The organism is Algibacter sp. (assembly GCF_039977455.1).
Taxonomy (GTDB): Bacteria; Bacteroidota; Bacteroidia; order Flavobacteriales; family Flavobacteriaceae; genus Algibacter_B.
This window is the reverse complement of sequence record NZ_JBDWDG010000011.1, coordinates 57,672-115,342: the sequence shown is the minus strand read 5'-3', so window position 1 is coordinate 115,342 and position 57,671 is coordinate 57,672. Positions and strand designations below refer to the sequence as shown.

52 protein-coding genes (2 of these 52 cut by a window edge) are annotated in these 57,671 nt (G+C 31.5%); 27 read left to right on the top strand and 25 right to left on the bottom strand.

Going from position 1 to position 57,671, the window contains the following annotated elements:
* The 5 genes from ABJM36_RS02995 to ABJM36_RS02975 all read left to right on the top strand — a co-directional run.
* On the top strand, positions 1 to 147 hold the 3' portion of the coding sequence (locus ABJM36_RS02995) for an EpsG family protein (RefSeq protein WP_348449026.1). The gene continues 939 nt to the left of window position 1, outside the view; only the last 147 of its 1,086 coding nucleotides appear in the window; its start codon lies off the left edge, out of view; the stop codon is at positions 145 to 147.
* A gap of 24 nt (positions 148 to 171) precedes the next feature.
* Entirely contained in the window at positions 172 to 1,062 is an 891-nt protein-coding gene (locus ABJM36_RS02990; protein WP_348449024.1) for a glycosyltransferase, read from the top strand.
* Positions 1,063 to 1,127: 65 nt separating this feature from the next.
* The gene (locus ABJM36_RS02985; RefSeq protein ID WP_348449022.1) at positions 1,128 to 2,528 is read left to right on the top strand and encodes a hypothetical protein; all 1,401 of its coding nucleotides are present in this window, start codon (positions 1,128 to 1,130) and stop codon (positions 2,526 to 2,528) included.
* 22 nt (positions 2,529 to 2,550) lie between these two features.
* The gene (locus tag ABJM36_RS02980; RefSeq protein ID WP_348449020.1) at positions 2,551 to 3,687 is read left to right on the top strand and encodes a glycosyltransferase family 1 protein; all 1,137 of its coding nucleotides are present in this window, start codon (positions 2,551 to 2,553) and stop codon (positions 3,685 to 3,687) included.
* Entirely contained in the window at positions 3,687 to 5,084 is a 1,398-nt protein-coding gene (locus ABJM36_RS02975) for a phenylacetate--CoA ligase family protein (protein ID WP_348449018.1), read from the top strand. Before ABJM36_RS02980 ends, ABJM36_RS02975 begins: the two co-directional genes overlap by 1 nt.
* A 179-nt stretch (positions 5,085 to 5,263) precedes the next feature.
* Here the strand turns inward: ABJM36_RS02975 and ABJM36_RS02970 are convergent, their stop codons facing one another.
* Positions 5,264 to 7,243, bottom strand: a complete 1,980-nt coding sequence (locus ABJM36_RS02970; RefSeq protein ID WP_348449016.1) for a right-handed parallel beta-helix repeat-containing protein — start codon at positions 7,241 to 7,243, stop codon at positions 5,264 to 5,266.
* Between the two features lie 513 nt (positions 7,244 to 7,756).
* Between ABJM36_RS02970 and ABJM36_RS02965 the strand changes: the two genes are divergently transcribed.
* The 11 genes from ABJM36_RS02965 (at position 7,757) to ABJM36_RS02915 (ending at position 20,737) form a co-directional block, all read left to right on the top strand.
* Positions 7,757 to 8,914 carry a glycosyltransferase family 4 protein gene (locus tag ABJM36_RS02965; protein ID WP_348449014.1) on the top strand — a complete coding sequence of 386 codons (1,158 nt, stop codon included), beginning with the start codon at positions 7,757 to 7,759 and terminating at the stop codon, positions 8,912 to 8,914.
* A gap of 75 nt (positions 8,915 to 8,989) precedes the next feature.
* Positions 8,990 to 10,324 carry an MBOAT family O-acyltransferase gene (locus tag ABJM36_RS02960; protein WP_348449012.1) on the top strand — a complete coding sequence of 445 codons (1,335 nt, stop codon included), beginning with the start codon at positions 8,990 to 8,992 and terminating at the stop codon, positions 10,322 to 10,324.
* 5 nt (positions 10,325 to 10,329) lie between these two features.
* Entirely contained in the window at positions 10,330 to 11,268 is a 939-nt protein-coding gene (locus tag ABJM36_RS02955; RefSeq protein WP_348449010.1) for a hypothetical protein, read from the top strand.
* Positions 11,269 to 11,470: 202 nt separating this feature from the next.
* Positions 11,471 to 12,568, top strand: a complete 1,098-nt coding sequence (locus ABJM36_RS02950) for a hypothetical protein (protein ID WP_348449008.1) — start codon at positions 11,471 to 11,473, stop codon at positions 12,566 to 12,568.
* A 7-nt stretch (positions 12,569 to 12,575) separates the two neighbouring features.
* Positions 12,576 to 14,072: an AMP-binding protein gene (locus tag ABJM36_RS02945; RefSeq protein ID WP_348449006.1), complete on the top strand. Its 1,497-nt coding sequence runs from the start codon at positions 12,576 to 12,578 to the stop codon at positions 14,070 to 14,072.
* Between the two features lie 12 nt (positions 14,073 to 14,084).
* A complete protein-coding gene (locus ABJM36_RS02940) occupies positions 14,085 to 14,327 on the top strand; it encodes an acyl carrier protein (RefSeq protein WP_348449004.1) in 243 nt (80 codons plus the stop codon).
* A 6-nt stretch (positions 14,328 to 14,333) separates the two neighbouring features.
* The gene (locus tag ABJM36_RS02935; protein ID WP_348449002.1) at positions 14,334 to 14,957 is read left to right on the top strand and encodes a sugar transferase; all 624 of its coding nucleotides are present in this window, start codon (positions 14,334 to 14,336) and stop codon (positions 14,955 to 14,957) included.
* Positions 14,958 to 15,008: 51 nt separating this feature from the next.
* Complete coding sequence (locus ABJM36_RS02930; protein ID WP_348449000.1) at positions 15,009 to 15,656, top strand: acetyltransferase; 648 nt, start codon at positions 15,009 to 15,011, stop codon at positions 15,654 to 15,656.
* A gap of 1 nt (position 15,657) precedes the next feature.
* Positions 15,658 to 18,321, top strand: coding sequence for a GNAT family N-acetyltransferase (locus ABJM36_RS02925; protein ID WP_348448998.1), 2,664 nt, complete (start codon positions 15,658 to 15,660; stop codon positions 18,319 to 18,321).
* An 89-nt stretch (positions 18,322 to 18,410) separates the two neighbouring features.
* Positions 18,411 to 19,472: a GNAT family N-acetyltransferase gene (locus ABJM36_RS02920; RefSeq protein WP_348448996.1), complete on the top strand. Its 1,062-nt coding sequence runs from the start codon at positions 18,411 to 18,413 to the stop codon at positions 19,470 to 19,472.
* A 23-nt stretch (positions 19,473 to 19,495) separates the two neighbouring features.
* The gene (locus ABJM36_RS02915; RefSeq protein WP_348448994.1) at positions 19,496 to 20,737 is read left to right on the top strand and encodes a GNAT family N-acetyltransferase; all 1,242 of its coding nucleotides are present in this window, start codon (positions 19,496 to 19,498) and stop codon (positions 20,735 to 20,737) included.
* Between the two features lie 48 nt (positions 20,738 to 20,785).
* Here the strand turns inward: ABJM36_RS02915 and ABJM36_RS02910 are convergent, their stop codons facing one another.
* Positions 20,786 to 21,982 (bottom strand): GNAT family N-acetyltransferase, encoded by a 1,197-nt coding sequence (locus ABJM36_RS02910; protein ID WP_348448992.1) that lies wholly within the window; start codon positions 21,980 to 21,982, stop codon positions 20,786 to 20,788.
* A gap of 238 nt (positions 21,983 to 22,220) precedes the next feature.
* Here ABJM36_RS02910 and ABJM36_RS02905 point away from each other — a divergent pair, with 238 nt between their 5' ends.
* Entirely contained in the window at positions 22,221 to 23,339 is a 1,119-nt protein-coding gene (locus ABJM36_RS02905; protein WP_348448990.1) for an ATP-grasp domain-containing protein, read from the top strand.
* A 6-nt stretch (positions 23,340 to 23,345) separates the two neighbouring features.
* Here ABJM36_RS02905 and ABJM36_RS02900 read toward each other — a convergent pair whose 3' ends face one another.
* The 4 genes from ABJM36_RS02900 to ABJM36_RS02885 form a co-directional block, all read right to left on the bottom strand.
* Complete coding sequence (locus tag ABJM36_RS02900; RefSeq protein WP_348448988.1) at positions 23,346 to 24,308, bottom strand: hypothetical protein; 963 nt, start codon at positions 24,306 to 24,308, stop codon at positions 23,346 to 23,348.
* 19 nt (positions 24,309 to 24,327) lie between these two features.
* On the bottom strand, positions 24,328 to 25,779 hold the full coding sequence (locus tag ABJM36_RS02895) for an MBOAT family O-acyltransferase (protein WP_348448986.1): 1,452 nt from the start codon (positions 25,777 to 25,779) through the stop codon (positions 24,328 to 24,330).
* A gap of 179 nt (positions 25,780 to 25,958) precedes the next feature.
* Positions 25,959 to 26,438 carry a winged helix-turn-helix transcriptional regulator gene (locus ABJM36_RS02890; protein ID WP_144115933.1) on the bottom strand — a complete coding sequence of 160 codons (480 nt, stop codon included), beginning with the start codon at positions 26,436 to 26,438 and terminating at the stop codon, positions 25,959 to 25,961.
* A gap of 70 nt (positions 26,439 to 26,508) precedes the next feature.
* A complete protein-coding gene (locus ABJM36_RS02885) occupies positions 26,509 to 27,654 on the bottom strand; it encodes a M14 family zinc carboxypeptidase (RefSeq protein ID WP_348448984.1) in 1,146 nt (381 codons plus the stop codon).
* Between the two features lie 294 nt (positions 27,655 to 27,948).
* On the opposite strand from ABJM36_RS02885, the gene ABJM36_RS02880 reads away from it, so the two are divergent.
* Entirely contained in the window at positions 27,949 to 28,323 is a 375-nt protein-coding gene (locus ABJM36_RS02880) for a helix-turn-helix transcriptional regulator (RefSeq protein WP_348448982.1), read from the top strand.
* A gap of 38 nt (positions 28,324 to 28,361) precedes the next feature.
* Positions 28,362 to 28,748, top strand: a complete 387-nt coding sequence (locus tag ABJM36_RS02875; protein WP_348448980.1) for a hypothetical protein — start codon at positions 28,362 to 28,364, stop codon at positions 28,746 to 28,748.
* 3 nt (positions 28,749 to 28,751) lie between these two features.
* On the opposite strand, the gene ABJM36_RS02870 is transcribed toward ABJM36_RS02875, so the two are convergent.
* Positions 28,752 to 29,252 (bottom strand): hydrolase, encoded by a 501-nt coding sequence (locus ABJM36_RS02870; protein WP_348448978.1) that lies wholly within the window; start codon positions 29,250 to 29,252, stop codon positions 28,752 to 28,754.
* A gap of 12 nt (positions 29,253 to 29,264) precedes the next feature.
* Positions 29,265 to 30,026: an MBL fold metallo-hydrolase gene (locus tag ABJM36_RS02865; protein WP_348448976.1), complete on the bottom strand. Its 762-nt coding sequence runs from the start codon at positions 30,024 to 30,026 to the stop codon at positions 29,265 to 29,267.
* Between the two features lie 92 nt (positions 30,027 to 30,118).
* On the opposite strand from ABJM36_RS02865, the gene ABJM36_RS02860 reads away from it, so the two are divergent.
* On the top strand, positions 30,119 to 31,594 hold the full coding sequence (locus ABJM36_RS02860) for a TonB-dependent receptor (protein ID WP_348448974.1): 1,476 nt from the start codon (positions 30,119 to 30,121) through the stop codon (positions 31,592 to 31,594).
* 58 nt (positions 31,595 to 31,652) lie between these two features.
* Here ABJM36_RS02860 and bcp read toward each other — a convergent pair whose 3' ends face one another.
* Positions 31,653 to 32,108 (bottom strand): thioredoxin-dependent thiol peroxidase, encoded by a 456-nt coding sequence (gene bcp, locus ABJM36_RS02855; RefSeq protein ID WP_348448972.1) that lies wholly within the window; start codon positions 32,106 to 32,108, stop codon positions 31,653 to 31,655.
* Between the two features lie 34 nt (positions 32,109 to 32,142).
* Between bcp and nth the strand changes: the two genes are divergently transcribed.
* Complete coding sequence (gene nth, locus ABJM36_RS02850) at positions 32,143 to 32,802, top strand: endonuclease III (protein WP_348448970.1); 660 nt, start codon at positions 32,143 to 32,145, stop codon at positions 32,800 to 32,802.
* Positions 32,803 to 32,833: 31 nt separating this feature from the next.
* Here the strand turns inward: nth and ABJM36_RS02845 are convergent, their stop codons facing one another.
* On the bottom strand, positions 32,834 to 32,980 hold the full coding sequence (locus ABJM36_RS02845; RefSeq protein ID WP_348448968.1) for a hypothetical protein: 147 nt from the start codon (positions 32,978 to 32,980) through the stop codon (positions 32,834 to 32,836).
* A gap of 58 nt (positions 32,981 to 33,038) precedes the next feature.
* On the bottom strand, positions 33,039 to 33,623 hold the full coding sequence (locus ABJM36_RS02840; RefSeq protein WP_348448966.1) for a sigma-70 family RNA polymerase sigma factor: 585 nt from the start codon (positions 33,621 to 33,623) through the stop codon (positions 33,039 to 33,041).
* 234 nt (positions 33,624 to 33,857) lie between these two features.
* Between ABJM36_RS02840 and uvrA the strand changes: the two genes are divergently transcribed.
* Together uvrA and ABJM36_RS02830 are read left to right on the top strand one after the other, a co-directional pair.
* Complete coding sequence (gene uvrA, locus ABJM36_RS02835) at positions 33,858 to 36,641, top strand: excinuclease ABC subunit UvrA (protein WP_348448964.1); 2,784 nt, start codon at positions 33,858 to 33,860, stop codon at positions 36,639 to 36,641.
* A gap of 397 nt (positions 36,642 to 37,038) precedes the next feature.
* Entirely contained in the window at positions 37,039 to 37,584 is a 546-nt protein-coding gene (locus tag ABJM36_RS02830) for a hypothetical protein (RefSeq protein WP_348448962.1), read from the top strand.
* Positions 37,585 to 37,662: 78 nt separating this feature from the next.
* On the opposite strand, the gene ABJM36_RS02825 is transcribed toward ABJM36_RS02830, so the two are convergent.
* The 3 genes from ABJM36_RS02825 to ABJM36_RS02815 form a co-directional block, all read right to left on the bottom strand.
* Positions 37,663 to 38,223 (bottom strand): carboxymuconolactone decarboxylase family protein, encoded by a 561-nt coding sequence (locus ABJM36_RS02825; RefSeq protein ID WP_348448960.1) that lies wholly within the window; start codon positions 38,221 to 38,223, stop codon positions 37,663 to 37,665.
* A gap of 68 nt (positions 38,224 to 38,291) precedes the next feature.
* Positions 38,292 to 38,462, bottom strand: a complete 171-nt coding sequence (locus ABJM36_RS02820; protein WP_348448958.1) for an AraC family transcriptional regulator — start codon at positions 38,460 to 38,462, stop codon at positions 38,292 to 38,294.
* The gene (locus tag ABJM36_RS02815; RefSeq protein WP_348448956.1) at positions 38,434 to 38,640 is read right to left on the bottom strand and encodes a hypothetical protein; all 207 of its coding nucleotides are present in this window, start codon (positions 38,638 to 38,640) and stop codon (positions 38,434 to 38,436) included. The genes ABJM36_RS02820 and ABJM36_RS02815 overlap by 29 nt, the downstream gene beginning before the upstream one ends.
* 192 nt (positions 38,641 to 38,832) lie before the next feature.
* Between ABJM36_RS02815 and ABJM36_RS02810 the strand changes: the two genes are divergently transcribed.
* Positions 38,833 to 40,092, top strand: coding sequence for a hypothetical protein (locus tag ABJM36_RS02810; protein WP_348448954.1), 1,260 nt, complete (start codon positions 38,833 to 38,835; stop codon positions 40,090 to 40,092).
* Between the two features lie 167 nt (positions 40,093 to 40,259).
* Here the strand turns inward: ABJM36_RS02810 and ABJM36_RS02805 are convergent, their stop codons facing one another.
* From ABJM36_RS02805 to ABJM36_RS02790, 4 genes are all read right to left on the bottom strand, one after another.
* Complete coding sequence (locus tag ABJM36_RS02805) at positions 40,260 to 41,720, bottom strand: polysaccharide biosynthesis C-terminal domain-containing protein (protein WP_348448952.1); 1,461 nt, start codon at positions 41,718 to 41,720, stop codon at positions 40,260 to 40,262.
* Positions 41,720 to 43,018, bottom strand: coding sequence for a glycosyl transferase family 1 (locus ABJM36_RS02800; protein ID WP_348448950.1), 1,299 nt, complete (start codon positions 43,016 to 43,018; stop codon positions 41,720 to 41,722). The genes ABJM36_RS02805 and ABJM36_RS02800 overlap by 1 nt, the downstream gene beginning before the upstream one ends.
* Entirely contained in the window at positions 42,990 to 45,416 is a 2,427-nt protein-coding gene (locus tag ABJM36_RS02795) for a YfhO family protein (protein WP_348448948.1), read from the bottom strand. The genes ABJM36_RS02800 and ABJM36_RS02795 overlap by 29 nt, the downstream gene beginning before the upstream one ends.
* 121 nt (positions 45,417 to 45,537) lie before the next feature.
* On the bottom strand, positions 45,538 to 45,801 hold the full coding sequence (locus tag ABJM36_RS02790) for a DUF4834 family protein (protein ID WP_348448946.1): 264 nt from the start codon (positions 45,799 to 45,801) through the stop codon (positions 45,538 to 45,540).
* 144 nt (positions 45,802 to 45,945) lie between these two features.
* Here ABJM36_RS02790 and ABJM36_RS02785 point away from each other — a divergent pair, with 144 nt between their 5' ends.
* Entirely contained in the window at positions 45,946 to 46,956 is a 1,011-nt protein-coding gene (locus ABJM36_RS02785) for a transporter (RefSeq protein WP_348448944.1), read from the top strand.
* A 29-nt stretch (positions 46,957 to 46,985) separates the two neighbouring features.
* Positions 46,986 to 48,107: a GTP cyclohydrolase gene (locus ABJM36_RS02780; protein WP_348448942.1), complete on the top strand. Its 1,122-nt coding sequence runs from the start codon at positions 46,986 to 46,988 to the stop codon at positions 48,105 to 48,107.
* 52 nt (positions 48,108 to 48,159) lie between these two features.
* On the opposite strand, the gene ABJM36_RS02775 is transcribed toward ABJM36_RS02780, so the two are convergent.
* The 3 genes from ABJM36_RS02775 to ABJM36_RS02765 all read right to left on the bottom strand — a co-directional run bounded on the left by ABJM36_RS02775 (position 48,160) and on the right by ABJM36_RS02765 (position 52,840).
* Positions 48,160 to 49,419, bottom strand: a complete 1,260-nt coding sequence (locus ABJM36_RS02775) for an aminotransferase class I/II-fold pyridoxal phosphate-dependent enzyme (RefSeq protein WP_348448940.1) — start codon at positions 49,417 to 49,419, stop codon at positions 48,160 to 48,162.
* Positions 49,420 to 49,664: 245 nt separating this feature from the next.
* Positions 49,665 to 50,705 (bottom strand): pyridoxal-phosphate dependent enzyme, encoded by a 1,041-nt coding sequence (locus ABJM36_RS02770; RefSeq protein ID WP_348448938.1) that lies wholly within the window; start codon positions 50,703 to 50,705, stop codon positions 49,665 to 49,667.
* A 74-nt stretch (positions 50,706 to 50,779) separates the two neighbouring features.
* On the bottom strand, positions 50,780 to 52,840 hold the full coding sequence (locus ABJM36_RS02765; protein WP_348448936.1) for a S9 family peptidase: 2,061 nt from the start codon (positions 52,838 to 52,840) through the stop codon (positions 50,780 to 50,782).
* An 86-nt stretch (positions 52,841 to 52,926) separates the two neighbouring features.
* Between ABJM36_RS02765 and ABJM36_RS02760 the strand changes: the two genes are divergently transcribed.
* The gene (locus ABJM36_RS02760) at positions 52,927 to 53,250 is read left to right on the top strand and encodes a YbaB/EbfC family nucleoid-associated protein (protein WP_348448934.1); all 324 of its coding nucleotides are present in this window, start codon (positions 52,927 to 52,929) and stop codon (positions 53,248 to 53,250) included.
* A gap of 145 nt (positions 53,251 to 53,395) precedes the next feature.
* Here ABJM36_RS02760 and ABJM36_RS02755 read toward each other — a convergent pair whose 3' ends face one another.
* The 4 genes from ABJM36_RS02755 to ABJM36_RS02740 form a co-directional block, all read right to left on the bottom strand.
* Positions 53,396 to 54,412, bottom strand: coding sequence for a GntG family PLP-dependent aldolase (locus tag ABJM36_RS02755; protein ID WP_348448932.1), 1,017 nt, complete (start codon positions 54,410 to 54,412; stop codon positions 53,396 to 53,398).
* Between the two features lie 181 nt (positions 54,413 to 54,593).
* Positions 54,594 to 55,766 carry a GNAT family N-acetyltransferase gene (locus ABJM36_RS02750; protein ID WP_348448930.1) on the bottom strand — a complete coding sequence of 391 codons (1,173 nt, stop codon included), beginning with the start codon at positions 55,764 to 55,766 and terminating at the stop codon, positions 54,594 to 54,596.
* Between the two features lie 62 nt (positions 55,767 to 55,828).
* Complete coding sequence (locus ABJM36_RS02745) at positions 55,829 to 56,740, bottom strand: GNAT family N-acetyltransferase (protein ID WP_348448928.1); 912 nt, start codon at positions 56,738 to 56,740, stop codon at positions 55,829 to 55,831.
* A gap of 11 nt (positions 56,741 to 56,751) precedes the next feature.
* Positions 56,752 to 57,671, bottom strand: partial view of a GNAT family N-acetyltransferase gene (locus ABJM36_RS02740; RefSeq protein ID WP_348448926.1) — the 3' portion only. The gene runs 244 nt beyond the window's last position; only the last 920 of its 1,164 coding nucleotides appear in the window; the start codon falls outside the window, past its right edge — the gene reads right to left on this strand; the stop codon is at positions 56,752 to 56,754.

Genomic DNA, 57,671 nt, shown 5'->3' with positions numbered 1-57,671 from the left:
TACTTATCTTGGTTTATGATGGCTATTGTTATTATATATCCCTTACTAAAACAGAAATTTTTTAAAAACCAACATATTATGATAGGTAAAGTTATGCTTGCATATTTTTCATTTACTTTTTTAATGTACCAATTATACTATAACTAATTATTAAGAAACCCAATACATTGCATGAAAACACTAACCGTTTTTACCCCGACATACAACCGTGCGTATTGCCTTGATAAGTGCTATAAGAGCCTAATTAAGCAATCCAATCAAGATTTTTTATGGCTTATTATTGATGATGGTTCTACCGATAATACTAAAGACTTAGTACAATCGTGGATTAACGAAGATAAAATAGCCATACAATACCAATACCAAAAAAACCAAGGCATGCATGGGGCACACAATGGGGCGTATCGCATTATGGAAACGCCATTAAACGTGTGTATTGATAGTGATGATGCGATGGCAGATGATGCGGTTGATGTTATTCTTAAAACATGGAAAACCATTGAAGATAAACCTGAATTTGCTGGCATTGTGGGGCTCGATGCCGACGAGTCTGGCAAACTTATTGGCACCAAAATACCAGAACATATTAAAGCAACAACGCTTTACGATATTAATAATACCTTAGGAGTTCAAGGTGATAAAAAGTTAGTATATAGAACCGAGGTTGTAAAAAAATATCCCCTCTACCCTATTTTTGAAGGCGAGCGCTTTGTTCCGCTTGGCTATTTATACCAATTAATAGATCAAGATTATAAGCTTTTACCTATTAATAAGGTACTGTGTGTGGTGGAATATATGGCTGATGGTTCTAGTTTAAACATGCTAAAGCAATACAGAAGACATCCTAAAGGCTTTGCGTTTTCAAGAAAGAGTAGAATGGAATTATCACCTAGTTTTAAGGTGAAATTTAAAAATGCCATACATTATGTGTCTTGTGCCCTGTTTACCAATAACTGGAAATTCCTTCAAGAATCACCAAAAAAAGGCATCACGGTTTTGGCTATTCCCTTTGGGATTTTATTAAATATATATATTAGACTAAACACAAAGCCAGGTGCTTAGCAGCGGCTTTTTAGAGAACACATGTTAACAGCGAAAGATAATAACGCGTAAAACACAAATATAATATGGGCGGTTTAAAAGAAACGATTTATAATACAATGCCATACCCTTTTAAATTTGTTTTATTAAACATTAAAGGCTATTTAAACAAAAAACAACGCTATAATGCACAGTTTGAAACTTTTTTAAAAGAATTTATAGACTTATGGCAAGCGGACGGTGCCACCATAAAAGCCTATCAGAAAGATAAATTAGTGGTATTATTAACCGAAGTGTTAGAACATTCGGATTGGTATAGCAGCATCATGAAAAATTTGGGCATTACAAAAGCACAAATAGAACAAGACCCCTTTAAGGTGCTAGCCAAAATGCCCATCCTGGAAAAAACGGATAGAAAAAATAAGGTGGAAGCCCTACTAAATAACAAACGTGAAACAGCTATGGTTGGGCACACCAGTGGCACTTCGGGCTCGCCAACGGTAGATTATATAGACAGAGAGTCCATAAACTCATCCTTTGCCTTTTGGAAACGCTTTCATCATACTATAGGTGTAAAACCCTATACCAAACAAGTTCGCTTTTCGGGGCGGTTAATAGTTGATGCTAAAGCCAAAAAACCGCCTTTTTGGATGTATAATTATTTTGATAACCAACTGTTAATGTCCACCTACCACCTAACAGAAACTAATTTAAAACACTATATTAAAAAATTAAATGCCTTTAAACCTAAATTATTAGACGGCTACCCGTCTGCCCTTTACATTATTAGTAAGTATATTAATAAACACCATTTAAAGCTAAGCTTTATACCAAAGGCAATTGCAGTTACAGCAGAAACCCTGTACGATTATCAAAGAACCGAAATAGAAAAAGCATTTCAATGCAAAGTTTATAACCAGTATGCTTCTAGTGAAGGCAGTCCGTTTATTACAGAATGTACTGCAGGACAATTACATTTAAATTTAGATTCTGGTGTTTTCGAATTTATTAATATTAAAGGGGAACCCGCCAAACCTGGTGAAATTGCTAAATTGGTAGTTACCAGTTTTATTAATTATCGAACACCATTAATTCGTTACAGTATAGAAGACACCGTCTTATTAAAAAGCAAAGATACCGTGTGTTCCTGTGGTTGCGAAATGCCTTTAATAGAAAAGCTAATAGGTCGTGAAGATGATATTTTATGGACCGAACCTAAGGGCTTTGTTGGCCGTATGGATACCGCTTATAAAGGTTTAGAAGGCATTAATAAAGGCCAAATAATTCAGGAATCCCCAACACGTATCATAATAAATCTAGAAACAGATGCGCTATTCACAAAAGAAATGGAAACACTATTTTTAAATAATTTAAAGGATAGATTAGGAGACAATATTGAATACAAACTAAACATAGTAGATTCAATTCCTTTAGGTGCCAATGGCAAATTTGTTGCCGTAAAACGTAAATTTAAACTCAACTTTTAAATTAAGTTAATACCCTATAGCTATGACCCCAATACGAGTTTTACAAGTATTTACCATAATGGATCGCGGAGGCGCAGAAACTATGATTATGAATTATTATAGAAAATTAGACACCACCAAGGTGCAATTTGATTTTTTAGTCCATAGACCTAATAAAGCTGCCTACGATGATGAAATTGAAGCTTTAGGAGGTCACATCTATAGACTACCTGCCATAAATCCATTTATGCCTCAAGCCTATTATGTGGCCTTACGTGATTTTTTTAAAACACATGATGACTACAAAATCATACACTCGCATTTAAATACTTTTAGCTATTTTCCTCATAAAATAGCTAAAGAATTCAATATCCCTTGTCGTATCGCTCATGCCCATATTGCTATAAATAAGGTGAGCATAAGCTCTTTAGTAACCGGTAAGGAAAGTTTAAAGGAAAGTTTAAAAAAAATAATAAAACTCCAACTAAAAAAGCGTGTAAAAAAACATGCTACCCATTATTTTTCATGTGGGGATAAAGCGGGCACCTGGTTGTTTGGTAACACAGCATTTCAAACCATGAATAATGCCATAGATACCGAAAAATTTAAATACAACCCCAGCGTATCCAAAGTTTACAAAAAAGAATTTGGAATTGAAAATGAGCTTGTGATTGGGCATATTGGCCGTTTTGTGAGTCAAAAAAATCATGCCTTTCTTATTAAAATATTTGCTGCCTTATTAAAAAAACAACCTCAAGCCACTTTAATATTAATTGGAGATGGACCTTTAAAATCGGGCCTACAAGCCGAAGCAAAGCACTTAAAAATAGATCATAAAATACAATTTTTGGGTGTTCGAACCGATATTCCGCAACTCTGCCAAATGATGGATATTTTTGTGTTTCCATCCTTTTATGAAGGGCTTCCCGTAACCTTAATAGAAGCCCAAGCCGCTAGTTTAAAAATTATAGCTTCCGATTCTATTACCGAAGAAGTGCGCTTAACCAATAACATACAGTTTGTTTCCATTGAGGAATCGGCAGAAATATGGGCTCAACATATTTTGGAATTAGATACTTCTGAAAAAATTGACCAGTCCAATTATATTATTAAGGGTAACTACGATATTATATCGAACACAAAACACATGCAACAGTTTTATTTAGAACAAAATAAATAATGGGACAATTACAAGATATACTATATAGCCACGCCCCTCATGGTATTCAAAACGCTTTAGTCAGTGTTTATAATTTAATCGCGTACAGAGGTCGAAATTCGGGTAAATATCATGAATTTTTAAAGCAGTATAAGGCCAATAAAAATTTGTCATTACAAGAGTTAAAAGACATTCAGTCAAAAAAATATACCGAATTTATTAGTTATGCCATAGCTAATTCAAAATACTATAAGCACGCTTTTTCAAAAATTGAATCACCAGAAACCCTTGAAAACATTCAATTGCTTCCTATTATTAACAAAGAAGTCTTAAGGCAAAACATACATGACGTTTATACCATTAAAAAAAGCGAAGGTAGCATTGCAAAAACAGGTGGTACAACAGGGAAATCGCTAGAAGTTCTTTATCTTTTGGAGGACTCTAGAGAGCGCCATGCTATTCTAGATTATTTTCGACACAATTTCGGTTACCGTTTAGGAAAAAAGACAGCTTGGTTTAGTGGTAAAAATTTATTAAACCAAAAGGATATTAATAAAAACAGGTTTTGGAAAACAGATTATGTTTATAAAGTACGCTACTACTCTACGTTTCATATACATTCAAAATATTTAAAGTATTATATTGAAAATTTAATACATTTTAAACCGGAGTATTTTGTTGGTTTCCCTTCTACCATGTATGAAATTGCAAAATATGGCATGCAACACAACATTGAATTTCCCGCACATGTTATTACAGCTATATTTCCTACTGCCGAAACCATTACCACAGAAATTAGAACCGTTTTAGAAGGCTATTTTAAAACAAAAGTGTACAACCAGTATGCGTCTTCTGAAGGGGCACCCTTTATAATAGAATGTAAAAAAGGCAATTTGCATCTTGAATTGCAGAGCGGTGTTTTTGAGGTCTTAGACGATAATAATAAGCCTACTACCAATGGTAGACTAGTAGTTACGCCCTTTAATACACGAGGAACACCATTAATTAGATATGATATTGGGGACCAAATAGAACTTGATGACCCCACTGCTGCCTGTACTTGTGGTAACAACAACCCTTTAGTAAAACGTATTTTAGGACGAATTTCAGATTATATTTATTCGGAGGAAAAAGGAAAAGTTAACTTAGGGAATATCTCGAATTGTTTAAAAGGTGTAACAGGTGTGGTTCGATTTCAAATACAGCAACACGTTTTAGACAAGCTTGTTGTACTTATAGAAAAAGATGATAAAACCTTTACAAAAAAGGATGAGCAAGTCTTTTTAAAAAATCTAAAAGATCGTGTTGGGGAGCAAATTACAATAACACTTAAGTTTACAGATAATATTCCTGTAGAAAAAAGTGGTAAATATCGCTTAATTAAAAATAGTATTAAGACTAAAATTGAGGTCACATAATTATATTATGAATATTTTTATTATTCCAAAATTCACCTATTGAAATTGTGAATAATATTCCTTAACGACTAAATGAAAATTCTAATTCGGTAAAACGAAATTTTAAAATTCAAGCATAAAAAAATCTCAGATTATAAAAACCTGAGATTTATTTAATCTTTAAAGAATATATAGTTTAGCTATTCAACACATGTTGTTTCACTAATATTTAAATCACTATTACCTTCACTATTATCACTAATACACTGAAAACGTGTGTTACTAGGTACTGAAATAGTATTGGAGTCTAGAGTAACCTCCTCATGATATTTACTTATCAATATACCACTACTATTTACAGTGTTTATAGTGTTATTTGTTATTGAAGAATTTGTTAATCCAATGAGTTGTACACCCGAATTACAATTATTCTTATCAAATAATAACCCATTTACACTTGAAAAGGTAAGTTTGTTATCGGATATTATCTCATTTTCACGCACTGCTATTTTATAAGCTTCAGCTTCATTATCCAAATTAACATGTACAAAATAAACCGGATCTGACTTTACATTAATTATATTTTTAAAAATGTCAACATTATTCGCCCAAGTGATATGGGTCATAATTCCTCGGCTAGACGATCTTGTACTAGTAAGCTTATTGTTATAAATATTTAAATCTAAAGCTTTCTTGATCTGTAACCCTGTATTAAAATCCTCAATAGTATTATCATGTATATCTATATCTTGATGATACGCGGAAATACCCAGATCGAACCCAGAAATCGTGTTACCGTATATTTCGTTATTAAATACTGTTTCACCAGAACCACCTGCACTTATAGCTGGTTTAATTTTAGTCAATTCGGATGCCTTAAAAGTATTATTTCTCACAATACTATTTGAAGCATAACTCCAACCTACTGCTCCTTCCAAATCATTGTTTTCTATAATGACATTATCACCGGTGTAGATATTAAATGCACCAACTCTACTACCCCATTCACTATTATTCCTAATGGTAATATCATAATTTTTTTCATAGTATATTAACTCATTAGTAACTGCATCTCGTTTTCTAACACCTTCAATATTAATAGCAAAACCTACAACGCCTCCATCAGACTTCTCTCTGTCTAAGGCTGTATTTATAAATTGGTTGTTTTCTATTACGATATCATAACCATCTGTTATAGCTATAGACATTCTTCTAATATCTTTGAAAATACAATTCTTTACCAAAATATTATATGATGGATCATAATTAGATTGAAAGGTGAAATTTAAAGCATTTATAAAAAGTCCGCCTTTTGATCCCATAGTCATAGTAACACCATCAATTACAATATCATTAGAGCCATGAACCTCAATTAAGTGATTTCCACCTTCCCCAGCGGAGTGCCCAGAATAGTCATGTTCATCTCTTTCACCATGAAGTCTACCGCCTTTAATAGACGAATTTGAAACTTCCCTAAAGGCAATTAACCTACCATCTTCCTTCCCATTAGGAAATGTACGTAAATTAGTATTATCTGTCATTTCTAAATTAAAATCAGATGGAATATTTATGGCTTCAACTGAAGGGTAAAAATTTACATTAGTCGTAGTGCTCGTAACCTTACTTATTTCAAAATAAGCATCTAATTCATCAATTTTCATAGTCGTAGCCCCATATTCTTTTACTTTAAACATGGTACCTTCAAGAATATTATTGTTTTCTTGAGCAATATCAGAAGTAGTTTGGCCTTCTACCAAATTCCAACGTTCTGGTAAAAAATTAAAAATAGGTTCGCTTAGTGTTGGTGTTTGCCCACCAATATTTAAGCTGTAGTTTAAAAGTTCACCATCAATTCTATTACTAGCACCAAAATTAATTGTACCATTTGTAATATCGCCGCCTTCATACTTTAAATACACATTATTGGGTAAGGTTACTGTTTGGCCTTCCAAATCTAGTATACAATTAATAATAACTGTAGCATTTGCTGTGGCACTACTTAAATCGAAATCACAGGGGTCATTAGGATCTATTGGGTTTTCAATTTCTTCTTTTACTTCATCTGTTACTACTAGTTCTTCCGAAACGGCATCATCTACAAATAACTCTTCATTGTTGCAAGATGTTAAAACGAACACCGTTGCTATTGCCAAAGCAATGTTTTTAATTGTAATCTTCATAATACTAAATAATTAAGGACATAAAATAAATTGGTCAATGATATAATTTTTTTTTGAAAAAATCGATAAACTGTCACATTAAATCGATAAATTTAATACTTATCCTACATTTTATTCGATGAAATGCAGTTTTTAACGATTAACGGCTTTTTCTTTTTCTATACCACTGATTAACTTACGCTTATACTTTTGATTTGGACTTCGGCTTGCAAAAATAATTTCAAATAATTAAAAAACAAGGTTTTGTTAACAAAAAACAACAACTTTAACTATTTGTTTTACATGTAGTTAACAGCCTACATATAAGCTTTCAAAGTATTAAAAAAAATGCCTTTTGAATTTTATAGCTTACCCCTTAAAATTGGCCTTTTTAAATACATTGTAGGCATTCCATTTAAAGGTTTTATACACTTTATTATTAACTTTTACCATTGAAATTATAAAACCATTTCCTTAAAAGAATAACTTTTATATATTTACCAACTCGTGGATTAAGCAGATATTAAAGCCTTTATGAAGAAAAAAATTATTAGAGTTACAACAGTTCCGGCATCACTTTCAAAGTTACTTTTTGGTCAACTTAAATTTATGTCTGCACATTACGATATTATTGGAGTATCATCAAATGATGAGTATAACTCACTTAAAAAAATAGCAATTCAAGAAGGCATACCGACTATTGGTATTGATATGACTCGGAAAATTACACCATTTAAAGACCTCGTTTCTGTTTATAAACTGTATAAGTTATTCAAAAAAGAGAAACCTTTTATAGTGCACTCCCACACACCAAAAGCAGGAACCCTATCTATGATTGCTGCAAAATTTGCTGGTGTACCCCATAGGTTACATACTATTGCAGGCTTACCACTACTAGTCGCAACAGGCAAAAAGAGATGGTTATTAAATACTGTAGAAAAAATCACTTATGCCTTTGCGTCTATGATTTACCCAAACTCACATGGATTATACGATATTATATTAGAAGAAAATTTTACCACTAAAAACAAATTGAAGGTTATTGCCCATGGTAGTTCCAATGGAATAGATGTGGATCATTTTAACTTAAGTCATTTTAGTAATCTAGACGAGAATAAAGCGTTAAAAAAACAGTTAAACATTGCTGACACCGATTTTGTATTTATTTATGTGGGACGATTAGTTGCCGATAAAGGCATAAAAGAACTTTTAGAAGCCTTTAACGCCATTTCTAAAACACATAAAGACACTAAACTTTTATTAGTAGGTGGATTTGAAACAGATCTAGATCCTTTAGATGAAAGCACTTTAGAAATTAAAGATACCAACCCACAAATTATATCTACAGGTTGGGCTACAGATGTTAGACCTTATTTTGCCATTGCCGATGTTTTAGCATTCCCGAGTTATCGCGAGGGGTTCCCTAATGTGGTAATGCAGGCTGGTGCCATGGAATTACCGGCTATTGTAACTAATATAAATGGTTGTAACGAAATTATTATTGAAGGTGAAAATGGTTGTATTATTCCTGTAAGAGATGCTGATGCCTTACGCGACGCCATGCTAAAGGTTTACAACAAAACCTATAATTATGATAAAGCCAAGTGTAGAGAACGTATTGTAACACGCTATAAAAGACAGGTGATTTGGGACGGTTTACTTAAAGAATATAAACACTTAGAAAACAAATAGATGTTATTTAATTCTGCCATATTTTTTGTATTTCTACCTGCTCTACTTCTATTATACTGGGTAGCTTATAAAAATTTGAAACTGCAAAATATTATTCTATTAGTTAGTAGTTATGTATTTTACGGATGGTGGGATTATCGTTTTTTAATATTAATTGCCGCCAGTACCATAGTAGATTATTTTGTTGGATTACAAATTTATAAGGCTGAAGAAAAAGCTAATAAGAAAAAATGGATGCTGGTTAGTATCATTTTTAACATTGGACTTTTAGGCTTTTTTAAATATTACAACTTCTTTATTGATTCTTGGGTAGAATCCTTAAACCTTTTAGGGTACACCGTCCAAAACAGTTGGGCTTTACATATTATTCTTCCTGTAGGGATTTCATTTTATACATTTCAAACCCTATCCTATTCTATTGATATTAATAGAGGCACACTTAAACCCACAACAAATTTTATAAGTTTTGCGGCTTTTGTTTCGTTTTTTCCTCAATTAGTTGCAGGCCCAATTGAAAGAGCTTCCAATTTATTACCACAAATATTAAACGCTAGAGTTTTTACAAAACGTAAAATAGCCTCGGGCGTTAAACTCATGATTTGGGGATTCTTTTTAAAGTTAGTGGTTGCCGACAGAGCTGCTATTTATGTAGATGCTGTATATAATAATGTAGAAAACCATAATGGTATTAGCTTTATGGTTGCCACCGTATTTTTTGCCTTTCAAATTTATGGCGATTTCGCAGGGTACTCCCTAATAGCTATTGGTGTTGCTAAATTATTTGGTTTGGAACTCATGGTCAATTTTAACCGTCCTTATTTTGCAGCATCGGTAGGCGAATTTTGGAAACGCTGGCATATAAGCCTTTCCACCTGGTTTAAAGATTATGTGTATATTCCCTTAGGCGGCAATAAATCTAAAAAAGGACGCTATCTATTTAATTTATTTATAACCTTTTTAATTAGTGGTTTATGGCATGGTGCGAATTGGACCTTTGTAATTTGGGGTGCTATAAACGGCCTATATTTAATTGCTGAAACGTTAATGTTTAAAAAGAAGCGGTCTGGACTTATTAATATAGCAATCACTTTTGTGCTTATCAATTTAACATGGGTATTTTTTAGAGCCAATTCCTTAAATGAAGCTGTACATATAATTAACGATATGTTTACTAATTTCGGGTTTCCCTATGTTGGAGGACGAGATGATATTACGGCTCCTATTTATACGCTATTGGCTATTTCTATACTCGTTTTAAGTGAATTTAAAAGGGAGTTTTTTAATAGCTATGTGTCTGCTCCCAAACGCATAAAACCAGTAGCTACGCTTTTTAGGTACAGTATCATCATCTTTATGATTTTTTACTTGGGTGTTTTTGGTAATAGTCAATTTATATATTTTCAATTCTAAGCATTATGACTACTGAAATTAAGCGTGTTGCCATTTTAACTATAAAATTTGCTATTATTGTTATACTTGTCGATTTTAGTTTTGGATTGGTTGCTAAAAAATTATTTCTAAGTCAAAAAACAGGGAAATATGCACGCTCATCCTACGTGGTAAATGACTCTAAAGACGATATTATAGTTTTTGGGAGCTCGCATGCCATTAGACACTATATACCCGAAATTATTCAAGCTAAAACGGGAAAAACCTGTTATAATGCTGGTGCCGAAGGTCAACAGCTTATTTACCACACCGCACTTCAAAAAATACTACTTAAAAGGCATCGGCCAGAATTAATTATTCTTAATATCGATGAGGAGTTTCTTTTTAAATCAGATAAAGCGTTTAACAGATTAAGTGATTTACATCCGTATTATGCAACGAATAAAAAGGAACTCAATCCATTTTTAAGGTTAAATTCAAATTATAATGATTACAAACTTTTATTTAAAGCCTTCCAATATAATTCGACTTTTGTTCGGGTTTTAAAATATAAAATGGCACCGCAATTGTCAGACAAAGGGTATCGCCCTTTACATGAGGTTATGACACCTGAACAACTAGCTGCATACACGCAACATCCGCCAAAAAAGATTTATACCGAAGAGCTAGAACCTATTTTTGTGCAGTTACTCAAGGATTTTATTAACGAGGCTAAAAAACATAAGGTGAAATTAATATTTGTAAGCTCTCCAAAATTTGATAATCAAGATTTAGCAAATAACCCCTCCTTCTCAACCATTAAAGCCATAGCAAAATCTGAAGGTGTACCGTTTTACAATTATTTAAACGCTACCAATTACCTTAATAAAATAGATTTATTTTACGACCCCTCTCATTTAAACCATAAAGGCGCTACCCTATTTAATAATGATTTAGTCGAAAATATTACATCGCATTTAGACTAATATCATGGCTTTGGCATTTTAGTTTTATTCTCTCACAAACTAAATACGCAATGTATTACTCCTTTCTATAAAATTTAATGACCTCTCATCGAAAAAAAAGTCATTAATAACGTAAATATATAAATGAAACCTAATTGCTAATCATATAATTATATATTTGAAAGAGATTGTCGCTTTTACTTAACACGAATACCAAAAATCAATGAGTGAAGATTTAGAAATTATTAACTTAACAAAAAGTAAGTTAAGAGAATATATTGAAAATAATACATTTTGGAAATCGGGATTAGCCCCTATGGCTAAGAGTAAAGCTATTTGGTTAGTGTCTAATAACAGGATTGAAGAAGAAGATAGTTGTGGCGTTTTAGCTTGGGAAAATGGTGAAATGGTTGCCTTTATTTATATGTTTCCCGATTTAATAAATACCAAAGATCAATCCACCAAAAAAGTGTATTGGATGATTGATTGGTGGGTAGTTAAGCGCTATAAGGACTCTATTTTAGGTACCTATCTTTATGACTACGCTGTAAAACTAGTACAAAACCAAGTGGTTATAAAAGGGTATACCGAGAATGTTCAGGAGTTTTATGACAAAAGACCGTTTACTGTTATCGCATCACGATTGAGGCATACTTTATTTTTTAGCTTAGACCGTTCTATGCTTTTAGGGCGTTTTCCATTTTTAAAACCTATAAAATTCCTAATGGATATTATAGATAGCATTACAGGAACCATAGTGCGCTTTGTAAACAGAAGTAAATTAGGGAAAAAGACAAGCCCTTTAACTTACGAGTTTATAACTGAATTGGATAATGCGACCTGGAATTTTATAAAACCTTTGTGTACAAACGATCTCATTTTAAAAACTAAAGCGTATGTAAACTGGCAACTTAGTAACACACAATACCTGCAAGTGCCCGTAAACCATAAAAGACCTTATACAAATTTACAGCCAGGGGTAAGTGATAATATTCATATTCATAATTTAAAAATTATGAAGGATGATGTCGTTATTGGGTTTTTATCATACATCATTAACTACAACGAATTTAATGTTAAATACTTTTTAGTAGAAGATCCTAATAACTATGATGTTTGTGTGGATGTTTTAATGGAGAACCTATTAAAATCGAAGCGAAATTTTATTTTTACCGATGATACTGAATTGTCTGATACTATAAACAAACGTTATTTTTCTGTTTTTACCCATAAAGTCATAAAAAAAGGCCTTGTTCATAATGATACCGTATTTGATTACGATAGCCTAACCATGTTTAATAGAGACGGTCATTTTTATTAAAAATACTATGAAATATTTAACTAATTTAAAAGAGTCTATAATAAAGCATTATAACAAGGATGCTTTTTATATTGATGATATCGCTTATACCTATAAGGATTTTGCTTTAGAAATTTCTAAAATTAGACAGCACATAGCAAAGCATGTAGATAGCTCGGAAAAGTTAATAGGATTAATTGCTAATGACGACATACAAACTTATGCGAGTATGATTGCCTTGTGGTTAGAAGGAAAAGCCTATGTACCAGTAAACCATTTTACCCCGATTGAAAGAAATATTCATGTTTTTAATTCTACCGAAACAAAAACGATTATCGATTCTTCTGAAAATTCAGTCTATACCGACTATAATGTTATTGCGTCGAAAACCTTAGAACATGCAGAAATTAATTTAGAGTTAAAACCAATACACCCCGATGATATCGCTTATATGATTTTTACTTCGGGAACAACAGGTCTACCAAAAGGCGTACCTATTACCTATACAAATTTAAATGGTATAGTAGATGCTATGGATGCCCAACCCGACTTTAATTTAATGTCTACCGATAAATGCTTGCAAATGTTCGAACTTACCTTCGATTTTTCAATTGCAACCACAGTATTTCCTTTAATAGCGGGTTCTTGCATATATACCATTCCTAAAAAAGCCATTAAATATTTTTATATTTATAAATTAATAAAAGAGCAAAACCTTACCGTTCTTGCCATGGTACCTTCTATTTTAAACTATTTGCGGCCTTATTTTTCTGAAATTAATTCGCCTCATGTACGCTACTGTTGTTTTGGCGGTGGTGCATTATATGAAAACATTACAAAGGAGTGGAGTAACTGCATACCAAACAGTACAATTTTTAATGGCTACGGACCAACCGAATTTACAGTATACAGTCATTATTACAAATACGATGAGCACACAAGTAATAAAACTTTAAATGGTATCATTTCCATTGGATCCGCTTTAAAAAATACAGGACATATCATTGTTGATAAAAACAATAAAGAAGTCCCATTAAATACAGAAGGCGAATTATATTTAGCTGGATTACAAATGACACCAGGGTATTGGAAAAACCCCGAGCGTAATGCTTTAAGTTTTATAAATATCGAAAAAAATGGCAAAACAGAACGGTATTATAAAACAGGAGATCTTTGTATAGAGGATGAAGATGGCGACTTTTTATACATAGGACGCGTCGATTTTCAAGTAAAAATACGAGGGTTTAGAGTGGAATTAGCAGAAATTGAGTTTCATGCTAAGGCTATTTCTAAAATGAAATCCAACATTGTTGCTATTGATATTCCTAACGATTTAGGTAACTCTGAGTTGGGATTAGCTTTTGAAGATGAGCCATTTAATACCGACTATATATTTGAATATATGAAAGCTAAAATGCCCGATTATATGATTCCGAGGCATATTTGTTTTATAAAAGAATTTCCACTTAGCATAAATGGTAAAATTGATAGACACACCTTAAGAACCCATTTTAAAAAAAACTAACACCATATAATTATGAAAGAAGAAGCTATTAAACAAAAAGTAAGAGCTGCTTTTGTTAAAGTACTTGAACACGAAAATTTCGTTTTAAATAACGATACAACTGCCAATGATGTAGAAGATTGGGGCTCTATAACCCACATGATGATTATTACTGAAATTGAGCAAGATTTTAATATTAAATTTAAGCTCATGGATTTAATGAATATGAATAATATTGGCGACCTGGTAACGGCCATCCAATCGAAACTGAATTAATTACACATGTATAAAAACGTAATAAAACCACTTTTAGATTACTTAATTGCATTTGTTGCTCTAGTTTTATTATCTCCAATAATACTTATTGCAACCATTTTATTATTTTTTGCAAATCAAGGCAAACCTTTCTTTTTTCAGGTAAGACCAGGAAAAAACGAAAAATTGTTTAAAATTGTAAAATTTAAAACCATGAACGACAAGAAAGATGCTGATGGTAACTTATTACCAGACACCTACCGCTTAACCACGATTGGTAAAATTATTAGAAAAACATCTATTGATGAATTGCCACAATTATTTAATATCATAAAAGGTGATATGTCTTTAATTGGACCTAGACCTTTATTGCCACAATACCTACCCTATTACACCAAAAACGAACAAAAAAGACATACGGTAAAACCAGGTATTACAGGGTACGCTCAAGTAAATGGTAGAAATAACTTAGATTGGGATAACAAGTTAAATTTTGATGCCGAATATGTAGATAACCTATCATTTAAATTGGATTTAAGTATTTTATTTAAAACCGTTTTTAAAGTTATTTCCTCTAAAGATGTCGCTGTTGATAATACAAATGTTGAAACCATGCTAAATATCATTAGAAAAGACAACAAGGTTAATTAGAAAATATTTAGCATAAAAATTCTATTTAAGAAATATAGTTATTTAAATATTATGAAAAAGACTCCTAATTATAAGAATCAAGTTAGAATATACGGCGCAGGAGGTCATTCGCATGTTATTAAGGAAGTTATGCGTATTAATGGCTATGAGATTTTAGATACTTTTGATGACAAACCAGAACAAGTTCATCATGCATCTAAAAATGTAGCTATTGGAGCAAGGGAGAATATATTAAATTTTCCTCATGAAGGCGCTCCCGTTATCATTGCCGTTGGAAAAAATTCAGAACGCGCTGAAATTTCAGAGTTTTTAAATTGCAATTACGAAAAGGCCATACACCAATCGGCTATAATTTCACCAACTTCTAAAATTGGTGAAGGAACAGTTGTTTTTGCTGGAGCTATAATACAACCAAACACCGAAATTGGACGACATGTTATAATTAACACGGGTGCTAGTGTTGACCATGATAATATAATTGGAGATTTTGCTCATATTTCACCAAAAGCTGCCCTTTGTGGACATGTTGAGGTTGGTGAAGGTTCCCATGTTGGAGTGGGCTGTGTGGTAATCCCAAAAGTAAAAATCGGTAAATGGTGCACTATTGGTGCGGGAACAATTGTATTAAAAGATGTGCCTGACTACGCTACTGTTGTAGGAAACCCAGGAAAAATTATTAAAATAAAAAATAAAGATTAAAGTGGACCATACTAAAGAAATCACAGACTTAACATTTATAGGATCGGGTATCTCAACATCGTTTAGCATCCTTAACTTCTTAAAACTCATTAATAGTGATGAAACTAATGGTAAAAAAATAACCATCACTATTATTGAGAAGTACCATGAATTTAATTTAGGTTTACCTTACGGTGAACGATCTGGATTTTCTACACTTTTAATAACATCGTTACGGAATTTTTTAATTGAGCCTGAACTGGGCTTATTCATTGCGTGGCTTAACAGCAATAAAAATTGGTTACTACAAGAACTTAAAAAAGAAGGCGGTACACTAACAGAAGCTTGGTTAAAGGACAATCGTGATGATATAAAAAACAACAGATGGGAAGATTTATTTATTCCTAGACGGTTTTTTGGTTGCTATATGGACCAATTAATTAAAGCAAAACTACAAAGTCTTAGAGATACTAATAAAATTGAGTTAACTAAAATTAACGCAAAAGCCATTGATGTTGAACGTATAGATGGTATTTACACTATAAAACTAGAAAATAAAGAAGACGTTAAATCTAAAAAAGTGGTGCTTTCTGTTGGCTCCTTACCTACAAATTACCTCTGGAAAAATAAAAGTGTCATTGAACAAGACAATCTCTTATTTTTAAACAACCCTTACTTACCAGAGCTAAAAGTTTCATTGCAAAAAATCAATTCTTTTATAAGCAAAAACACAGATAAAACATTACATGTTTTAATTGTTGGTGCTAACGCGAGTGCCTTAGAAGTTATTTATAAAATTAACGATTTTAAAGGACAAGAATATAAAAACACTAAGTTTACATTTCTTTCTACCCAAGGCAGAATACCAGATACAACGGTAGATGTTGAAAGACAAAAAACATTTAAACCTAAACATTTAGAAGCCTTAAAGCACTGTAACAAATTAACTGCCGCTACTATTGCCGAGGCTACTTATAAAGATTTAGACCTCGCCGATGAAATTAATTTAGGAGCAGCATCAACGGTAGAGATTATTTCAAAATCTTTTGGGGTATTACTTAACTGTTTAAATGAAAAAGAACTTGAAATTTTTGCTTGCGAATATGGAAATGCTATTGGAAAAAGGCAACGTTGTGCAGGACAACATTATACCAATGTTATTGAAAATCTAGAACGTGAAAATAGGTTTGAACATATTGCAGGACGATTTAGCAATTTAGTAAAAGATAACAATGGCGATTACCAGTTGTCTTATTTAGATACCAAAACCGGTAAACCATTAACGAGTGAAAATCCTTTCCATATCATTATTAATTGTGTGGGCAGTAAAAATTTAAAACATGATGATCTGCCATTACTTTATAAAAACTTATTACAAAAAAAATATTGCGTACCTAATCAATCAAATATAGGCTTTCACGTCAATAGCTCATTAGAATGCAGCAAAAACCTTCATATTATGGGGCCAATGCTAGCCGGAAATGTTATTGAAAATAAGGCGGTATGGCATGTAGAACACTGCGGTAGAATAATATGGCTATCTCAAGTGTTATCTAAAATACTTTATAACGATATCTTCCCCAAAGAAAACCTTAATAAACAATACGAATTTATAAGTAAAAAATTAAACAGTCCTGAAGATATTGAAAAATACAAAACCTTACTAAAAACAAATTGGAACAATAATGTTTATTATTCATACGACCATTTAAAGTATTTTGTAAATGAAACCGATACCTTAAAGTACTTCCAGTTTAAAATAAATGGCGAAGTAAAAATAATCATGCCCATAATACTAAGGAAAATAGATACAAATGACACCTTAGAAGCATGTTTTGATACAATTACACCCTATGGATATAATGGTCCATTATTTGATGATAAGCAAGTTAACTCTATCGATTTACAAGCCTTTTGGAAGGCCGTAGATAGCTGGTATGACAAAAGAAATGTTATTTCAGAATTTATTCGTTTTAGCTTAAATAGAAATTACATTAGTTATTCTGGCATACTTATCTCTACGCTTTTAAACGTTAAGGGTACCTTAGAAAAAACTTTTGAACTTCAATGGGAAAAATTCCTTCCAAAGGTTAGAAATAATTATCGTAAAGCTGAATCATTCAACCTAACGTTTAAAATGCTTCAAGAGGATGAAATAACACAAGAAGAAATAATCACGTTTTATAAAATCTATACAGACACTATGAAACGAAATAATGCAAAAGAAATTTATTTCTTTTCATTACAATATTTCTCAGATTTAGTTTCAAATCATCGATCTGAAATGCTTATCGCCTATTCCTATTTTAATGACTTACCTATTTCAGCAGAATTAATAATTAAAAATAACGACACTTTATTTGCGTTTTTAGGCGGTACAGATGCCAACTACTTTAGCCATCGCCCAAACGATTTTTTACGTGTTGAAATCATTAAATGGGCTATTGAAAATCAATTAAAATATTATGTTTTAGGTGGAGGTTTAAGCGATGGAGATGGTTTATATAAAAGTAAAAAAGCATTTTTCCCTAAAGATGATGACATCGTATTCTATACCGGTAGGAAAATAAATAATTATCAAGTTTACGAAACCTTATGCAAAAGCCAACATGAAGATTATAATAATGCACATAAAGATGAAGTTAAAAAATACTTCTTTCCGTTTTATCGATTTATGAATAGATAAGCTTTAATGCGTTCTTGAACCTAAACTATTTAATAAAACTAAATACTATAAATAGTTCATTTATAAACTGAACTATTTTTAATCAATAAATGAAAAACACAGAAGATAATATAAAAGTAACCTTAATAAAAGAAAAGCAGCTTTGGCAACAAACTTTGTCGCAAATGGCAGGCTATGACTTTTACCAAACCTTTGATTATCACGAATTATCCAAATTAAATGATGAATCTTCGGTATTAATAAAATACCAAGAAGGCGATACTATTATTTGTTTACCATTAATTATTAGACCTATTAAAGGCACTCCTTTTTTTGATGCCACTTCTGTTTATGGATATGCTGGTCCATTAAAAAACACCATTGATACGGATTTTGACAATATCCAATTTAAAAAACATTTAAATGCATTTTTAATAAAGGAAAATATTATCTCTGTTTTTAGCAGACTACATCCGTTTATTGAAAACCAAGATAATATTCTTGAAAATATTGGCACTATTAAAGCACTTGGTAAAGTTGTATATCTAGATTTAAAGGACACTTTTGAAACACAAGAATTGGCTTTTTCTAATACTACAAAAAGATATTTAAGAAAAGCGCAAAAAACGCTTGATATTAAAAAAAGCAGTAGTGTAAAATCATTAGAAGCGTTTATTGATTTGTATTACGAAAATATGGATCGGGTAAACGCCCATAAAAATTACTATTTTAGTAAGGACTATTTTTTGAGTTTTTTACATAGCGATGAATTTGAAACAGATGTTGTTTATGCCGTTGATAAAGAAACTAATAAAACAATTTCTGCAGCTCTAATAATTAAAACAAATAAAATTATTCAATACCATTTATCTGGCACAAATAAGGATTACTTAGGCCTCTCCCCACTTAGAGCATTACTAAACAAAGTTCGATTAGATTATTCTGGGGCTAATTATAGCTATTTTAATTTAGGAGGTGGTTTAAAAAACAAACAAGACAGTTTATTTCACTTTAAATCTTCCTTATCCAAACATTATAAACCTTTTAAAATTTGGACTTATATTGTTAACGAAGAGGTTTATAATACCTTAGTTTTAAATAAAAACTTCTCGAAAGATGCTATTTCAGATTTTTTTCCTTTGTACAGATGGGAAGAAAAAAGCGATACTTAATTTAGGGGTTAAATAAATACAAAATGAATAAAGCCTTATCGTCTTCTGCATTATTTAAGGACAAATGGAAGTCTCACTTTGCCAAGGAAACCCCGTTATATCACTTTAATTTTATAGATGGTGTCAACTTTCTAAAAGGCAAGTTCTTTCCTGTTTTTAGTAGTATTGGAGGTAGCTTATTAATGAATACCAATAGTTATGATTTAAAAAAAACAAGGGATACTAATTTTAAAAACAAACTCCTAGTTATTTATAATATCCCCAATTATGAAAATAATATAGGTAGAGATACACCTTCAGGTACCAAATTAAAAATTAAACGTATTCCAGAATATGAAGCCTATATGGCCGATTTTTCGGAGTATGAAACACTCAACGAGTATTTTAGCAAACAGGTTGGTAGAAAAAAAATTGGTAACATTAAAAGGAGAAAAAAGAAATTAGAAAAGTGTTTTAATATATCTTATCAATTATTTTACAAAACAGCAATACCTAAAGACGAGTATGCTAATTTAATGAGCGCTTTTAAAGCTTTATTAATTGAAAAATTTAAATCAAGAAAAGAATTTTACTCCGTAACTGATAGTTATTTCTGGGATTTTTACACCGATACCATTCATCCTATGATTGCAAATGGAGAAGCCTCGCTTTATGTCGTTTATAATGACAAAAAACCAATCTCATTTTATTTGTGTTATCACTTTAATTCGCTTACCGTTGGTGTAATTCCTGTGTTTGACCTTAATTATTATAAATTCGGCTTAGGTTCTATAACCATAATGGATTTATTTGAAGCACTTGCTACTAAAGGGTATAATAAATTCGATTTTTATAAAGGTGAATACGGTTATAAAAAAGATTGGTGTAATAAAATCTATAATTACGAATATCATTTAATTTACGAAAAGTCTATTATATCAAGCGGGTTATCAGCCTTAGTGGCTGCTAAATTTAAACTTAAGCAATACTTAAGGCAAAAAGGAGTCAATGATTTTTATTATAAAGCCATCTTTAAACTAAAAAACAGAAAAGCACCAGAACAAAAATATTATCAAACAACACCTGTTCTAGATACTGAAATTGCTAATATGAGTCTGAAACCCTTTTCGCTATCAGAATCCACCAATTCGGAACTTAAAAAGGAAGTTTATAATTTTTTATATGCTAATAATGCACATATTGATGCCATTGAACTCTTTCAACTTGAAAATGATAGGTATGTAATAAAAAATAGTGCCGACAATCAGTATGTAAAACTTTCCTGATTTATAATGTTATCTAAAAAATTTGGAGCTTTTTAATAATTAAAACACCTAGGCCAATTCTAGTATAAAATATTTATTAGTTTTCGTGTTTTTTGCCACATATGTATTGTTATCTATTTTAAAACACGCCATATCTTCTGTTTTAGACGCTTGACTATATTGTAAATCAAATATAGGTTTTCTTAAAAAAGCAAACTCATCACCTTTTATATCCACAGGAACCAGATTTTTATAGTTAGATTCCATGAAATTATCTAGCGCCTTAAAGCAAGCTTCTTTAGGTTGTTCAACATCTGCATTAGAAGTATTATTACTTTTTCCTTTCAATTTAGATCTTAAACTCACTAAAGCCTTAAATTTATCTTTATTTAGAATAGCATAAGTAATAGCTTGATTTTTTTTAGTGACTACAAAAGCCTTCAAATACTTAGTTATAGATTTTTTATACACCACATAACTATCATATTCAAAAACAGTATTGCACCACATTCGCTTATAAGGATAATCGCCGTAGCGCATATTAAAAAAATTAAAACAGTTATCGAAGCACCATTCTAATTTTTTTAATACTATAATATTACCAAGTCCAAACTTAGCATAATCAATTTCATAAGAACTAATAGCACTTTCAAAAACATTATCAAACAGAAAATTAATACTTATTGAAATCGGGGTATTATCATTATAAATTACAAATAAACAAGCCTTATTACTTCTAATCAACGCTGCGGTTTCCTCTTTATAAAAATCCCAAGTTTTTAAACTACTATGGGTATCACCTCTTTGGTTAAATCGTTTTTTAATCATGGCATTAAAGGCATCCATTAAAGCATCACACTCATCGTTTTTTATTTCCCCATAAAATGTTTTATACTCTATATTAAAACAAGTTTCTAAGCGCCTTAATCGACTAAGAACAACTTTTTTCTTCTTTTTCCCTAACTGAGTCGACATGTAATCGTCCAACGATTTACTCGTCCTTAAATCGCACATAAAACCTTTAAAATAGGTGTATTTAAAAGAAGATAATTGCCCTTTAGAAGCATTAAATTTTAATTTAAAAAAAGGTGGAACAAATTCAATTAAATACACAGCATTTAAATTTGTGTTATCTAAATTTTGATTCGGGTTCTCAAAACTCTCATTTTTATTTTCGTTATAAATTTCACCAATAAGAGGGTTAAAATCACCATTCTCGAAAAATTTTTGTGTAAAATTATGATTAACTGTTTGTAACAAACCCATTTTTACCTGTAGTTTAAAGTGTCTTTTGATTGATTTCTTATAATCAAATGTCCAATAAAAGATTAATAATTACAAAATTATTCTTTTAAGAGTAAGTTTTGTCTTATTATTTACACATAGTATGAAATTTATATATATATTTCAATTCGAAAGTATACTCATTCCAAATTATTTTTAAATATTTGAATAATTAATATGCCCCAAGCAAATTAAAACTTAATTAAAGAACTACTTATTTATGCCCAGCAATACTATATCTCTTCTGATACCCGATGGAGAAGCTCCAGTTTTAATGATTGTTTTAAACTGCCTTTCGGAAATTAAAGGGATAAAAATTCATGTTATGTCTGATGATGCAGACATCCCTATGAAGCACTCAAAAAAAGTATTTAAGTTTTATTATCGGCCAAAAACAGAATCTGCTTCCGACTATATTAATAACATTAATGCCATTACTGAAAATCACGACATTGATTTAATTATGCCCATTTTTGAGGATAGCATTCGGCTTATTACTAAATATAAAGATTTAATAACGGTACCAAATAAATTAGCGCTACTCCCGTCTCACAGCAATTTTGAAAAAGCAATCCATAAAGGCACATTAATTAATTATTTAAAAACATTAGGCTTGCCTTATCCTAAAAGTCAGGTATTCACACAAGGAACAACACCCGATTTAAGCAAGGTAAATTATCCCGTACTTATTAAACCTATTGAAAGCCCTGGAGGCGGTGTAGGTATTAAAGTTTTTAAGGACGCACCTGAATTTTTGGAGTTTCTAAAATCTAACGATTCTAAAGGCGATTACCTTGTACAGGATTATATTGAAGGATATGATATTGATTGTAGTGTATTATGCAAAAATGGAGAGGTTTTAGCCTATACCATACAAAAACCAAATATGTTTGGAGGTAATAAATTTGCACCTCAAATATCGTTTAAATTTGTAAAGCAAGACGACATAATAAATCAAGTAAAAACCTTAATGAAATCTTTAGATTGGTCTGGAGTGGCACATCTAGACATGAGGTTTGATAAAAACGCTAAAAATTTTAAGGTTGTAGAAATAAATCCAAGATTTTGGGGATCTGTAGAAGCTTCTTTATTTGCTGGGGTAAATTTCCCTCATTTATATTGCTTAGCGAGCTTAAATAAAACATTTGAAACCCCAAACTATAAATTAATAGATTTTATGCTTTTAAAAGGCTTGGTTAAAAGCATTAAAAAAGATAAAACCCAGTTATTAAAATTAAATTTTATTTTTAACAACACCCCTATTAAGTACATATTAAAGGACTTAAAGCCCACCATATACAGAACAAGTCTTTTTATATTAAGAAAACTAAAATTATAATTTACCCTAATTCTCTAATTCCAAATGCTTCGTATAATTTACAATTGCACTAGCTACCAATGCCCTGCCATTATCATTCCAATGCCTATCGTATACTAGTGTCGTAGGCGCTTTAGATTGTTCTAAAACCTCTGTTAAATCAATATATTTAAAATTATTTGCTTTCAAGTAATTTTTAAAAGCATTAGGTGTATTTCTTTTTTCCAATAAGAGCACGAAACGTGATTTATCGAAATTATAAGTTTCTATCAACTGATTAAAATTTGCTAAATATTTAGGGTTAATTTTATCGTTATCCTCCGGTTTACTTTTATTTGAAACTATTCTATCCGGCTTAATTTTTAAAGCTATTAGCTCTCTAAAACGAGTTTTTAAATCTCCTGTTATCCCAATACTATTCAAATAAACCAATAATTTAAATTTACGTATATTTCTGTAAAATGGCGTTTCTAGATTCATTCTATCGGGAATTACGGCGTATTCTCCCCTTTTTAAATCTGTATTAAATTTAAGATCGATAAAAACATAATCAATTAGGTTAAAGTCCTTTTTATATTGATGGATTAAATTTAACTCATCGGCAAAATCATAACCTGCATAAGCATATTCATAAACTTCAAAATCCGTTAACTCATTTTCTATCTTTTTTCCTATAGAATATTGATAATCTTGATGAAAACCTTCTATATAAGAATCTCCAACCAAGGCTATTTCTTTTTTCTCTTTTGAAGGTGTAAACTCGCGATGAGAATTAAATCCTAAATTATTAATCCGAAATTCCGAAAAGTTTTGTCGTCTATTTCCGGTAACCGAAAACCCATTTTGATTAGGTTGCCACTTCTCTACCTTATTCTCATCAATAATTCTAACAGGATAATCTTTAGTTAAATGAAAACCTCTAATAACCAACTCTAAAACTATTACAATCAACAAACTATAAAAAGCACCTTTAAAAAATATTTTTTTCATCTCTCAGTTCCTTTAATAATTAAAATTGAAAATAAATAAAAGATCGATCTATGCTACTATCATAAAATAACAACAGACATAAAACAACAATGGCATACGCAACGAATCGAACATATTTAGATTTAAAATTAAACGGTGCGCGTTCGTCGCGTCTTATTAAATATTCATAAACAACAAAAAGAGCTATTAGAATATAATAATCAATCATCCTGAATCCTTTTGGATGTATATAGGAATGAAACGTAAATTCTGTAAAAACCCTAAAAATATAACTAAAAGCATCCGCAATAGTAGCCGACCTAAAAAACACCCAAGAAAAGGTAACAATACTAAAAACCATAACCATTCGAAGCACCTCGTTTATTGACGGTAATATTGTGTTCTCTCCTATTATAGAATTTTTATATTTTGAATTTTTACCCAACAAAAAAATAGGCACAAATGCAATGGCATGGAAAGCACCCCAAAACAAATAGGTCCAATTTGCACCATGCCATAAACCACTAATTAAAAATACAATGGCGATATTTCTAATTGAAATCAACTTTGTTTCACGCGATCCACCTAATGGAATATAAACATAATAACGAAACCAATCGGACAAAGAGGTATGCCAACGTACCCAAAACTCTGCAATATTCCTTGAAAAATAAGGGAATTTAAAATTAGATTTTAACTCAATTCCAAAAAGCTTAGCGGTACCAATAGCTATATCAGAATACCCGCTAAAATCCCCATAGATTTGAAAACTAAAAAATATAGCTCCTAATATTAACGTTGATGCCGAATAACTAGCATAATTCGTAAAAATATCATCAACAATTGGCCCCAAAGAATCCGCTATAACCATTTTTTTAAATAGTCCCCATAAAATAAGTTTTAAGCCACCTACACATTGGTTATAACTAAATGTTCTTTTACCTATAATTTGATGTAACAAGTTTGAAGCTCTCTCAATAGGCCCAGCAACTAATTGCGGAAAGAAACTTACAAACGCTGCAAAGGCTAAAAAGTTATTGGTTGGTTTTAATTTTTTATAGTAGATATCAAACGAATACGACATGGTTTGAAACGTATAAAATGAAATCCCTACCGGCAAAATAATATTTAATGTCCAAGTGCTTTTTATGTTATACCCTAGCAGTGAAAACATATCGATCCACGAATCCACAAAAAAATTATAATACTTAAAAAAACCTAGTAAGCCTAAATTAAACAAAACACTAACCCACAGCCAGGATTTGCGTACCTTTTGTTTTTCATTCTTATAAATAGTAATACCTATATAATAATCTACAATAGTACTTAATAGTATTAAAAAAAGAAACCTCCAATCCCACCAACCGTAAAATATATAACTTGAAATAAGAAGTAAAATATTTTGACCTTTAATACTTTTTTTTAATGTTAACCAATAAAGCATAAAAACCACAAAAAGAAACAAAAAAAACTCTAAAGAATTGAATATCATATTTTTTTAAATATTACTCAAATATGAAGGAAGTCGGCTATAATTCCAAATACTTTCTTTAAAATGCATAAATATTACTTCAATGTCGAAATAAAGCCTTAATCAATGATTTTGGCTTCATTATAAAAATAAAAAGCCCTGTTTTCACAGAGCTTTAAAAAAATATTTTTTTTATAAATCTACATATCATTAAAAATAGAATGCATCAAACGTTTTTTATCGTTTATACTTTCTTCTAACGAAATCATGGTTTCTGTTCTGTAAACACCTTCTATATCATCTAATAAAAAGATAACCTCTTTTGCATGCTCTGTACTTCTTGCTCTAATTTTACAGAAAATATTAAATTTACCTGTTGTTATATGCGCTACAGTAACAAAAGGAATCTCATTAATACGCTCTAAAACAAATTTAGTTTGCGATGTGTTATTTAAATAAACACCTACGTAAGCAATAAATGAATAGCCTAATTTTTTATAATCTAACATTAATGAAGAACCTTTAATAATTCCAGCTTCTTCCATTTTTTTTACACGAACATGAACTGTACCTGCAGAAATTAATAATTTTTTAGCGATATCAGTAAAAGGAATTCTTGTGTTATCTATTAACATGTCAAGAATTTGATGATCTATTTCGTCTAATTTAATTTTTCCCATAATTAACTATTCTTATATATGGGGCAAAATTAATACATTTTTATTAAAAATACAGAACTTATACTATGTTTTATTTCGATAAAAGCAATATTTTCTCATTATTTAATATCACGAAAACGTTTTCGTAACCAATTTTCAATAAACCACCTTCTGCATTATAAACTTCAACACCTTTAGCATCAATCTCTTTGTGTCCATAAACCCCTTTTAGCGCTTCAATTTTCTCAATTTTTGGCACAAACTCCACCCTATTATTAATTAATCGCTCTTGAAACAAAACACCTATATCCACTAAAACTCCATCAACCTTTGCATTCCTTATAATAACATCTAAAAAGCATTTCCCATTCTCTGGTATCGTAAAATAAGACTCATATGCACTACCTGTAACCTCTGTTGTAGCAATATAATCCAAGGAGGCTAAATAAGATATATAGATCAACTCACGCGTAACTTCCCTTCCATAATCATTTGCAGAATGTCCAGCTTCAAATAAAATGGTTGGAACATTTTCACTTTGAAAGGTGTCGCCAACGCAATTTATATTAAAAGCATCATCGTACACACCTACTTGCTCGGGTATAATATTTTGTAGTGTATTATTCATAACAGCAATAACCTCCATAGCAATTTTTCTATTAGGCGTAACTGTACACGCCGCGTCTTGTGCAGGTGCTAAAAAAGATACTGTTGCCAATTTATTTGTGTTTCCTGCACTGAAAATTGTCCGTTGTCCATGTAAATTATAACAAAAATGAGGCTTAAACGACTTAAAAGCTTCACGTAACACCATGCTTTCTGGTTGCGTTCTATTTTGAGCATCTCTATTTAAATCTACTTCATTGGCATTTATTCGTGTGTATGCTAAAGCACCATCAGGATTTAGAATAGGAATAATATATAAGGTACAAGCTTCTAAAATATAGTTTAGATTAGAATTCGTACTTAAAAGGCTATTTAAAAGGTCGAATAATGCTTTAGTAGTTGTCGATTCATTTCCATGCATTTGAGACCACATTAACAAGCGCTTTTTCCCGCTACCAATTTTTAAGGCATAAATTGGGTTTGATAAAACAGATTTACCAATAGTTTCTACTTGAATATGTTTAGATAATTTTTCCAGCAAAGGCTCAATGTCTTTATTGGTAATATATCGATGAGATAATTGTTCTTCTTTATGTTGTAAGTACAACGCTTTAATATCTTCTAATTGCATCTTGCTAATTTTGTGTACACAAATGTAAACAATTACTTTTTTACATTTGTAAACAATAAAACACGACTAATTGTTTACAATAATCAACAAAAAAACATTTTTTAAATTGATTTTAATCAACAAAAAAACATTAAACACATAAAAACAATATAATATCCTATAAAACAGTATTTTACTGCACTCTATATGAACTAAAACTTAAACAAATACAACGATTACAATACAATATGTTTCTTGATTTCAAGTTAAATTGTTACATTTGTAACACTGTTTCACCTTAGTTTACAATTTACAATGATAAACACAGAAGATTTTATAAAAAGACTACAAAAAGTTATAGATTACTATGGTGAGTCCGCATCTTCTTTTGCCGAAAAGATTGGCGTACAACGCTCAAGTATTTCACATATATTATCAGGAAGAAACAAGCCAAGTTTAGACTTTATTTTAAAAGTACTTTCCGCCTTCCCCGAGGTAGATTTGTATTGGCTATTTAATGGCAAAGGCTCTTTTCCATCTGAAGAAAAAACAAAAGAACCTACTCCACAAAACATCGCGCCAACGAGTCCAATTCCAAAATTACCACCAATGGAAAGCGATGAAAACAAAACAATAGAACGCATTGTTGTATTTTATTCTGACGGAAGTTTTAAAAACTACGAAAATTGATAATATAGTTTAGTAGCTTTGTAGTTAAATTAACTACCATGCGCTTATCACTTCTTTTAATCCTATTATGTAGCATAACAGGCTGCTACAAAACCACTAGAAACTGCAAAGACTATAAAACAGGAACATTTCGTTTTGATTACATGGTTGATGGTGTTGCAAAAAGCGGAAACTTTAAACGAACTGAACGCTATAGTATTAATTTTTACGACGGAAAAACAGATAGCTCCGAAGTAAAGTGGATAAATGATTGTGAGTTTGTATTGTATAAAATAAACCCTAAGTCTATCGCAGAGAAAGACCCTATTCATATGAAAATACTAACCACTACGGATAGCTCTTACACCTTTGAATACGCCAAAGCATCCTTTAACGAAGGCGAACCTAAACGAAAAGAAAAAGGAACAGCTATTAAAATAGACTAGAACTTAATCAAAAGGGTATAAAAAATGTTCAACTAACTGGAATTTCAACTGCTTCTTTTCAGTTATTTCATAGGTTAACAGAACTTCTCCCCAATATTGACCATCGGAAAAATCGGCTATAATCCATTTATGATTTAGCATTTTTACAGTATTAATCAGCATTTTTCTACCTTCACCAGAAGCATACGGTATTATTGGATGCTCGCCTTTCACCTCATTTAGTTTATAAAGTTCATCCTTAATAAACGGAATCAATTCATCTATTTTATACCCATCATTTTCAAAATAACTAATAGCGTCTTCATTTCGATATAGATTAAAATGTGATAATTCTAAAATATCATTCTGCAAAACAGCTACAGAATCCTTATATTTCTTAAGCAATGTATTACTTGTTACGAGCTGCTTATCAATATCCTCAAAAATTCGTTTTGAGCTAACATATTGAAACAACACTAAAAGTGCTGCAAACACAAATAAATACATAAAAATTCTCTGCTTCATTATAACTTTTATTTAAACTGTTATTTTTAATCCGTCGTAAGCCAAAAACACATGGTCTGGCAATTTTTTTTCAACCTCGTCATGAAAACCCAATAAATGACTAATATGTGTTAAATAAGCTTTTTCCGGATTAACTTTATTTATAAACTCTAAAGCTTCCTCTAAGTTAAAATGCGAGTGATGCGGCTCAATCCGCAAAGCATTAACTACCAAAACCTTTACGTTTTTAATTTTTTCAATTTCTTTATCTGAAACTGTTTTCATATCTGTTAAATACGCAAAATTCTTAAACCTAAAACCAAAAACTTGTAATTCATGATGCTTCCCATTTACAGGAATCACCTTTAAGTTTTTCAATTTAAACGGCTTATTTTTCAATCTATGCGTAACGACTTCAGGTGCTCCCGGATACCTGTTTTCTTTTTTAAAAACATAATCAAATCGTTTTTTTATTGATTTTAAAACACGTTTATGCCCATAAATTGGAATATCGCCTTGCTTAAAATAAAATGGCCTGATATCATCCAATCCCATTACATGATCGGAATGCTCATGCGTAAATACAATACCATCAATCCGCTTTACATTTTCTCTAAGCATTTGACATCTAAAATCTGGTCCGCAATCCACAACATAACTAAACGCATCCCATTCAACCAAAACAGAAACACGTAAACGCTTATCTTTCGGGTTTTCACTTAAACAAACTGGATGATCGCTTCCTATAATTGGAACGCCTTGAGAAGTACCGGTACCTAAAAAAGTAATTTTCAAAAATTTTAAGTTTTTACAAAAATAAGTTTATTTTTTTGTTTGCTACACTTATTTGATACCTTTGTAGATACAAGACGTAACCTATAAACATTATGGAAATAACCATCACTGGAGATAAAGAGTTTGACGATATCCCATCGTTAAAGTCTAAGGCATTAAAAATCAACCTAAACGCAAACATTTACGGAACCTTTGCAGAAATTGGCGCGGGACAAGAAACCTGTCGTCATTTTTTTAGAGCCGGCGGTGCCTCAGGTACTATAGCTAAAGCCATGTCTGCTTACGACAAAGATTTTAGTGATGCCATTTATGGTGCCGAAGACGACGGAAGATACGTAACCGAAGCGCGTTTAAGAAAAATGCTTGCTCACGAAATGGACCTTATGGAAAATCGGTTAACACGTGAAAAAAATCCGAATAAAATATTTTTCACCTATGCTAATACAGTGGCTACCATTGATTTTGCAAAGCAATTTAAAGGTCATGGATGGGTAGGTATAAAATACCAAGTTGAAGCTGGAGCTGAGTACAACGAAATAATCCTGCATTTACGTTTTAAAGAAACCGATGCACGACTGCAACAAGAAACTCTTGGTGTATTAGGTACAAATTTAATTTATGGTGCATTTTATAAGTATAATGAACCTAAAAAGTTATTACGTTATTTATACGATCATCTAGATAAAGACCAACTGGAAATTGATACCATCAATTTTTCAGGACCAGTTTTTAAAGATATTGACAACCGATTAATGAGCTTACAACTTGTTAAAAACGGCATGACGGACGCCGTAATGTTTGGTCCAGACGGAACCAACGTTTTACCGGCACGTGTATTTTACAAGAAAAACATTTTAGCACTTAGAGGAAGCTTTAGACCGGTAACCAAAGTAAACATGGCTATGTATGAAAAATCATATAAAATGTTTATTAAGGAAAACAAGGTTGATGAAAAGAAAACGGTTGTTGTTTTTGAAATTACACTCTCCAATTTAAGAGCAGAAGGCGAAATTGACGAACAAGATTTTATAGATCGCGCAGATTTATTATGCTCTCTAGGACAATCCGTTATGATATCCAATTTCCAAGAATACTTTAAGGTAGTTGAATACTTTTCTAACTACACAAAAGCAAGAATGGGATTAGCCATGGGAGTTAGTAATTTAATCGATATTTTTGACGAAAAATACTATCGCCATATGAGTGGTGGCATACTTGAAGCTTTTGGTAAATTGTTCTTTAAAGATTTAAAAGTCTACTTGTATCCAATGAAGGACACCGAAACGGGAGAACTTATAACCAGTGAAAATTTAAAAGTTTATCCACGTATGAAAGAACTTTATAAATTCTTTAAATACAACGGTAAGGTTATCGATATTGAGGATTATGATGAAAGCATCATGAATATATTCTCTAGAGAGATTTTAAGAAAAATTTCCCAAGGTGAAAAAGGTTGGGAAGACATGGTTCCTGAAGGTACAGCCGAATTAATTAAGGACTACAGATTGTTTGGCTATACAAGACGTCCATTAACACTAAGTAGAAATATAACTAGGAAGAAAAAATAAAAATTAAAAAACGGCTATTTATACAAATAGCCGTTTTTTTTTATTCTGTAAACGCAAATTAGTTTTCTAAAATTTGTGCAGCATGATCTTTAGTTTTTACTTTTTCAATAACACGATCTACAACCCCCTCTTCGTTAATTAAAAAAGTCATTCTATGAATTCCATCATATTCTCTACCCATAAACTTTTTTGGCCCCCAAACACCAAACGCATTAATTACCGTTTTATCTTCATCGGCTAAAAGCGGAAATGGAAATTCATGTTTATTTTTAAAATTCGATTGTCTTTTTGCTGAATCTGCACTTACACCTAACAATTCATAGCCTTGGGCTTTAAGTTCTGCATAATTATCTCTTAAATTACAAGCCTCAACCGTACAACCCGGCGTACTTGCCTTAGGATAAAAAAACACAATAAGTTTTTTTCCTTTATAATCGCTCAACGAAATATCAATTCCCTGCTCATCTTTTGCCGTAAAATTAGGAACGGCATCACCTTGTTTTAGTGTATTCATAGTCTTAACTTTGATTTTTACAAAAATACAATTTATGACTAAAAAAGAGAAGGTTAACTATGTTATTAACACGTTATACAAACTTTATCCAGAAATACCAATTCCATTAGACCATAAAGACCCTTACACCCTGTTAATAGCTGTTTTACTATCAGCACAATGTACTGATGTTCGCGTAAACCAAATAACACCTTTGCTTTTTGAACGGGCTGACAACCCTTTTGATATGGTTAAAATGTCGGTAGAAGAAATTAAAGAAATTATTAGACCTTGTGGTTTATCACCTATGAAAAGCAAAGGTATTTACGGCTTATCAAAAATATTAATTGAAAAACACAATGGTCAAGTGCCGCAAAGTTTTGATGCTTTAGAGGAATTACCAGCGGTTGGGCACAAAACAGCAAGTGTGGTTATGTCTCAAGCTTTTGGGGTCCCTGCGTTTCCGGTAGATACTCATATTCACAGACTAATGTACCGCTGGAACTTAACTAATGGAAAAAACGTGACACAAACCGAAAAAGATGCTAAACGTTTATTCCCTAAAGAATTATGGAATGATTTACATCTTCAAATTATTTGGTACGGTAGAGAATATTCTCCAGCAAGAGGTTGGGATTTAGAAAAAGATATTATCACTAAAACAATTGGTAGACAATCGGTATTAGACGCGTATTACAAAACTAAAAAGTCCTGATATATAAATATTTACCAGGACTTACTTAAATTTAATTTAGAAGTGCTTCAAACTTCATGTTTTTACATTTTATAACACTTAAAGCTTTTGAGTAATTTAGAAGAAAATCAACCGTTTCTTCTTTTGGTTCAAGATTTTCTATATTATTTAAAGAATTTTCAGAGTAAATTTTTTCCATTTTATCTATTTAAAAGGTTAATTCAAATAGAAAACGAAACATTATTTACTTTATTGCATTAATTGGTTAATACTATATTATGCTTATCTATAATTTTACGTAAATTAATAAGAGCATAACGCATTCTCCCTAAAGCAGTATTAATACTTACCCCGGTTCTTTCTGATATTTCCTTAAAACTCATATCATTATAAATACGCATCATAAGCACCTCTTTTTGGTCATCAGGTAGCGCGTCAACCAATCGCCTTACATCATTCGCCACCTGTTCTTTAATAATCGTTTTCTCAGCATTCAAACTATTATCGCTTAATACAGAAAAAATACTAAACTCACCTGTATTATCAAATTTAGGCATGCGGCTGTTTTTTCTAAAAAAATCAATTACTAAATTATGAGAAATTCGCATTACCCATGGTAAAAACTTACCTTCTTCATTATAAGCACCACGTTTTAGGGTACGAATAACTTTAATAAAAGTATCTTGAAAAATATCTTCAGCAACATCTCTGTCGTATACTTTTGAATAAATAAAACTGTAAATTCTCTGTTTGTGCCTTTTAATTAAAATTTCTAATGCGCTTTCATCACCTTTAATGTAATTACTTACTAGAGTCGCATCCGTATTAAGTTCTTGTTGCATAATGTTCACTTTTAATGCACGAGATAAAACCTCGTTACTTGGGGGTTATTAAGTTTAAAAGTAATTTTATGCTATAGATACGTGTTTATGAAGTTTTTATAAGTATCAAATATAACAACAATCGTTCCTAAAAAACAATAAATCGTATTTTTTTTAACTATTTATTCGACAAACGGTTATTTTTTATGCTCGTCCACTTGTATTATCTTTACAAATTATTTCCATAAATATCCTATGAACACTAATCTTTCCGAAGTTAACCCAAAAGAAAACATCATTATAAAAGGGGCAAAATTGCATAACCTAAAAAATATCGATGTTGTTATTCCTAGAAATAAATTAGTGGTTATAACAGGGTTGTCAGGCTCAGGGAAATCAAGTTTAGCTTTCGACACGCTTTATGCCGAAGGTCAGCGACGCTATGTAGAAAGTCTATCTAGTTATGCGCGTCAATTTTTAGGGCGATTAAACAAACCGAAAGTAGATTATATAAAAGGCATTGCTCCTGCTATTGCCATAGAACAAAAAGTAAATTCTACAAATCCACGTTCTACAGTAGGTACTACTACCGAAATTTACGATTACTTAAAGCTTTTATTTGCTAGAATCGGTAAAACCTTCTCACCTATTTCTGGTTTAGAAGTTAAAAAAGATACTGTTACAGACGTTCTAGAGTACATAAAGGCATTCCCCGAAAGAGAAAAACTTCTCCTCCTTGCTCCTATTTACTTAGAAGAAGGACGGACCATAGAAGACAAATTAAAAACATTACAACAGCAAGGTTACGCACGTATAAAAGTTAAGGACGAAGTTTTAAGAATTGACGAGGTCCAATCTATTTCCAAAAAAGACAATATATTACTGGTAGTAGATAGAATTATTACTAAAAAAGAAGAAGATTTCTATAATCGACTAGCAGACGCTGTACAAACCGCTTTTTTTGAAGGTAAAGGCGAATGTATTATCGAAACCTTAAACGACCACAAACAACGTCAATTTAGTAATAAGTTCGAATTAGATGGAATTAACTTTTTAGAACCTAACGTACATTTATTCAGCTTCAACAACCCTTACGGTGCATGCCCAAAATGTGAAGGTTATGGTGATATTATTGGGATTGATGAAGATTTAGTTATTCCTAATACCGGGCTTTCTGTATACGAAAGTGCCATTTTTCCTTGGCGAGGCGAAAGCATGAGTTGGTATAAAGACCAGCTAGTAAATAACTCACATAAATTCGATTTTCCAATTCACAAACCTTTTTTTGAGTTAAGTACGGAGCAAAAACAATTAATTTGGACAGGAAACAAATATTTTGAAGGCTTAAACTCATTTTTTGCCGAGTTAGAATCTAAAGCCTATAAAATTCAAAACCGCGTTATGCTATCACGTTACCGCGGAAAAACTAAATGTAAAACCTGTAATGGCAAACGGTTACGTATTGAAGCAGATTATGTAAAAATAGCGGGAGCCACACTTACCGATTTGGTAGAAATGCCTATAGAAAAACTTACTGCATTTTTTAAAGAACTAGAACTAAACGACTACGATACTCGAATTGCAAACCGATTATTAAAGGAAATAAATAACAGGTTATCATTTTTAACCAATGTTGGATTAGATTATTTAACGCTAAACAGAAAATCCAATACCCTTTCTGGTGGTGAAAGCCAACGTATAAACCTTGCAACATCACTAGGAAGCAGCTTGGTGGGTTCCATGTATATTTTGGACGAGCCTAGTATTGGACTACACCCTAAAGATACCGAACGCCTTATTTCAGTTTTAAAATCCTTGCGCGATTTAGGAAATACGGTTATTGTGGTGGAACATGACGAGGATATTATGAAAGCCGCCGAATACATTATCGATATCGGCCCCGAAGCAGGAACTTTTGGTGGGCATGTGGTTGCAGATGGCACCTATACCGATATTTTAGCATCACAATCCTTAACAGCCAAATATTTAAACGAAGAGCTAAAAATTGAGGTCCCAAAGACAAGAAGAACCTCAAAATACCATGTGGATATCATTGGCGCTCGCGAAAACAACCTAAAAAACATCAACGTTAGCTTTCCTTTAGGCATGCTAACCGTAATTACAGGAGTTTCAGGTAGCGGAAAAAGTACCTTAGTAAAAAAAATATTGTTCCCTGCACTTCAAAAAAAACTTACCGATTTTGGAGATAAACCAGGACAGTTTACAGAACTAAATGGCAATTTTAGCAACATAAATCACATCGAATTTGTCGATCAAAATCCAATTGGACGCTCTTCAAGATCCAATCCGGTTACCTACATCAAAGCCTACGACGATATTCGTGCTCTGTTTTCTAAACAAAAATTAAGCACCATAAGAAATTACCAAGCAAAACACTTTTCGTTTAACGTAGATGGCGGACGTTGTGAAACTTGCAAGGGTGAAGGTCAAGTAACCATTGAAATGCAATTTATGGCCGATGTGCATCTAGAATGCGAAACCTGTAAAGGAAAACGCTTTAAAAAAGAAGTACTAGAAGTTACATTTGCCGATAAAAATATAGACGATATTTTAAACGCCACTATCGACGATGCCATTACATTTTTTGAAGCAACAGAGCAAACCAAAATTAAAAATAAACTACAACCACTACAAGATGTTAGCTTAGGCTATGTCACATTAGGCCAAAGCTCATCAACGCTTTCTGGTGGCGAAGCGCAACGTATTAAATTGGCTTCGTTTTTAGGAAAAGGAAACAATAAAGAAAAAGCTCTATTCATTTTCGATGAACCTACAACCGGATTGCATTTTCACGATATTCAAAAGCTATTAAAATCCTTTAACGCCCTTATTGCAAAGGGCCATTCCATCATTGTTGTAGAGCATAATATCGATTTAATTAAATGCGCCGATCATATTATCGACCTGGGTCCTACAGGCGGCGAAAAAGGCGGAAATTTAGTAGCAACGGGGACTCCAGAGGAAATTTCTAATATTAAAGCATCTCAAATAGGTAAATATTTAAAGGAAAAACTATAATTATTTTTAATTATTTGAGCATTACCACAAGGGTCGGGCTTTCACAAGTCGCTCTCTTCGAGGAGCTCCAACAATTGCTCAATCCCTAACGCACCAATCAGCAAAGTTTCAGTTTAAACCTATAAACTAATACTTTATACTTAATTATTTTCTACAAAAGTGCATCTCCGAATACGACTTCTTCAATAAAAAAAGTAAACTCTTCTTAATAAACACAACAACCCTATTTTAACTCAAAAACGCAACAGATTAAAATCCAACTAATTAACATTAAAAACATTGTTAATACTAAGTTAATACAGTCATGCACCCTATTTTTTGGCACGTAAATTGAAAATATCAATCCAAAGCGAAAGCCGAAAAGCTAAAGAGTAGGCCAAAAGAAAATCCTAAAATTATGAAAAGAGTATTATTAGTATGCGCAAGTTTGTTGATAGGATTAACAACTGCATCAGCAACAGAAACCAATAAGAATAAAGCAACAACAAAGTTAGAAAAGAGTAAAAGTAATCACCTATCGCAACCTATTAAGTTTATCGAAAATGGTGTCGAATTTTTAATTTTTTCAAATGGTAGATTTGAATTTAACGCAAAAAATTCAAAACACCTCTATAACACATCATATAGTAGAGATACACGCAGAAACCATATCAATGCTAACTACCGAGGTCCAAACGCCAACATACAATACACCTACTTCCCTAGTAAAAACTTAACAATAACCAGAGATAGAACCGGTAAGGTAAAACGTATAGGTCTTGTAAACATAAATTATGATCGCTACGGACGTATAACTCGCGCAGGCACTGTTAATATGAGCTACGAAAGAGGAAAACATGGCGATTTAAAAAAAGTTGGTGGATTAAAAGTGGAATATAACCGTAACGGGCATATTGTTAAAACACGGGGACAAGTAAAATATTACAATAATTATAAAAGATAATTTTTTTGAGATTAGTTTGTTTAGTTAAAGATAAAAACCTCAAAGTTGTAAGGCTTCGAGGTTTTTTATTTATAATATTTATTCTTCAATATCCTTACCTACTTCAAAAGGCTTCAACTCATCATTAATTATATTTTCTGTAATATGGTTAATATAATTACTAATCGTTTTAATGGAAATTCCAACTATAAGTTCCATAACATTTTCAGGAGAAAATCCTTGCTCATAAAACGTCGCCAAATCTTCTGCTTTAACATTCCCACGAGTCACCGTTATTTTTTGAGATATTTCTACCAAGGCACCTAATCGAACATCTGGCAACGTCTTCCCTTTTCTAATAGCATTAATAATAGTTGATGAAATTCCATTTGCTTTTGATGCTCTTGAGTGGGCCGCAGTACAGTAATCACATTTGTTCACAACACTTACCGCTAACATGATTACATGTTGCTCGCCTACAGAAAAACTTGTATCGTTAAAAATTTTAGACAGATTTATATAAGCGTCCAAAGCTGCTGGCGCACCAGACATATACCTAAAAAGATTAGGAAGCATGCCGTATTTTTTTTGCCCATATTCTAAATTGGCCTTTGATGCTTCAGGAGCTGTTTCTAAGGTATGTTTTACAAATTGTTTCATTTTCTTTGTGTTTATTAATTATGATACAAAGCTACAGGGATCAACACGCCCAAACAATGGATAAAGGTTCACAACTTAGACAATCTGTATTCGGAAGGCGACATACCTGTCTTATTTTTAAATATTCTACTAAAATAGTATTCATCCTGGTAATTCATCTCTAAAGCAATTTCTTTAATGTTCTTGTCGGTGTCTATTAATAGGTCTTGGCTATAAGAAATTTGCTTTTGCAGTAACACTTGACATGGCGGTGGTGCATCGTTTTTTTTTAGATAATTTACTTAAATACTTAGGCTTTAAACCTAGTTGTGCTTCATAAAACGAAATATCGTGCTCTTCAAGAAAGTGTCTATTTATTAATTCGTTAAATTTTCTAATAATTTCCATTTTTTCAGAATTACTTTTAATTAAAGTCATTTATAAACTAACCACCTTACATTATAAATGCTAAGTTCTATGTTTTTTTTGTTGAAACTCTAATTAAACCACCAATATTTCACAACAGATTTCATTTATTTCGTCAATGTTTACAAGGCTTCAAACCTGGTATTTTTTTTTTGGCACGATGGTTGTAATTACAAAAACAGTAACCCATAAAAAATTACAATTATGAATAAGTTTATATTTTTATTAGCAGGATTACTCCTATTAGGCTTTACTGCTAATGCAGCCAATACTGAAACAAATGCAAATGAATCAACAACATATTATGGAGGTTATAGCAACTCTTTCATATTTAATGTAGATGGTGTAGAGTTTTCTGTTTTTAGAGATGGACAATTCGATTTCAATTTAATTAGAAACAATTCAACCTTTGGTGTAAATATCAATACCCGCAACGTAAATATTAGCTTTAATTCAGGTTACGATTATAACGCTTACGTACAATACGATGAGTTTGGAGCCATTATTCAAATTGAAAATATCCCTATTTATTATGACTATTACGGTCGTATTAGTCAAGCAGGAAACGTTAACATTTATTACAACAATTTTGGTTATATAAATCGTATTGGTGGCTTAAATGTATATTACAGGAACAATGTGTTTTCTCACTACACGGGGTATATCAATATTTACAACAGAAGTTATGTTTACAGACCATGGCACAGATATTACAGCATCCCTGCTAGAGATTACTGTGTGGTTTACAACAGACCATATAGACAATATTATAATCCGGTACGTTATACATACAGCAGACCATTTTACAACAATTACAGACCAAGAACCGCTATTGCAACTAGAAGAGGAAATATTATTTCTAGAAACAGAAGTTATGCAACAGTAAATAGAAGTAAAAAAAATATAAGGCAAGTTAATAGAAGTACGACCTTTAGAAGATCTGTTGCTAGTACCAACACAACCGCAAGACGCATTAATAATACTGCAAGCAGAAACACCAGAACTAATAGTGATGTAAAAAGACAAACAAGCAGACGTGCTAATAGCACAACAAATAGCAATTCAAGAAGAACTACATCGCCTACCGCAAAGCGGGAAATATCCAAAAGAGAACCTATAAGAACAACAACTTCTAGAAATAATTCTCAAATAAATAATAGCAGAAGAACCTCTAGAAACACAAATAACATCAGTAATAGAACGAGTTCAAGAATTAATACAGTGGCAAGTAATCAAAAAACTACAACAGTTCAAAAACCAAAAACCACAATTACTCGTACATATAATAGAAACAATAATAATACTAGAAATACTCAAGTAGCTCAACGTACTGTAAGTAAGCCTAAATCAACGTTACAACGCACTGTATCTAAGTCAGCTCAAAACAGAACACCAAAAGCAACGCAAAATAGAAGTAATTCTAGCAATAATACAAGATCGACATCCACAAGAAGACGATCATAACAATTTTGGTTGGTTAGTTTGAAAATCCCTACGGAAAGTTCGCCTCAAAGCAGCTTCGTGGGGGTTTTCTTTTTAAGTAGGTTTTAGTCATTTCTGAGGAGGCCGAAATCTCCTTTTTTTAACACCCTCGTTAAAATTGTTTTCGCTACCGCGGAAATACCAAACACTTACTTAAACTTTAAATACTTTTTTATAACCATTGAAATGTCATCAGATAAATTAAATCTATAGATTACAAAAACATAAACCATGGTAATTAAAATCGATTTTATCCCAATATTTACAATGGGATGAAAAGGAAACTCCCAGAAATAAAACAATAAAGCACTTACCAACAAAAGTAGTCCAATTTTAAAGGTAGATAGTGTAAACGGAAACATTTTAAATTTCCTGTAAACAAAATACAGTTTAATCGAATTATAAAGAAAAACTGCAATAAACGTAGCTATTGCAGCACCATTTATTCCATAAAGAGGTATAAATACAATATTTAATAATATCATGACGGCAATAATAACGACGCCAATAATCAATACTAACTTATAATAATCACTATTAAAAAGAATTGCATTATTACTTCCTAATAACGAATCGTAAAGTTTAGAAACACTAATTAAAAGCACAACATACAAACCCACACTGTATTCCTCATCTATAATAAGATATAATTGGTTTATATTTAAGATAATTAATAAAAAAATTAAACCACCTACTACAAACAAACTTAACGAGCTCCGTTTATATAAATCCGCCAAAGCGCGGAAATCTTTGTCATTTAAATATTTAGCCGACATTGGTGATAGTAATTGATGCATAGCACGTTGGGGCACCGCTATTACCGTCGAAATAAAAATAGCTACATTGTAATAGGCAATATTTCGCATCGGATTAAGGTATTGCCCCATCATAACTTTATCAATATCTAAAAGCTGAGTAGCTATTAATCCAGCAACAATAATTAATGCGGAATACTTTAAAATTTTACTTAACCCACTTACTTTTTTAAATGTAATTACTGGAAACTTTATACTAAAGGCATAAATTTTCATAACTAACATTCGTAAAACATAAACCACTACAAGTCCAACCATAAATTGCTCTAAACTAATAACCTCAAAATGAAGTGCAAATAAAAGCAACATGGTCCCTACCCTATGAAAGACTTCTTTCATGAAATTACCAAAGACCGTTTGCATTTGCACTTTTGCCCAAGCAAAAAACACTTCAAAATAAGCCAAAGCAATCGCTATTATAAAGGTGTGCCATAAATAACCTTTTATTATTTCGTTTTCACTCGATAAAAAATCAGCAATAGCATCATGACTAAAATAGACAATCAATACTAATGGTAGTATAAGACAAATAGGCAATATTAGCATAAGCGTTAAAAAGCTATTTAGTGCCACTCTTGTTTTGAATGTAGAATAGAATTTAACCAAAGTGTTATGCATACCAAAAGACATTAATGGCATAATAACATAAGCCAAGGAAAGCATATAGCCAACCATGCCGTAATAATCATCGGTTAAAAATTCGGTATAAAGAAATAATGTATTTATAGCGCCAATAAAAAACCCTAAATAGGTTGAAATAATATTCTTAAAGGATTGTGTTGCAACGACGCCCATTATAATAAATTAGCTAAGGATTTAGTGAGCGCTTTTCTATGATACTTTTGCAAACCAATTGGATGTGATTGCAACTCATTATTACGAAAAGCCTTATAATGCTCTAAGATAATTCTTTTTAACGAGTCATAATGATCGTAATTAAAATAGTGCCCCGTATTCGTCTCTTGAATGATTTTTTGGACATCAGACTCTTTGGGACCAATTGCCACAATCGGTCTATTTGAAACCATATACTCAAACAACTTACCAGGAACAATACACTTCGTATCTTCCGAATCTATTTCTATTAACAACAAAATTTGAGACTGTTTTTGATATCTAACAGCCTCTTTATGCGATACGTAACCAATATTATTTATATAATCACTTAAACCATGATTCTTAATAGAATCTAACACTTTATTACTAACAAATCCAACAAAATTTAGTTGTAGGTTTTTAGCAAAACTTGAGTTTTCGGCAACCAAATCCTTAAGTACTTGCCAAAATATTTCCGGATTTCGTTTCGATAATAAAGAGCCAATATGAGACAAAGTAAACCTAGAATCCATATTAAAATCTATTTGAGCTTCGTTATCATAGCCATTTGTAATAACCTCGATAGGTTTATTAGTTAGTGCTTGAAATTCCTTTTTAGTAGTAAAACTTGTAACTATAATTTGATCTGTAGTATTTAAAACTTGTTTCTCTAAAGCTTTATGTTTAGCCGCAGAACTAGGCATTAACTTTAATTGTTTATGATAACCAATAGTTGTCCATGGATCTCTAAAATCGGCTAACCAATTTACATCTAGCCTTTGTTTTAACTCTAGACCAATAAGGTGCACACTATGTGGTGGCCCCGTAGTAATAATAGATTCAATATTTTCTTTTTTTATATAATCTGCAAGAAAGGATACTGATGGCTTCACCCAGCCCACTCTAGCATCTGGAATAAAAAAATTTCCTCGCACAAAAAGCATAACCTTTTCAATTAACGACTGCTCCTTCTCGTTGGAAATAATCCCCTTACTAATGGTATTCGATGACTTTTTCGAGAATAAACCCGCCCATTTATAAGGTTCACTTATGGGGTATTTAATGATAGTTGCGCTATCTGATACTTCAAGCTTCAAACTTTTATCAACAATAGGGTAATTAGGATTTTCTGGAATAAAAACGATTGGATCGATATTGAAATCTGGTAAATATTTAACAAACTTCAACCAACGTTGTACACCAGGCCCCCCAGCAGGTGGCCAATAGTACGTTATAATTAGCGTTTTTTTAGACACTTTTATTTTTCTTAAACTCATAAAACAAACCACCAAGTATTAATAAACCTAATAAAATGGAGCTAGCTAATGTTATTTTACTACCCGTTTTAACCACGTCTGGATCAAACTTAAATTCTATAGTATGTACTCCCTTAGGAATTTGCATGCCACGTAAAACATAGTTTACTCGCATATGATTTGTTTCTTTTCCATCGATAAAAGTTTTCCAACCTTTAGGATAATAAATCTCAGAGAACACCGCGAAACCATCGTTTAAGTTATTCGTTTCATATTTTAAGTAGTTAGGGGTAAACGCTTTTAAATTAATACTCGCCAAAGAATCTACGACATACCTACCTTTAATATTACCATCTAATAATTCCGGCCTCATATAAACCGCCTTATTTTTAGAATCTAAACTATCTAAAGCTTTAATTTCATCGTTAGCCGATTTTACTTCTTCCAAAGTACTTATAAACCAAGCATTACCGTTTGTACTTTCGTTTTTATAAGGAAAAGCTCCTCCCTCTTCATCCTGTGCCACAATATATTTAGCATTCAACATATTAAGCACATTAATGTTGTTTCTAGAAATATAAAAATCGAATACTTCACGATAACGTCTTAACTCAGCAGCATTATAGCCATTTAAAGAATTATGGTAATATGACGGCTTTGACGGACCCGAAACTAAATCATAAACACGATAATGACTCTTATCATTCAAAATATACTTATCAACCTCACTAGCTTGGAAAGGTTTACTCATCTTAATTCCAGAAACGAAATCGTCATTATTCACATAACGCCTATCAACACCCACTAAATCAAAAAGAATCAATACCGTAAAAGCTACAATAACCCATTTTTCTTTTAATTTATCTGTTAGAAAGAAATAAATAGTACCTGCCGATAATAATACTAAAATTAAAGTTCTAATAGTATCTGCTGTAAACATTGCTTTTCTATCCATTTTTAAGGCATCAACAAAATCTTGACCATAATTTTGACGATAAAAACCATCGTTTACACCAACAAAATCAAATAAAGACGATTTAAATAACAAAAATATCAAAGCCAAACCAGCCGTAATACCTGCCGAATACATTAAGGCTTTAAGCTTAACATCTTTACTTTCATGGTCATTAAACAGTCTCACTAACCCAAAAATAGCTAAAGCCGGCACGCATAATTCCAAAATTACCTGAATAGAGCTAACTGCACGGAATTTATTATATAGCGGCACAAAATCAATAAACAAATCTGTTAAAAAGCCTAAATTCTTTCCGTAGGACAATAATAAAGACAGCAATGTGCCGCCAACAAGCCACCATTTTAAACGCCCCTTTACCAAAAACAATGCAAAAACAAATAAAAATAAAATAACCGCCCCAACGTAAGCAGGCGCCTCAACAATAGGTTGATCGCCCCAATATGTTGGCGCACGCTTAGCTTCTTGTGCTGCTTGAGTTGTGGTTGCTCCTAGTTTCCTAAATGCTTCGTAGGTTGCAGATTCTTTACCAACATCTTCTGAGTTTCCACCCCCAGTAAAACGAGGTATAAATAAATTAAAGGTCTCTACTATGCCATAACTAAACTGGGTTATATAATCGCGATCTAAACCATTTGTGATTTCTTTAGGCGAACCATCGGGATTAATAGTAAGTTCGCTTTTACCACGTTTACTTTCTTTAACATATTCACTTGTTGCTAAAAAGTTAGTAGCATTTAATGCTACCGATAAAACCACTGCAGCAACTAAAATCCCAACAGATTTAAAGTAATGAGGCAACATTTGTTTTTTGTAAGCATCTACTAAATAAGCAATTCCTAATATGATAACTAGAAACATAAGATAGTACGTCATTTGAAAATGATTAGACACTAACTCTAGTCCCATTGCAATAGTAGTTAGCAAAAAACCAATGATATATCGTTTTTGAAAAACCAATAAAATACCACTTAAAACCAATGGCATATATGCAATAGCATGCGCTTTACTATTATGCCCAACTCCTAAAATTATAATTAAATAGGTAGAAAACCCAAAGGCTAGTGCGCCTAAAGCTGCAAGTTTAAAATCAACTTTTAACACCAATAGAAACACATAAAAGCTTAATAAATACAGAAATAAATAATCTGCCGGACGTGGCAGAAACCGTAAGCTTAAATCTAATTTTTTAATGTAGTTATGCGGATATTTTGCACCCAATTGATACGTAGGCATCCCTCCAAAAGCACTATTGGTCCAATACGTTTCTTCCCCTGTTTTGGCTTTAAAGTCTTTTTGCTGTTTACTCATGCCAATATACTGCACAATATCATTTTGATAAATAGCTTCTCCCTTTAAAACAGGACTAAAATATGCTAGTGAAATGACTATAAAACCTAATAAAACTAATACGTGGGGTAAGAATTTTTTAATTGACAATGGCATGAATCGTATTTAAAAAAATGATTCTGAAAAATAGTTATAATTTTTCAGAATTAAGAATGATGAGAATACTAAACTTTAAATGAATAATTTCCTGTTATATGGAAAAACAAAAAAGACAGAACTACTCTATTTCTTCATAATCCACATACTCACCAACATTTTTGTTTGACGTTTTTGTTTCTGGAATTTTATCAATAGTTATTTCGCCTTCCTTTTTTTGAGGCTGTTGATTTTGTCTTTTTTGGAATTGACCAAACTGCCCCCCAAAACGTTCTTCTGCTTTTTTGGCAGCAAATTTAATCAGGAAAGGCGCGAAAATCCTAGAAAGAACTTTTATTCCGTAATATACTAAGGCAATTATAAGAATGGTTTTCAATAAACCCATTTTTTTACTTTTATGATTTAATTAAACAAAAATACAATTCTATCCGTTTAAAAAAGGCTCAATAATGATAAAAAAAGCATAAAATATCTATATTTGAAAACCTTTAATACATTTCTATTAAAGAATTAATTAAACTATAGGATTATGACCCCAATTAAATCTAAATTGTTTTTTCTGCTATGCTTGGTAAGTACTCAGGCCTTTTGTCAATATACAGATGTAATTAATTCTAATAGACCAGGAGTGTCTAGAAGTGCTTTTTCTGTAGGAACTAATGTGGCACAATTGGAAATTGGACCGTATAGCATTAAGGAAGAAAGAACACCTGCCGTAGCCTATGATGTTTCTGGATTTGGAATTGATTTTGCAGCACGATACGGTTTATTATTTGAAGAATTAGAATTGAATATTGAAGGTACTTACCAAAACGATACTAAAACGTTTGCTTCCAATTTTTCTACAGATGAAGATCGCGCTAATTTTAGATTTTTAGCCATTGGTGCCAAATACCTGTTATATGATCCATACAAAAATGCTGAGGAAGACAAACCAAACCTTTACAGCTGGAAAGCCAACAGACAGTTTAAATGGAAATCTTTAATACCAGCCGTTTCCGTTTATTTAGGAGCAAATTACGACACAAAACCAAATCCTTATACTTATTCTACAGTTGAAGGATTTAGTCCTAAAATAATGATTGCTACCCAAAACAATTTTTCTGGTGGTTGGGTTTTTGTAATGAATTTAATAAAAGATAGAATAGGTACAGACCAATCTGACTTTCAATACATTTTAACCTTAACACATTCCTTTAGTCCAAAATGGGTTATTTTCGGGGAAACTCAAGGCATACATAGTGATTTTTATGCTGATAACCTTTTTAGATTTGGCGGTGCTTATTTATTATCTAAAAATTTTCAACTAGACACAGCAGCAACATTTAATACTAAAGACACGCCATCGGTATTTAGTGTTAATTTTGGAGCGTCGTACCGCTTAGATTTCCACAAGGATAAGGAAATTGATAATGGTAATTCTTTTGAAGACATTGAAGCGAAACGAAAATCAAACGCTAAAAGTAAAAGAAAGCAAAAAGAAGAAGAGGATTTAAATAAAATTAACAAACGCAAAAAGAAAGACATAGATTTTGATTAGTAAATCTCATCAACATCTAACCCAAACATATGATAACACTTAAAGAAGTAAAAAACAAAAAGGAGTTAAAGGCTTTTGTAAAGTTTCCATTTAAACTCTATAAAGATTCAGAATACTGGGTACCTCCTATTATTAGCCAAGAGATTAAAACCTTTAGCAAAAAAGAAAACCCTGTTTTTAATGATGCAGAAGCGCAATTATTTTTAGCCTATAAAGATGGGGTTATAGTTGGCCGAATTGCCGCCATATTAAATTGGCTAGAAATTAAGGACCAGAAAATAAAAAAAATGCGTTTTGGTTGGTTTGATTTTATTGATGATTTAGAGGTTTCTAAAACGCTTTTAAACGAAGTTGAAAAAATAGGAAAAGCAAACAACCTTGAATACACAGAAGGACCTGTTGGATTTTCTAACTTAGACAAAGTTGGAGTAATGACCGAAGGATTTGATTCTATTGCCCCAATGGTTACTTGGTACAACCATGAATATTACGCCAAACATTATCGACAAGCAGGATACGAAGTTGAAAAATCATACTCAGAAAGTAAATTTCCTTTTTCCAATGTAAAACCCGAATTTTTCAAAAAAGCACAAGAACTTATTAAACGACGCTATCAACTTAAAGCTTTAAAATTAACCACTTCAGAAGAGGTTATGCCTTATGCGGATAAAATGTTCGATTTATTTAACGAAAGCTACGCATCCCTATCCTCTTTTGTCGCCATTAACGATGTACAAAAAGCGTATTTTAAAAAGAAATTTATAAGCTTTATAAATCCTGAATATATCAAGTTTATAGTTGATAAAAATGATAATATGATTGGTTTCGCTATTGTAATGCCTGCCTTCTCCAAGGCTTTACAGAAAATGAATGGGAAATTATTCCCGTTCGGTTTTAGACATATATTGAATGCTAAAAAAAATAGTAAGGACGTTATTTTTTATTTAATAGGCATTCACCCAGATTATCAAAATAAAGGTGTTCATGCCGTAATATTTAATGAATATTATGAAACGTTTAAAAAGAAAGGTATAGAAACCTGTTATAGAACGCCTGAGTTAGAAGATAATGAAGCGATTAAAAAAATCTGGAAACATTTTTCACCAGAAGTTTATAAGCGTAGAAAAACATTTCGAAAAAATTTAGCATAAAAAAAATCCGATTCAAACATGAATCGGATTTTTTTTATCATTTTTATAAAATCTACTCGCCCATTGCCGCTATTAAAGCTGCAGATAAACGTTTGTAAGTTCCGTTTTCTAAACGATCTCTAATCGCATCAAAAGCATCTAAAGTTTCAGACACATCCTCTAACGTATGTGTTGCTGTAGGTATTAATCTTAGTAAAATTAAACCTCTAGGTATTACAGGATAAACCACTATAGAACAGAATATTCCGTAATTTTCACGTAAATCTCTAACTAAAGCCATAGCCTCAGGAATACTTCCTTTTAAATACACTGGTGTTACACAACTTTGCGTTGTACCAATATCGAAACCACGCTCTTTTAAACCAGATTGTAATGCGTTAACATTCTCCCATAATTTGTTTTTCAACTCAGGCATAGTTTTAAGCATTTCTAAACGCTTAAGTGCTCCTACTACCAATTGCATTTGCAAAGATTTTGCAAACATTTGAGAACGTAAATTATATTTTAGGTAATCAATTATTTCTTGGTCTCCTGCAATAAAAGCTCCTGTACTTGCTAAAGATTTAGCAAAAGTTGCAAAATAAACATCAATATCATCTTGAACACCTTGCTCTTCCCCTGCTCCTGCTCCTGTAGCTCCTAACGTTCCGAAACCATGAGCATCATCAACAAATAATCTGAAATTAAATTTCTTTTTAAGCGCTACAATTTCTTTTAAACGGCCTTGTTCACCACGCATTCCAAAAACACCTTCAGAAATTACAAGAATTCCTCCTCCGGTTTGTTCTGCCATTTTAGTGGCACGTTCTAAGTTTTTTTCTAAACTTTCAACATCGTTATGCTTGTAAGTAAAACGTTTCCCCATGTGCAAACGCACTCCATCAATAATACAGGCATGTGCATCAACGTCATAAACAATAATATCATCTTTAGCTACCAAAGCGTCAATAGTAGACACCATACCCTGGTAACCAAAATTTAAAAGATAAGCTGCCTCCTTACTAACAAACGAAGCTAATTCATTTTGAAGTTTTTCATGTAAATCGGTATGACCAGACATCATTCTAGCACCCATAGGGTAAGCAGACCCATATTCGGCTGCTGCTTCCGCATCAACTTTACGAACTTCAGGATGGTTTGCTAATCCTAAATAATCATTGATACTCCAGGTAATAACATCTTTCCCTTGAAATTTCATACGGTTAGAAATTGCTCCCTCTAACTTAGGAAATACAAAGTAACCTTCTGCTTGTGACGCCCATTTACCTAATGGCCCTTTGTCTTTGTAAATTTTTTCGAATAAATCTTTCATTTATTATAATCGTATTGCTTTTAAAATTAAGACATAACTACAACTAGTTAATTGCTTTTAAAGAGAATTAAACAAGAAATGCTTAAAATTAAAGAAGCCTTTAGTAATTAGTTAGTGACTGCAAAATTAAATATTTATATGGTTTGAACATAATTTTTAATGCCCAATTATTAACAAAACCTAAAAAAGGTAATATTTTACGACTTTAGCAAAATATTACCCCTTTTAATTTACCTATAATTTTATTATTGTATGTATTGTATATTTTCTGCGGCAGCTTCATTGATACTATCAAAAAACCCTTGATCGCTCATCCATTTATCACTATACACTTTACTCATATAGCGTGCACCATGATCCGGATAAATAATTACAACATAATCGTCCTTTTTAAATACCCCTTCATCTCCAAGTTGAATTAATGCCTGAGTAGCCGCTCCAGAGGTGTACCCCACAAACATACCTTCTTTTTTAGCAATTAACCTTGCGGTATGCGCGCTATCCTCATCTGTGACCTTTACAAATTCATCAATAACATCAAAATCTGTGGCTGATGGAATTAAATTTTTACCTAATCCTTCAATTCTATATGGATATATTTCCTTTTCATCAAACTCTCTAGTTTCGTGATACTTCTTTAAAACAGATCCAAAAGCATCAACTCCAATAATTTTTATATCTGGGTTTTGCTCCTTTAAATACTTTCCTGTACCCGAAATAGTTCCTCCTGTGCCACTACAAGCCACAAGGTGTGTAATCTTACCATCCGTTTGATTCCAAATTTCTGGCCCAGTAGAATTATAATGTGCATCAATATTTAATTGATTAAAATACTGGTTTATATAAACCGATCCTTTAATCTCGCTATGTAAACGTTTTGCTACTTCATAATAAGACCTTGGGTCGTCTGCACTAACATGAGCTGGACAAACGTAAACCTTGGCTCCCATGGTTTTTAGCATATCTATTTTGTCTGGTGACGATTTAGAACTTACTGCTAACACACAATCATACCCTTTAATGATACTTACCATAGCAATACTAAATCCTGTATTACCAGATGTTGTTTCTATAATGGTATCGCCGGGAGTTAAAATTCCTTTTCTTTCGGCTTCTTCTATAATATAAAGTGCTATCCTATCTTTAGATGAGTGCCCTGGGTTAAAAGATTCAACTTTTGCATAAAAGTTACCTTTAAACTTGGAAGCTATTCTATTAAGTTTAACAAGCGGAGTGTTGCCTACTAAATCTAATACATTATCAAATACTTGATTTCTGTTTTTCATAAAAGCTTTTTATAAACCATAATTAAATGAATAATCATAATTTAAACCGGACAAAAATAAAACTTTTTTTTTTATTAACCATAAATTCCTTCTAAATCTAGTAAAAACGCATACTCCAAGGCTAATTCCTTTAAACTTTCGAAACGTCCGGAAGCGCCTCCATGCCCAGAATCCATATCAATATGAAGCAATAATTTATTAGAATCTGTTTTCATTTCTCTTAATTTGGCAACCCATTTTGCCGGCTCCCAATATTGCACTTGAGAATCATGCAAACCCGTAGTAACAAGCATATTAGGGTAGTTTTTAGCTTCTACATTATCGTAAGGCGAATACGATTTCATATACTTATAGTATTCTAGTTGATTTGGGTTACCCCATTCATCATACTCCCCTGTTGTTAATGGAATAGAATCATCGAGCATGGTAGTTACAACATCTACAAAAGGTACTGCGGCCAATATGCCATTATAAAGTTCAGGGTTCATATTAATAATACTTCCCATTAATAAACCACCTGCCGAACCTCCGTAGGCGTATAAATGTTTGTTTGATGTATACTTTTGTTTAATAAGGTGCTTAGAACAGTCAATAAAATCTGTAAACGTATTCTTTTTGTTGAGTAATTTTCCGTTTTCGTACCATTCGCGACCTAAATACTCGCCTCCTCTAATATGTGAAATAGCATAAATAAAACCACGATCTAGCAAACTTAATCTCACACTTGAAAATGAAGGATCGATAGTTGAACCATAGGAACCGTATGCATATTGCAAAACAGGGTTTGAGCCATCTAGCTTTATGCCTTTTTTATATACTAAGGATATAGGGATTTTTACGCCATCTGAAGCGGTTGCCCAAATACGCTTAGACTCATAATTTTCTTTTTTAAAATGGCCACCAAGAATTTCCTGTTCTTTTTTGATTTCGCTTTGTTTAGTTTTTAAATTATAATCAATTACAGATCCAGGAGTATCCAAAGCATTGTAACCATAACGTAGCAAATCACTATCAAAATCGGGATTATTGCCTAAATATGTCGTATAAGTTTCCGAATTAAACGGTAAGTAATAATCTTCCGTATTATCCCAACTAATTATCCTTATTTTGTTAAGCCCGTTTTCGCGCTCATTAACTATTAAATAATCTTTAAAAATCTCAATATCTTCAATTAGCACAGATTGTCTATGTGGGATAACATCCTGCCAAAATTCCTTTTCTGTATTGGTTTCATTACATTTTGAGATTTTGAAATTTTTAGCCTTATCAATATTAGAAATGACATAAAAACTATCGTTATAATGCGCTATACTATATTCTAAATCCTTTGTGCGTTTTTGAAAAATTTTAAATTCACCATCTGGAGTATCTGCATTTAAAAATCGATATTCGGAAGACAATGTACTTGAAGACCCTATAACTAAATATTTTTTTGATTTGGTTTTATAAATAAATGTATTAAACGTTTCATCTTCTTCATGAAAAACCACTTCATCCGAATCATTTTTAGAATGTAGTTTATGCTTGAAAATTTTGTGAGAACGCAAGGTTATCTCATCTTTCATGGCATAAAACAAAGTCTTATTATCATTTGCCCATGTAGCGCTACCCGTTGTATTTTCTATTTTATCTGCATAAATCTCACCTGTAATTAAATTTTTAATTTGAATGGTGTATTGGCGTCTACTTACAGTATCGGTAGAAAAAGCTGCTAGTTGGTTATCCGGACTAATAGAAATGCCTCCTAAATTAAAATAAGAAAATTCTTTTGCCATGTCATTGCAGTCAAATAGCAACTCCTCTTCTGCTTCTAATGTTCCTTTTTTTCGTACATATATAGGGTAATCCTTACCTGCCTCATATTTGGTTAAATACCAATAGCCATTTAATTTATAAGGTACTGAAGTGTCATCCTCTTTAATTCTGGCTTTCATTTCTTCAAATAAATTCTTCTGTAACTTTTCAGTATGTTGCAGCACAGATTTAGTATAAGCATTTTCCGCCTTTAAATACGCTATAACTTCTGGGTTTTCTCTATTATTTAGCCAATAATAATTATCAATTCGAGTGTCACCATGAATGGTTAATTCTTTCACTATTTTTTTGGCAATTGGATATGGATTTGTAGTTTTCAATTAAAACGTATTTATTCATAAAATTTAAGCTTCCAAAAATAGAAAATTTAAATAGCTTTGTATTATAATATTTAATATATAAAATTATGTTTGGAGATATGATGAATATGATGGGAAAACTTAAAGAAACCCAGAAAAAAGTTGAAGCTACAAAAAAGCGCTTAGACACTGTGCTGATTGACGAATCTAGCAACGACAAAAAATTAAAAGTAACTTTAACAGCAAATAGAACAATAAAATCTATTGAAATTGATAATGAATTACTTGAGGATAAAGAGCAATTAGAAGATTACCTTATTATTACCTTAAATAAAGCCATAGATAAAGCGACCAATATAAACGAGTCTGAATTATCTGCTGTGGCAAAGGAAGGCATGCCAAATATTCCTGGAATGGATTTATTTAAATAGTAACCAAAAACCGTAATAATAAATTATTATCAATTTATTAACGCTAATTAATATCCATATATTTAACACAAACTAAAAAGAGGAGCTATTTAGCTCCTCTTTTTTTTTTATATGTTATGTTAAATATAATAAGCTAGTAAGTTTCTTAAATAAGATTCAGTTGTTGTATTAAAATCTCGTGCATACTATCTGTATAATCTAAATGAGTCACCATTCTAAGTTTCCTGCCCCCCATATTAATAATAAATATATTTTTCTTAGCTAATTCTTTAACAAAGTATTGATCATCAACATCATCTTGTAATTCAAAAATAACAATATTTGTTTCGATAGGTTCCACACTTTTAATCATAGCTAATCTCAACAATTCCTTTCCTATATCTTTTGCTTTTAAATGATCGTTTTTTAATCTAGACATATTATGGTCTAAGGCATATAAACCAGCCGCAGCCAAATACCCCCCTTGCCTCATATTACCTCCAAACAGCTTTCTTATTCTAAGGGCATTAGACATGATTTCAGAATCTCCAATCAAAACCGATCCAATAGGTGCTCCCAACCCTTTACTCAAACATACCGATATGGTATCAAAAGCTTCACCATATTGCTTAGTCGTTTCATTTTTCGTTATTAAAGCATGCCATAATCGTGCACCATCTAAATGAAACCCTAATTTATTTTCCTTGCAAACTTGTTTTATTTTTATAATCTCCTTAAAATCCCAACAAGCGCCTCCGCCTTTATTTGTAGTATTTTCAATTTCAACCAAAGCTGTTTTACTATAATAATAAGCATCCGGGTTTATGGCTTCCTTAACTTGATTGGCTGTAAACATACCTCTACTGCCATTTAACAAATTGCAAGACACGCCACTATTAAATGCAGCGCCACCAGATTCGTAATTAAAAATATGGGCGTATTTATCGCAAATTACTTGATCTCCAGGAGTGGTGTGTAATTTTATAGCTGTTTGATTTGCCATAGTGCCACTAGGAAAAAATAAGGCTTGCTCTTTACCAAACATGTCAGAAATATGTTTTTCTAATTTATTAATTGTTGGATCCTCTCGAAACACATCGTCCCCTACTTGAGCATCCATCATTGCTTCTAGCATTTCTTTCGATGGTTTGGTTACCGTATCACTTCTTAAATCAATAATCATAAATTAAATATATCTGTGAAATTATAAAATAAATTTTAACAACCTAAACAACATTAAAAAATAGTTCATGTAGGAAAAAACATATAAATAGGGTTTAGGAGACTATTATTTATAGGGTTTATTTAAAATAAGATAAAGGCCTTTAAAAAAAATAGCAGAAATACAATTAACAGCCTTTTATTTAATGAAACACTAATTTTTGAAAAGTATTTTTTCCTCTAATAATAAAGATACTACTATCTAATTTGTGTTGAAACACCTCTAAATTATTATAGTGTTCGAATTTATAGTACAAAAAATTACAAATATTTTTAACTAAAAATTGATATTCTGGCGCTTTCCAATTTATTAAAATAAATGTGTTAATTTCATCTTTTATGGATTCTAATTCTATAATCTGAAAGCTTTTTTCTTCAATAGTCTTGCCTTGAGATGATTTTGAAAATTTACTTTTAATTGTTTTTAAAGTTTCAACAGCTTTTTTCTTTCTTAAAAATGCTTTCACCCGCACTTTTAAAACTTCAATATTTGCTTTAAACTTAGATTTTAAATCACTTTTAGAAAAGACAACATGATGCTTAAAATTATATATTAAGTTACTCCACCTACGCTTATACTCCAAATCGCCATGACCTTGATCATAAATTGAATAATTATTTGCAATACACCATTCTATCTGTTTATACACCCCTGTATTCCCTAAACTAAACAACTGATAATCTATATTATAGGAAGCTATAGATCCAATTAAAATATCTTTAAAATGGTACTGTACATTGATTTGTATGGGGGCATTGTCATTATAAATGACAAAAAGTGAAGCCCTTTTTATTTTTATAAGGTTGTATGTTCTATGCCGTAATTCTTCCCACTCATTAAGGCGAAAATTAGAATCATTTCTTTGTTGAAATCTTTTAGTAAGCATGTTGCGGAGCGCTTCCATTAAAAAATCATATTTCGATTTTTCAATCTCTCCATGGTAAAAAACATAATTCACATTAAAGCACATTTCTAAGCGCTTAATATTTTTTAAAATAGGCCTAGCATTTTTTCCGAATTGACTTTTTAAATAGCTATTTACATCCTTAAAATCATTTAATTTTGAGGCATAACCTAATCTGTACTCATTAATAGCTTTTTTACATAAATGATTTTGATAGCCAATATCGAAATATTCTGGTATAATTTGAATTGAGAAGTTTTCTTGCCCTAAACCTTTACTTGATTCATTAACTCCTTTATATAGTAAAACACCAGATTCCTTGTAACCAATTTTTAATACACAATCTGGTATATTTTGTCTTTCAAAAAGGGTATCATAAAAGTTAATTCGAGTTGTATTCAAGGTTGACATAGATTTCAAATTTCTAGGACTTCTTTATTTGTTGTTTTAAACTATTTATATAGTAATTAGAATCAAGTTAACTTGCTTTTAAGTTTTTTCATAAAATCAACCATACCGCTACGTTTTAAAAACTCCTTGATATAAACTTTACTACATTCAACTTTACCTAACACAACACCTTTAAAAGATTTCTTTTTGTACAATATATGATGTTCGAAATTATAAATGATATCGCTCCATTTATTTTTATAATCATGGTCGCCATAGCCCCATTCTATTAGCTTGTAATTATTTTCAAGACCCCATTCTACAACCTTATAAAGATTAATATAACCTAGACTAAACTTTGCGTAATCTGTATTATAAGAAGATATCCAGCAGAAAAGTATATTATTTGCCAAATAATTCAATGAAATTCCAATGGGGATATTAGAATTATAAATTACAAACATAGCTGCCTTTTTACTCTTTAATGCTGTATAAAAACCTAACTTTATTTCCGGCCATTGGCTTAATTTTTCGTCGGCTTCATTTTTCTGTTCAAACCTCTTATCTAACATCACTCTTAATTCATCAAACAGGACATTATATTCATCTTGAGAAATATCGTTACCATACATGCGATAACTTACTTTACAACTAGTTTCTAAACCTCTAATAGATTGCCTTATCGATTTTCTAGTTCTTCGACTCATATGTTCTTGCAAAAATGTTTGTACATTTTCAAATTTTCCAACATCAATGGCATATCCTTTATTGGCCTGCTTGATTTTAACAAGTTTATACTCTTCATTATTTACCGAATAATCCAAATAGTTAGGCGACAAACTATGAGAATGAACTAAGCAATTTTTGGTTTGGTTTATTATAGTGTTTTCAATTATATCTTGATCTTTATATTTAATACCCAAATAACAATTAGGTATTTGTGCATTTTGAAATAATTCTAAAAATAAATTTAAATTGCTAAAATTCATACTCATAAAAGTTGGATTTATAAAAATGTAACTTTTTGAAACTTATTTTTAGCCGCTAATACAAATTCTAATTTATTAGGTGTTTTAAATACTTTTAAAAAACTCTTATGAACCGAATTAGAAAATAAAAAATCATTTACTGGCTTATTCAATTTTAAATAATCATTTTGATCGTAATTAATTACCTCCATTAGTTCTAAAGCTTTAGCATCCTTAAATGCACTAACATGATATTCAAGCACATCCTCCTTTTTATTTAAAAAATGCAAATTATTTTTTATCTTATTATAAATAAGGTTTAACTTTTTAGACCGTAAAAACTCAAAAAACTGAATTTTAAACCCTTCTATTTTAAAAGCTAAAATTGTAACAAGGTTAGATCTTTTTGGAATTACTAAAAAATGATCTAAGGTATAAATTTGGTTGCTCCACCTTCTCTTATAATCATAATCGCCCCTGCCCATTTCGTAATGCGTAAATTTATTAGCAATACACCAATCTAGTTGTTTATAAATAATTACATTACCCAATCCAAATTTAGAATAATCAAGGTTGTAAGACGCAATTGCATTAAAGTAAAACCTACCTAAAATATAATTTAAAGATATAGATATGGGTTTCCCAGATTCGTAAACCACAAAAATAGAAGCTTTATTTTCATTAATAAGATCGTAAAACATATTGTAAAGTCTATCCCACTCTAATAATCTATCATTTATCTCCTTTTTCTGTATAAATCTTTCTTGAAGCATTACCCTAAGTTCCTCAAACAAATTATCATATTCCAATTGCGAAATATCGCCAAAATACATGTTATAACTAATATCAAAACACATTTCTAAGCGCTTAACATATCGCCTTATTTCCCTAGCCTTTTTCTTAAATTGAGCGGTTACATGGGTATCAACACAGGTATAATTCTTATTAATTTTTATAG

Bases quoted from the DNA above. Each gene is read 5' to 3' on its own strand.
- ABJM36_RS02990 (WP_348449024.1), top strand. From the start codon at position 172: ATGAAAACACTAACCGTTTTTACCCCGACATACAACCGTGCGTATTGC.
- ABJM36_RS02985 (WP_348449022.1), top strand. From the start codon at position 1,128: ATGGGCGGTTTAAAAGAAACGATTTATAATACAATGCCATACCCTTTT.
- ABJM36_RS02980 (WP_348449020.1), top strand. From the start codon at position 2,551: ATGACCCCAATACGAGTTTTACAAGTATTTACCATAATGGATCGCGGA.
- ABJM36_RS02975 (WP_348449018.1), top strand. From the start codon at position 3,687: ATGGGACAATTACAAGATATACTATATAGCCACGCCCCTCATGGTATT.
- ABJM36_RS02970 (WP_348449016.1), bottom strand. From the start codon at position 7,243: ATGAAGATTACAATTAAAAACATTGCTTTGGCAATAGCAACGGTGTTC.
- ABJM36_RS02965 (WP_348449014.1), top strand. From the start codon at position 7,757: ATGAAGAAAAAAATTATTAGAGTTACAACAGTTCCGGCATCACTTTCA.
- ABJM36_RS02955 (WP_348449010.1), top strand. From the start codon at position 10,330: ATGACTACTGAAATTAAGCGTGTTGCCATTTTAACTATAAAATTTGCT.
- ABJM36_RS02950 (WP_348449008.1), top strand. From the start codon at position 11,471: ATGAGTGAAGATTTAGAAATTATTAACTTAACAAAAAGTAAGTTAAGA.
- ABJM36_RS02945 (WP_348449006.1), top strand. From the start codon at position 12,576: ATGAAATATTTAACTAATTTAAAAGAGTCTATAATAAAGCATTATAAC.
- ABJM36_RS02940 (WP_348449004.1), top strand. From the start codon at position 14,085: ATGAAAGAAGAAGCTATTAAACAAAAAGTAAGAGCTGCTTTTGTTAAA.
- ABJM36_RS02935 (WP_348449002.1), top strand. From the start codon at position 14,334: ATGTATAAAAACGTAATAAAACCACTTTTAGATTACTTAATTGCATTT.
- ABJM36_RS02930 (WP_348449000.1), top strand. From the start codon at position 15,009: ATGAAAAAGACTCCTAATTATAAGAATCAAGTTAGAATATACGGCGCA.
- ABJM36_RS02920 (WP_348448996.1), top strand. From the start codon at position 18,411: ATGAAAAACACAGAAGATAATATAAAAGTAACCTTAATAAAAGAAAAG.
- ABJM36_RS02915 (WP_348448994.1), top strand. From the start codon at position 19,496: ATGAATAAAGCCTTATCGTCTTCTGCATTATTTAAGGACAAATGGAAG.
- ABJM36_RS02910 (WP_348448992.1), bottom strand. From the start codon at position 21,982: ATGGGTTTGTTACAAACAGTTAATCATAATTTTACACAAAAATTTTTC.
- ABJM36_RS02905 (WP_348448990.1), top strand. From the start codon at position 22,221: ATGCCCAGCAATACTATATCTCTTCTGATACCCGATGGAGAAGCTCCA.
- ABJM36_RS02900 (WP_348448988.1), bottom strand. From the start codon at position 24,308: ATGAAAAAAATATTTTTTAAAGGTGCTTTTTATAGTTTGTTGATTGTA.
- ABJM36_RS02895 (WP_348448986.1), bottom strand. From the start codon at position 25,779: ATGATATTCAATTCTTTAGAGTTTTTTTTGTTTCTTTTTGTGGTTTTT.
- ABJM36_RS02890 (WP_144115933.1), bottom strand. From the start codon at position 26,438: ATGGGAAAAATTAAATTAGACGAAATAGATCATCAAATTCTTGACATG.
- ABJM36_RS02885 (WP_348448984.1), bottom strand. From the start codon at position 27,654: ATGCAATTAGAAGATATTAAAGCGTTGTACTTACAACATAAAGAAGAA.
- ABJM36_RS02880 (WP_348448982.1), top strand. From the start codon at position 27,949: ATGATAAACACAGAAGATTTTATAAAAAGACTACAAAAAGTTATAGAT.
- ABJM36_RS02875 (WP_348448980.1), top strand. From the start codon at position 28,362: ATGCGCTTATCACTTCTTTTAATCCTATTATGTAGCATAACAGGCTGC.
- ABJM36_RS02870 (WP_348448978.1), bottom strand. From the start codon at position 29,252: ATGAAGCAGAGAATTTTTATGTATTTATTTGTGTTTGCAGCACTTTTA.
- ABJM36_RS02860 (WP_348448974.1), top strand. From the start codon at position 30,119: ATGGAAATAACCATCACTGGAGATAAAGAGTTTGACGATATCCCATCG.
- bcp (WP_348448972.1), bottom strand. From the start codon at position 32,108: ATGAATACACTAAAACAAGGTGATGCCGTTCCTAATTTTACGGCAAAA.
- nth (WP_348448970.1), top strand. From the start codon at position 32,143: ATGACTAAAAAAGAGAAGGTTAACTATGTTATTAACACGTTATACAAA.
- ABJM36_RS02845 (WP_348448968.1), bottom strand. From the start codon at position 32,980: ATGGAAAAAATTTACTCTGAAAATTCTTTAAATAATATAGAAAATCTT.
- ABJM36_RS02840 (WP_348448966.1), bottom strand. From the start codon at position 33,623: ATGCAACAAGAACTTAATACGGATGCGACTCTAGTAAGTAATTACATT.
- uvrA (WP_348448964.1), top strand. From the start codon at position 33,858: ATGAACACTAATCTTTCCGAAGTTAACCCAAAAGAAAACATCATTATA.
- ABJM36_RS02830 (WP_348448962.1), top strand. From the start codon at position 37,039: ATGAAAAGAGTATTATTAGTATGCGCAAGTTTGTTGATAGGATTAACA.
- ABJM36_RS02825 (WP_348448960.1), bottom strand. From the start codon at position 38,223: ATGAAACAATTTGTAAAACATACCTTAGAAACAGCTCCTGAAGCATCA.
- ABJM36_RS02815 (WP_348448956.1), bottom strand. From the start codon at position 38,640: ATGACTTTAATTAAAAGTAATTCTGAAAAAATGGAAATTATTAGAAAA.
- ABJM36_RS02810 (WP_348448954.1), top strand. From the start codon at position 38,833: ATGAATAAGTTTATATTTTTATTAGCAGGATTACTCCTATTAGGCTTT.
- ABJM36_RS02805 (WP_348448952.1), bottom strand. From the start codon at position 41,720: ATGGGCGTCGTTGCAACACAATCCTTTAAGAATATTATTTCAACCTAT.
- ABJM36_RS02800 (WP_348448950.1), bottom strand. From the start codon at position 43,018: ATGAGTTTAAGAAAAATAAAAGTGTCTAAAAAAACGCTAATTATAACG.
- ABJM36_RS02795 (WP_348448948.1), bottom strand. From the start codon at position 45,416: ATGCCATTGTCAATTAAAAAATTCTTACCCCACGTATTAGTTTTATTA.
- ABJM36_RS02790 (WP_348448946.1), bottom strand. From the start codon at position 45,801: ATGGGTTTATTGAAAACCATTCTTATAATTGCCTTAGTATATTACGGA.
- ABJM36_RS02785 (WP_348448944.1), top strand. From the start codon at position 45,946: ATGACCCCAATTAAATCTAAATTGTTTTTTCTGCTATGCTTGGTAAGT.
- ABJM36_RS02780 (WP_348448942.1), top strand. From the start codon at position 46,986: ATGATAACACTTAAAGAAGTAAAAAACAAAAAGGAGTTAAAGGCTTTT.
- ABJM36_RS02775 (WP_348448940.1), bottom strand. From the start codon at position 49,419: ATGAAAGATTTATTCGAAAAAATTTACAAAGACAAAGGGCCATTAGGT.
- ABJM36_RS02770 (WP_348448938.1), bottom strand. From the start codon at position 50,705: ATGAAAAACAGAAATCAAGTATTTGATAATGTATTAGATTTAGTAGGC.
- ABJM36_RS02760 (WP_348448934.1), top strand. From the start codon at position 52,927: ATGTTTGGAGATATGATGAATATGATGGGAAAACTTAAAGAAACCCAG.
- ABJM36_RS02755 (WP_348448932.1), bottom strand. From the start codon at position 54,412: ATGATTATTGATTTAAGAAGTGATACGGTAACCAAACCATCGAAAGAA.
- ABJM36_RS02750 (WP_348448930.1), bottom strand. From the start codon at position 55,766: ATGTCAACCTTGAATACAACTCGAATTAACTTTTATGATACCCTTTTT.
- ABJM36_RS02745 (WP_348448928.1), bottom strand. From the start codon at position 56,740: ATGAGTATGAATTTTAGCAATTTAAATTTATTTTTAGAATTATTTCAA.